The sequence below is a fragment of the Arthrobacter sp. RIT-PI-e genome, assembly GCF_001187915.1.
Lineage (GTDB): Bacteria > Actinomycetota > Actinomycetes > Actinomycetales > Micrococcaceae > Arthrobacter_D.
In genome coordinates this window covers 113,218-161,666 of record NZ_LGIU01000033.1, presented here as the reverse complement: position 1 = coordinate 161,666, position 48,449 = coordinate 113,218, and the positions used below count along the sequence as shown (strand labels likewise).

The following is a 48,449-nucleotide window of genomic DNA, read 5'->3' as shown; positions in this document are numbered from 1 at the left end:
ACCGCCGGCACCGCCCCGTCCAGCACGGACGCGACCCCCGCCGCGCCCCGGAGGCCGCGTGCAGCCCGCGGGATCCCGAAGTCGGACGCCGTCCTCGAGGCCGCGTCCGAGCGGGCCCGCCTCGGTGTGCTCGAGGTGGTGCCGGAGGCGCAGGTGGGACGCCACGTCTCCGCCGTCGTCGAGGGTGAACGCCTGGTCACCCACCGCTTCGAGGCGTTCGTCCCCGGGTACGGCGGGGGGCGGGGGGTCGCCACGGCGGCCCGGGGGGCGCGGGGCAAGGAGGTGACGGTGTGCGAGGTGGGCCTGCTGCCCTCCGCCACGTCGCTCATCGCACCCGAGTGGCTGCCGTGGTCCGAGCGCGTGCGGCCGGAGGACTCCCAGCCCGAGGAGCAGCCGGATGCCGGAGGCGTGGACGGCGCCCCGGTGGTGGGCGCGGACGAGCTCACACCCGAGGTGGGCGTGCCCGGTCCTGCGGCGGGCGGCCCCGGCGGCCCCGACGCCGCGTCCACGGGCGCGGGCGAGGTCCCGGACCGGTCCGACACCGCGTGACGGGTGCGCCGTGCGGGGCCGGGGGGGGCGCATGAGCACCTTCCGGTCCCTGGGCGTCCACAACTACCGTCTCTGGTTCGTCGGGGCGCTGATCTCCAACATCGGCACCTGGATGCAGCGCACCGCGCAGGACTGGCTGGTCTACGACATCCTCACCGAGCAGAACGCCTCGGCCCTGGGGATCGTGATGGCCCTGCAGCTCGGCCCGCAACTCGTGATCGCACCGTGGGCGGGCCTGGTGGCGGACTCCGTGGACCGGCGCCGGCTGCTGGCCGTCACGCAGGTGGCCATGGCCCTGCTGGGGATAGGCCTGGGACTGATGGTGCTCCTGGACGTCGCGGTGCTCTGGCACGTCTACGCCTTCGCCCTGGCCCTCGGGATCGTCTCCGCCTTCGATGCCCCGGCGCGGCAGGCATTCGTGTCCGAACTCGTGCGGGACGACTACCTGCCCAACGCCGTGGCGCTGAACAGCGCCTCCTTCAACGGTGCCCGCATGATCGGACCCGCCGTCGCCGGCCTCCTCACCGCCGGCGTCGGACCGGGCTGGGTGTTCCTCATCAACGCCCTGACCTTCGGGGCCATGGTCTACGTGCTGGTCGCGATGCGCAGCTCGGAGTTGAACGTGCAGCCACGCTCCCTCCCGGGCAAGGGCCGGATCCGGGAGGGTTTCCGCTACGTCCGGCAACGGCCGGACCTCATGGTGGTGATGCTCGCGATCTTCATCGTGGGGACCTTCGGCCTCAACTTCGCCGTCTACATCGCCGCGATGGCGCGCACGGAGTTCGGTCAGGACGCCGGGGTCTTCGGTGTGCTCTCCTCGGTCATGGCGGTGGGATCGGTGGCGGGGGCGCTCCTGTCCGCACGGCGTGACCGGCCCCGCCTGCGGTTCGTCTTCGGTGCCTCGGCGGCCTTCGGGGTCTCCTGCATCGCGGCCGCGCTGGCACCGAACCTCTGGCTCTTCGGCCTGAGCCTCGTGCCGGTGGGCCTGTTCGCGCTGACCCTCATGACCAGCGCCAACGCCTACGTGCAGACCACCACCACCCCCGTGATGCGCGGCCGCGTCATGGCCCTGTACTTCGCGATCTTCCTCGGCGGGACACCCCTGGGTGCCCCCGTGGTGGGGTGGGTCTCCGACATGTTCGGCCCCCGCTGGAGCCTCGGGGTGGCCGCCCTGGCAGGTCTGCTCGCGGCCGCCGTCGGGATCTTCTGGGCCTGGCGCTACCACGAGGTGCGGCTGCGCTACGACCGTGCCACCCCGCGTCGCCTGCGCCTCACCCACGAGGGCGACGACGACCGGGCACCCTAGAGCAGCGTGTCCACCACGTGGTCGATGCAGGCGATGAGGGCGGAGACGTCGTCGGGCTCGATGGCCACGAAGGTGGCGATCCGCAGCTGGTTGCGGCCCAGCTTGCGGTACGGCTCGACGTCCACGACGCCGTTGGCACGGAGGATCGCGGCGATGCGTGTGGCGTCGACACCGTCGGCGAAGTCGATGGTCACGATCACGTTGGAGCGGTCCTCGGTGCGGCTCACGTACGGGGCGGCCACGGGCGAGGCCTCGGCCCAGGCATAGAGCCGCCCGGCGGAATCGGCGGTACGCGCGGCGGCGAACGGGAGACCGCCCTCGGCGTTCAGCCACTGCACCTGCGCGTCGAGCGCGACCAGCGTGGAGAGCGACGGCGTGTTGTACGTCTGGTTCAGCCGCGAGTTGTCGATCGCGGTCTGCAGGTCTAGGAAGTCCGGGATCCACCGCCCGGACGCCCGGATCCGTGCGGCGCGCTCCAGTGCTGCGGGGGAGAAGAGGCCGAGCCACAGACCGCCGTCGGAGGCGAAGTTCTTCTGCGGCGCGAAGTAGTAGACGTCCGCCTGGGCCACGTCGACGTCTAGTCCGCCCGCCGCCGAGGTGGCGTCGACGAGCACCAGCGCGCCGTCGTCCGCGCCCTCGACCCTCCGTACCGGGGCGGCGACGCCGGTGGAGGTCTCGTTCTGCGGCCAGGCGTAGGTGTCCACGCCCGCCTCCGCCACCGGCTCCGGGCGGGTGCCGGGAGCGGAGGAGATGATGGTCGAGGCCTCGAGGAACGGGGCGTTGGTGGTCGCGGCGGCGAACTTGGACCCGAACTCGCCGAAGGAGAGGTGCTGCGCCCTGCGCTCCACGAGGCCGAAGCTCGCCACGTCCCAGAACGCCGTGGAACCGCCCACGCCGAGCACAACCTCGTAGCCGTCCGGGGCGCCGAAGAATGTGCTGAGGCCCCCGCGCACACTGCCCACGAGATCCCGCACGGGTCGCTGGCGGTGCGAGGTGCCCAGCAGGGAGCTGCCGGCCGCCACCAGGGCGTCGAGCTGAGCGCTCCTGACCTTGGAGGGCCCTGCCCCGAACCGGCCGTCCGCGGGCAGGAGGTGTGCGGGGATGCGGGGCAGATCGCTCATGGTGCTCCAGCGGCTGAAGGGGCGGGTGACGCCCCTCATTCTGCCCCAGCACCGCTCCCGCGCTCCATTTGTGAACGTGACCGCGACGGGCCCCCCACCCGCCCGGACGGGGCCGCCGGGGATTGCCGGGCGCAGAACGCCATACGTTACCTTGGGAGGCATGGGCCGCCGGCGAGGCCGGGCCCCGGAACCGGCGTGGAGCAGTCCGGCCCCGCATCCGCACCGCACCAAGGAGCTGAACCGCATGACGGACCTCATCGACACCACCGAGATGTACCTGCGGACCATCCTCGAGCTCGAGGAGGAGAACATCGTGGCCCTCCGGGCACGGATCGCCGAGCGGCTCCGCCATTCCGGGCCCACGGTCTCCCAGACGATCGGGCGAATGGAGCGCGACGGCCTCGTGGTCGTCTCGGGGGACCGCCACCTGGAACTGACGGGGCTCGGGCGGCGCCGTGCCACGGAGGTGATGCGCAAGCACCGGCTCGCCGAGCGACTGCTGAGCGACGTGATCGGCCTCGACTGGGCCTACGTCCACGAGGAGGCCTGCCGCTGGGAGCACGTGATGAGCGAACGCGTGGAACGGCGGCTCTACGAACTGCTCGGCAAGCCCTCCGAATCCCCCTACGGCAACCCGATCCCGGGGCTCGAGGGCATCGGGGGCGTGGAGTCGGAGAAGTTCACCGACGGCGTGGTCACCCTGCTCGCGGCGATGGAGGGGTACGTCCCGGGACAGCGCGTGACCCTGGTGCGCCTCGCCGAGCCGATCCAGGTGGACCCCGAGCTGCTCACCCAGCTCGACGAGGGGGGGCTGCGGCCGGGTGCGCAGCTGGGTCTCGAGTCGGTGGGTGGGTACGTCTCCGTGCGTGTGCCGCAGGTCGAGGGTGCGCTGGAACTCCCGCCGGAGGTCGCGGCGCACGTGTTCGTCTCGGTCGCGGAGTAGAGCGCCACCGCCGCACCCGAAGCGCAGGTTTCCCGCGGGTAGCTCAAGATCGTCACCCGTTCATCACCAGTTCGTGATCAGACCGTGACACACCCCGATTCCTGGGATAGCCTCCAATCATGCCGGGCCGATCGAGGTCCGGAACCTCGTGCAACTCGCCCAGCTCTGCCATTGACCGAGGTCCGTCCGCACCATCGCATGGCAGAGGCGGGGGAACCAAGTTCTCGGATCTCCGACCGGAGATCCTCGGGGTTAAGCCGCTGTGCGTGCAGCGGCCGGGTGACTCCCATCCGAACCCGACAGCTCACCTCGTAGGCGTTGGGAGAGGCAATCCAACGTGTCCAGAAGCTCTTCTCCGGGCCGTCGTGCGTCCGGGCCCTCCGGCATGCCGGCTGTCCCGTCCCCCCCGACGGCGCCGCCCCCCGGCCCGGCGACCCGCCGGCGAGCCGTCACCGCCGAGTGCGCGTTCCCGTCCTTCGCAGTGCCCGTCCTCGACGGCGTCCGCTCCATCCGCGTCCGCTGAACCAGCCCTCACCCCGGAGATTCCTCATGCCCGCAAGTGCAAGGACCGCCCGCCACCGCAACGCCCCCACGACCACCGCCGGCGGAATGGGCCGCAAGGCCGCCGTGTTCGCCGCGGCGTCCGGCCTCATCCTGTCCGGCGGCATCGCCGCCAATGCCGCCAACGCCGCGGAGATCGAACCGCAGCGTGAAGCGGTGGTCTCGAACACCGCGCTGGTCTCGGTCCGCGCCGCCGTCGTCGCCTCGACCCGGAGCTCGCCGGCCTTCAGCAGGACGCCGGTCAGGATCAAGGCCAGGCCCGTACGGAAGGCACCCGTGGTGGCACCGGTCGTCGTCACCCCCGTGGTCGAGGCCCCCATCGTCGAGGCGCCGGTCATCGAGGCCCCGATTGTGGAGGCGCCGGTCGTCGAGGCGCCCGTCGTCGAGGCCCCCGTGCCGGAGGTCGTCGCCGAGGTGCCCGTTGTCGTTGCCCCGGTCGAGGTGCCCGTCGCGGCCCCGGTGGTCGCGGCACCCGTCGTGGAGACTCCCGCGGTGGAGGTACCGGCAGCGGCGGCCGTCGCTCCGCCGGTCGTCGTCGCACCCGTGGAGCCGCCCGTCCAGGTGGTACCGGCCCCCGCCCCCGTGGTGCAGGGCGCATACATCGCGCCAGCACCGGCTCCTGCACCGGCTCCTGCACCGGCTCCTGCGCCAGCTCCTGCGCCAGCACCGGCTCCTGCGCCGGCACCCGCGCCCGCCGCACCCTCCGGCGTCGCCGCGACCATCGCCGCAGCCGCCAAGAACCAGGTGGGTGTGCAGCAGGACTGCACGCGACTGGTGAGCAACGCCCTGGCCGCGGCGGGCATCACCTTCCACGACTGGCCCGCCGGGTACCTCTCCCTCGGCCGCACCGTCAGCGCCCGTGTGGCCGTCCCGGGTGACCTCATCTACTACGCCGACGGCGGCATGGGCATGGCCCACATCGCGGTGTACATCGGCAACGGCCAGGCCGTCCACGGCGGGTTCAACGGCAACTCCACGGTGATCGCGCCGGCCGAGCTCGGCTCCGGCGGTGTCTACATCCGCGTCGGCGGCTGACCCGTCGGCAGACCCCGATGAAGGGACCGGCACCCGTCGGTGCCGGTCCCTCCGTCGGTGCCGGGAACGCGTGGATCGCGGCCGGAGGAGGTCCGATCGGCTGGGCGAATGCCCGCAGCGGTCGGCTCCCTTACCACCTGGTACCGGGTGGTACGCCGATTAGCGGCACGCCGGTGTCCGGCTTACCCTTGCAGTGTCAATCCGAAGCACTTCTCCCGAACACCGGGACGGCAACCGGCTGGTGGGGGACAGGTCAGCGATGAGGCTCACTTCATGCGCACTCTTGTTCTGAATGCAGGGTATGAACCACTGGCGGTGGTCACGTTCCGCCGGGCGCTGGTGCTCGTGCTCACGGGGAAGGCCAGCGTGGTGGCGGAGGACGACGATCCGGTGATCGGCCCCACCGACGTGCTCGGCAGACCCTCGGTGATCCTGCTCAACCGCTACGTGAAGATCCCGTACCGGCAGGACGTGGCAGCCACACGCCGGGGGGTGCTGCGCCGCGACAACCACCTGTGTGCCTACTGCGGCAAGGCGGCCTCCACCATCGACCACGTGATGCCGCGCTCGCGCGGCGGGGCGGACACCTGGGAGAACCTGGTGGCCTGCTGCCTGAGGTGCAACAACGCGAAGAGCGACAAGACCCTCGGCAGCCTGGGCTGGAAGCTGCGGATCGTGCCGCTGCCGCCGAGGGGGCCGCAGTGGCAGATCCGCGAGCTGGAGAGACCCGCACCGCAGTGGAGCGCCTTCCTCTCGGAGACCGCCGCATGAGCGGGCCCGCGCCGCAGTTCGACGCCGTCATCCTCGCCGGTGGCCGCTCCTCCCGGCTCGGCGGAGTGGCGGAGGCGGGTCCGGTCCCCGGGGGGAGGCCCCCGCTCGCGCGCCCCCGCGCCGCGCTGTCCGCCGCCCGGCCCCGGACGCTGGTGGGGCCCGCCCGGGGGGAGGGGGGCGGGGCGCGGGGGGGACGGCGGGGTCCCCCGGGGGGGAGGCCCCGCCGTTCACCGGTCCCGCTGCTGCCCTGGTGGCGGGGTTCCGCGCCCACCCAGGACCGGCCGGCGCCGACGGCGGGGCGGCCAGGGCTCCGTGGTGCGTGGTCGTCGCCTGCGACGTGCCGCGCGCGCCGAGCTCCTGACGATCCTGCTCGCCGAGGCCGCGCGCGAGGACGGGCGGCGTCGCTCGTCCCGGTGGACGGGGGCCGCGAGCAACCTCTCGCAGCGCTCTACCGCACCGACGATCTCCGGGACGCGATCGAGGCGGTCCTGGCCCGGGGGAGCGCCGACAATCTGTCGATACGCAGCCTCCTTGCTAGTGTGAGGACCAGACCGGTCCCGGTTCCGCCGGGCACCACCCGCGACGTCGACACCTGGGCTGATGCACGAGAGCTGGGCGTCGACGTCCCCTAGGAATGCCCGGGAGGGCCCCATGGACGATCGCCAGAAGCTGCTGCACGACTGGACCGAGAAGCTGCTCGTCTCCTTCGAGATCGACGGCACCGAGGTGGACATCGACGCGGTGCTGGACCTCGCGGCGAAGGCCGCCCACGGGGTCGTACGACCGGCAGCACCCCTGACCACCTTCGTGGTGGGCTATGCGGCTGGACTCGCGGTGGCCAGCGGACAGGCCGAGGAGCAGGTCGCGATGCGCTCCGCCATCGCGGTGGCCGAGGCCCTGTGTGCGGAGACGGCGGCGGAAGAAGGCTCCGAGTGAGCGGGAGCGGAGGGCACGACGTCGACTGGGGTACCGCGCGAGCCCTCGCCCACGACGCCGGGCACGCGCTGCCCTTCCAGACGGTCAACCTCGCGGACGCCCTGGGGCAGGTCCTGGCGGAGCCGATCCACACCCTGCAGGCCATGCCCCACTACGCCTCGTCCGCCATGGACGGCTGGGCGGTCAACGGGGAGCCACCCTGGAAGCTGGTCTCCGTGGAACCCGAGGAGGACCACCGCGGACGGCATGCACCGCATGCCGCCTCGGGGCAGGTGTCGCTCGAGCCCGGCGAGGCGACCTTCATCCTCACCGGCGGCGTGGTGCCCCAGAACACCGTGGGCATCCTGCGCACCGAACGCGGGTCCGTGCGGGGGGACGTGCTGGACCGCAACGCGACCGCCCGCCCCGACGAGCCCGCTCCCCAGGAGCACATCCGGCCGGCGGGGGAGGAGGCCGAGGTGGGGCTGGAGGCCATCCCCGCCGGGGTGGTGCTCAACCCCGCGCAGATCGCGCTCGCGGCCGTGTGCGGGCACGACACGCTCACGGTGCTCCGTGCACCGAGGGTCTCGCTGCTCATGACCGGGGACGAGGTGATCGAGCACGGTCTGCCGGGGCCGGGCCAGGTGCGCGACACCTTCGGACCCCAGCTGCCCGGCTTCGTGGCGATGCTCGGCGGCCACGTGGACGTGGCCGGCCGGGCGAAGGACGACCTCGACGACGTCGTCGCGGCCATCAGCGCCGAGGCCACCGACGAGTTCTCGCTCGCCCGGGCCTCCGGCGACGTGCTGATCACCACGGGAGGGACCGGCAGCTCCTCGGCCGACCACATCCGCAGGGCCCTGGAGGAACTCGGGGCGGAACTGATCATCGACGGCATCGCGATGCGTCCCGGCCACCCCACGCTGCTGGCACGTCTGCCCGACGGCCGGTTCCTGGTGGGACTGCCGGGGAACCCGCTCGCGGCCATGATGGCGATGCTCACGGTGACCGGGCCGCTGCTCGCAGGACTCCGCGGGGCGCCGCTCGAGCAGCCGTCCGAGGTGACCGTCGCCGAGGCCTTCGAACCGCTGCCGGGCCGGAGCCGCCTGGTGCCCTACCGGGTCGAGGAGGGCAGGGCGGTCCCGAGCAACCACCAGCGGTCCGGGATGCTGCGCGGGCTGGCCTCGGCCGACGGCGTCATGATCGTCCCCGGGGACGGGTGCGCGCTGGGCGACGTGATCCCCGCGCTGTCCCTGCCGTGGGGCGTGCGCTGACCCGAGGACCGATCGAGCAGCCTGCTCCGACCAGCCTGCTCCGACGAGGAAGCGCCGGTACCCGTCAGGGGTACCGGCGCTTCCTCGTCCCAGCGTGGCTGGATCAGGCGGCCTTCTCGAGCCGCACGATCACCGACTTCGAGGTGGGCGTCCCGCTGACGTCCGCCGTGGAATCCAGGGGTACCAGCACGTTGGTCTCCGGGTAGTACGCGGCGGCGCACCCCTTGGGGGTGGAGTACGCGATGACCCGGAAGTCCTCGGCACGGCGCTCCACGCCGTCCTTCCATTCCGAGACGAGGTGCACCATGTCGCCGTCGGCGAGGCCGGCCTCGGTGATGTCCTCGTGGTTCAGGAACACCACGCGGCGGCCGTGGTGGACACCGCGGTAGCGGTCGTCCTTGCCGTAGATCGTGGTGTTGTACTGGTCGTGCGAGCGCAGCGTCTGCAGGATCAACCGGCCCTCGGGCACCTTCGGGTACTCGAGGGTGTTGCCCGTGAAGTTCGCCTTCCCCGTGGCCGTGGTGAAGGTGCGGCTGTCACGCGGCCCGTTCGGGAGGACGAAGCCGCCGGGCTCGGTGATGCGGTTCTCGAAGTCCTTGAACCCGGGGACGACGGCGCTGATGTGTTCGCGGATCACGCTGTAGTCGGCCTGGGCAGCCACCCAGTCCAGCTGCGGCGCGTTGGTGCCGAAGGGGCTGTTCCTCCGGGCGAAGAGGCGATCCCCGAGCTGGCAGACGATCTCGATCTCCGAGCGCATCTCCGAGCTCGAGGGCTTCAGGCGCCCCCGCGAGGCGTGCACCGCGCTCATGGAGTCCTCCACCGTGACGCGCTGGTCGCCGCCGGCCTGGGTGTCGCGATCCGTCCGTCCGAGCGCCGGGAGGATCAGGGCGCGCCTGCCCGTGACCACGTGCGAGCGGTTCAGCTTCGTGGAGACCTGCACCGTCAGGCGGGTGTTCCGCAGCGCCTGCTCGGTGACGTTGGTGTCCGGGGTGGCGCGGACGAAGTTGCCACCCATCCCCATGAACACCCGGCCCTTGCCGTCCCGCATGGCGCGGATCGCGGCCACGGTGTCGAAGCCGTGCCTGCGCGGCGACTCGAAGCGGAAGCGCTCGTCCAGTGCGGTGTGGAACGCCTCGGGCATGCGCTCGAAGATCCCCATGGTGCGGTCGCCCTGCACGTTGGAGTGACCGCGGACCGGGCACACCCCGGCGCCCGGCTTGCCCACGTTGCCCTGGAGCAGCAGCACGTTGACGACGTCGCGCAGCGTGGCCACCGAGTGCTTGTGCTGCGTCAGTCCCATGGCCCAGCAGACGATCGTGCCGGGGGAGGCGATCATGCGGTCACCGAGCTTGGTGATCTCCGCCTTCGAGATGCCGCTCGCGAGCGTGATCTCCTCCCAGGAGGTCTCCCGCAGGCTGGCGAGGTACTCGTCGAGACCGAGCGTGTGCCGGGCGATGAACTCGTGGTCGAAGACCGTGCCGGTGGCTTCCTCGCGCTCCAGCAGGTGCTTGCCGAGACCACGGAACAGGGCCTGGTCCCCGCCGATGCGGATCTGCAGGAAGTCGTCCGCCAGGGCCGTGCCGCCGCCGAAACGGGTACCGAGCAGGCCCATGGGGTTCTGCGGGTTCTCGAAGCGCAGCAGACCGGCCTCGGGCAGCGGGTTGATTGCCACGATCGCCCCGCCGTTCTTCTTCGCCTTCTCGAGCGAGGTGAGCATGCGGGGGTGGTTGGTCCCGGGATTCTGGCCGGCCACGATGATCAGCGGCGCGGTGTCGATGTCCAGGAGGGAGACCGTGCCCTTCCCGACGCCGAGGGTCTCGTTCAGCGCGGAGCCGGAGGACTCGTGGCACATGTTGGAGCAGTCGGGCAGGTTGTTGGTGCCGAGCCCGCGCACCAGCAGCTGGTACATGAAGGCGGCCTCGTTGGAGGTGCGCCCCGAGGTGTAGAAGATGGCCTCGTCCGGGCTGTCCATCGCCGCGAGCTCCTCCACGATCACCTGGTAGGCCTCGTCCCAGCCGACCTCGCGGTAGTGCGTGCCGCCGTCGTCGAGCAGCATGGGGTGCGTGAGGCGGCCCTGCTGGCCCAACCAGAAGTCGTCGCGCGTCTCGAGGTCCTGCAGCGAGTGCTCGGCGAAGAACGTGGGGGGAACGGTACGCTTCGTGGCCTCCTCGGCGACCGCCTTCGCGCCGTTCTCGCAGAACTCCGCGGTGTGGCGCTTGTCGCCCTCGGGCCAGGCGCAGCCCATGCAGTCGAAGCCCTTCTTCTGGTTGACCGACAGCAGGGTCTGCGCGCTGCGTACCGCACCCATCTGGTCGTAGGAGATCTTCAGGGAGTTGATGACGGCGGGCAGGCCCACGGCCTTGGTCTTCGGTGCCCCCACTGTCAGCAGGGACTCGTCGATGTTGTCCCTCGGTGCCTCTTTTGCCACGCTCGTCACTTCCTCGTCTCGGCGTTGACCGTCCCGAAAGGTGTCTGGAGTCAACTAACCTCAATGATAGGGCCGAGGTAGGGAGTGTCGAATGAACCGGGTCACGCAGCGCCGCCGCATCACCAAGTTCCGCATCGGGGCACAGACCGGCCACCGCGAGGACGTCCTCGCCGGTGAGGAACCGTTGGAGATCCGTCTGGGGGGCAGTGCGTTCACCGTGACCATGCGCACCCCGGGCGACGATTTCGACCTGGTGGCGGGTTTCCTCGTCTCCGAGGGCGTGGTGTGGGAGCCGGGCCAGCTGCCGAGCCTGCGCTACTGCGCGGGCGTGGACGACGACGGACGGCAGACCTTCAACGTGGTGGAGGCACAGCTCCGCCCGGGGGTGGAGCTCCCCGACACCGCCATGGAGCGCCACGTGTACACCTCGAGCTCGTGCGGGATCTGCGGGACGGCGTCGATCGACGCGGTCCGCAAGTCCTCCCGGTTCGACCTCACCACCGACACGGGGTCGATCGACCTCGGCATCCTCGCCTCCCTGCCGGACCGGTTGCGCGAGAGCCAGAAGCTCTTCGACCGCACCGGTGGCGTGCACGCGGCCGGCCTGTTCACCGCGGACGGTGAGCTGCTGTGCCTCCGCGAGGACGTGGGCCGGCACAACGCCGTGGACAAGGTGGTGGGCTGGGCGCTCCGGGAGGGGATGCTCCCCCTGAAGGGCACCGTCCTGCAGGTCTCCGGCAGGGCGTCCTTCGAGCTGGTCCAGAAGGCGCAGCTCGCCGGGATCCCGGTCCTGGCCGCGGTCAGCGCGCCGTCGTCGCTCGCCGCCGACCTCGCGGACGACTCCGGGCTCACCCTGGTGGGCTTCAGCCGCGGCACCACCCTGAACTGCTACTCGCACCCGGAGCGCATCGCGGCCTGAGCGCCACCGCGTGCACAGCCGGGTGCGGCGTCGTGCACGCGTTCCGGTGGACAGGAGCGAGTCGCCGGGCGACACGCCGTGGATCGGGCGCACCTGACGCACGACCCGGACGCGACGCCGCGGCGGTCCCTCGGGCGCAACGCGCTCCTAGAACGGGTTGAGGAGCCGCTGCACGAAGCGGCGGGGGCGGGCCCCCCCCGGGGCGCGCAGCACCTGGTCCGGGTGCCCGTGCTCCACGACGACGCCACCGTCCATGAACACCACCTCGTCCGCCACCTCGCGCGCGAAGGCGAGTTCGTGGGTGACGATCACCATGGTCCACTTCTCCTCGGCGAGCTCCTTGATCACGGTGAGCACCTCGCCCACCAGCTCGGGGTCCAGGGCCGAGGTGGGCTCGTCGAAGAGCAGCAGGTCCGGCTGCAGCGCCAGCGCACGGACGATCCCCACGCGCTGCTGCTGACCGCCGGAGAGGTTGAAGGGGTGGTCGTGGCGTTTCGCGGCGAGACCCACGCGCTCCAGGAGCCGCTCGGCGTCGGCCACGGCCTCCTTGCGCGGCCGCTTCTGGACCTGCACCGGGCCCTCGATGATGTTCTCGAGCACCGTCATGTGCGGGAAGAGGTTGTAGTTCTGGAACACCATGGCGCTGCGGTCCCGGAGGGACAGCACCTGCTTCCTGGTCACCCTGCCCCCGAAGTCCACCGACGGACCGCCGGCGAAGGCGACGGTCCCGCCGTCGGGCGTCTCGAGGCCGTTCAGGCACCGCAGCACGGTGGTCTTCCCGGACCCCGACGGGCCGACGAGCGCCACCACCGTGCCGCTCTCCAGCTGCAGGTCGATGGACTTCAGGACCTGGGTGTCGCCGAAGGACTTCTGCAGTCCGGTGACGGTGAGCAGGGGATCAGCGGGCGACATAGCGGTCCAATCTCTTCTCGAGCGCGGACTGGCCGCTGGACAGGACGAGGCAGAACACCCAGTAGATGGCGGCCGCCTCCATGTAGATGAGCAGGAACTGCTGCGAGGAGGAGGCGATCTGCTGCGCCACGCGGAACAGCTCGGTCACGAGGACCACCGAGGCCAGGGACGTGTCCTTCACCAGGCTGATGAAGGTGTTGGACAGCGGAGGCACGGAGACCCGGGCTGCCTGCGGGAGGATGACCCGGCGCAGGGTGAGGGTGCGTGACATGCCGATGGTGTGCCCGGCCTCCCACTGCCCCTTGGGTACGGACAGGATCGCCGCGCGAACGACCTCGGCCGCGTACCCCCCGACGTTCAGCGAGAAGGCGATGATGGCGCTGGGCCACGGATCGATCGTCAGGCCGACGGACGGGAGCCCGTAGAAGATCACGAACAGCTGCACCAGCAGCGGGGTGCCGCGGATCACCGAGACGTAGAAGCGGGCGATCCCCGAGAGGATCGGCTGCCCGCTGATGCGCATCATCGCGAGGACCAGGGCCAGGGCGAGCCCGAACACGAAGGACGTGAGCGCCAGTGGGATGGTGGCCGTCAGCGTGCCCGAGAGCATGGGCCAGAAGGAGGTCCGTACAAGCTCCCAGTCCATCGGTCAGTCCCTCCCGCACGGGGCCTGCGGCCCGAGTGTGACGGCCCCGGGGTGCTGCGGGGTCACTGGCTGACGTCGGCGCCGAAGTACTTCTCGGAGAGCTCGGCGAGGGTGCCGTCCGCTCGGAGCTCGTCGAGAGCGGTGTCGATGGCGTCCACGAGGTCGTCGCTGCCCTTGCGCACGGCCACGGCGCTCTCGGAGTTCTCGTCGGTGGTCGCGGCGATCTTGATGCCCGGGTTGTCGTTGGTCTTCTGGTAGTCGAGGTAGGTCAGCTCGTCGTTGATGGTGGCATCCACGCGGCCCTGCTCCAGAAGGGTGATCGACTGCGCCCACCCCTCCACCGCCTCCACGTTCGCGCCGCTCTCCGTCGCGAGCTCGTTCCAGTTGCTCGTGAGGGACTGCGCCGTCGTCTTGCCGTCGAGGTCCGCGAAGGAGGAGATGTCGGTGTTGTCGGCCCTGGTCACGATCACGCCGGAGCTCACGGTGTACGGCTCTGAGAAGTCGTAGGCCTCACGACGCTCGTCCGTGATGGACACCTGGTTCGCGATGACGTCGAAGCGACCCGCCTCCAGACCGGCGAAGATCGCGTCCCACTGGGTCTCCTGGAACTCGGCCTCCACGCCCATCTTCTCGGCCACGGCGGTGATGACCTCGACGTCGTACCCGGTGAGCTCGCCGCTGCCGTCCTCGTGGAAGCTGAAGGGGCGGTAGGTACCCTCGGTGCCGACGGTCAGGACGCCGGAGTCCTGGACCTGCTGCAGCGCGGAGGCGTCGTCGGAGGAGCCGGACGAGCCGGAGGAGTCGGATCCGCAGGCGGAGAGGGCGAGGGTCAGGGCGGCAGCGGCACCGATGAGGGTCAGACGGCGGTTCATGGGCATTCCTTCGATCAGGGTTCCGGGAGGGCGGGGTCGAACACTACCGGCATCAACACCGGCGCACCCACTTATTGTTCCGAAGTGTTGCGCGCCCATCATCGACACTTTCCTCTTGTGAAAGTTCTCGGTCCGGTGCATGCTTTCCATTATGGAAAACATAGACGCCGTCCTACGCGCCGCAGACCGTGCAGCGGCAGCCCCGTACACCTACCGCTATGACACCCCCGCCTGGTACCCGTTCGCCATGGCCGCCTACTTCACCGCGATCGCCGGGACCTTCCCGCTGCTGATGACGGGCAGGCTGGTACTGGGGATGGGACTGCTCGTGCTCGCTGTCGGCGCCTTCCTGGCGCTCACCATGGTGCTCCGGCGGCGTTTCGGCACCTGGCCGTCGATGGACGGTGCCCCCGTGGAGATCAGGCGGGTCTTCGGTGTCCTGCTCCTCCTGGCGCTCGCCGTCGTGCTGGTCTCCACGATAGTGTGGCAGCTGACGGGGGCACCCGGCGGGCTGCTCGCGATCTTCCTCACCTCGCTCGCCGTGGTGTGGTCGTACGAGTTCCGGTTGTACCCGGCGGCTGCGGCGCGGCTCCGGCGGCGGCTGGCATGAGTTCACCGCTGGACGGGCTCGACCCCGTTCTCAACCCGCCCAAGCGGCTGGCCGCGATCGCCATGGTGGGCGCGAGCACCTCGTGCGACTTCACGTTCCTGCGGGACCACCTCGGGCTCGGCGACTCCGACCTCTCCAAGCACATGAGTGCCCTCGCCGACGCCGGGTACGTCGCCGTCCGCAAGAGCGGCCACGGCCGCGGCAGCTCCACCAGCTATGCCGTCACGGGCGCCGGACGCAAGGCCTATGCACGCCACCGCGAGGCGCTGACGGCGCTCCTCGCGGTGCACCTGCCGGAGGACGAGGGGCGCCGCACGCGCAGAACGGGGTAGCCGGATCCGACGACGTCGTCGATCGTCGTGCGTCGGTAACAGGGGGTGGCGCCGCCTAAGCTGGGAACGGCATCAACAGGAGGAGTCGCCATGAGCATGGAAGGCGCGGCCTGGAGCTCGCTGTACAAGATCTCGACCGCGAAGGACCGCAAGCAGGGGTTCTCGAGGGAGTCCGTACGCCGGATCCTCGCCTTCGCGGAGCCCTACAGGTCCAAGCTGATCCTCTTCATCCTGCTCTCCGTGGTCGGCGCCTTCCTGGCCGTGGCCACCCCCGTGCTCGCCGGCCGGGTGGTGAACGTGATCGTGGCGAACGGCGAGGTGCGCACCGTGGTGTGGCTCGCCGTCGTCATCGCCCTCGTGGCCGTCGCCGACGCCGCCGTGTCCCTCGTGACCCGCTGGTACTCCGCCCGCATCGGCGAGGGTGTGATCCTCGACCTCCGCACCGCCGTGTTCAACCACGTGCAGAAGATGCCCATCGCGTTCTTCACCCGCACCCGGACCGGCGCCCTGGTGAGCCGGCTGAACAACGACGTGATCGGCGCGCAGCAGGCCTTCAGTGGCACGCTCTCCGGGGTGGTCACCAACCTCGTGGCGCTGATCCTCACCCTCGCGGTCATGCTGAGCACGTCCTGGCTGGTCACCGTGCTCGCCGTGGTCATGCTGCCGATCTTCCTCGTCCCGGCCCGCCGCATGGGCACCCGCCTGGCCGCACTGCGCCGCGAGGCCGCGGACCACAACTCCGCCATGAGCACGCAGATGACCGAGCGTTTCTCGGCACCCGGTGCCACCCTCGTGAAGCTCTTCGGCCGCCCCGACGAGGAGGCCGAGGAGTTCCGGGTCCGCGCCGCCCGGGTCCGCGACATCGGGGTACGCACCGCGATGCTGCAGTTCGTCTTCTTCACGGCCCTGATGCTCGTCTCCGCCCTCGCGCTCGCGCTGGTGTACGGACTGGGCGGTTTCCTGGCGCTCCGCGGGCAGCTGGACACCGGCGACGTGGTCACGCTCGCCCTGCTGCTGACCCGCCTCTACGCCCCGCTGACCAGCCTCGCGAACGCACGCGTGGAGATCATGAGTGCCGTGGTCAGCTTCGAGCGCGTGTTCGAGGTGCTGGACCTCGAGCCCCTCATCCAGGAGAAGCCCGACGCCGGAACCGTGCCGCCGGGCCCGGTGTCCGTGGAGTTCGACGACGTCCGCTTCGGGTACCCGTCCGCTGACAAGGTCTCCCTCGCCTCGCTCGAGGAGGTGGCCACCCTCGACACCCGCGGTGGGGAGGAGGTGGTGCACGGGATGTCCTTCCGCATCGAACCGGGCCAGACCGTGGCACTGGTGGGATCCTCCGGCGCCGGCAAGTCCACCATCGCCCAGCTGCTCTCACGCCTGTACGACGTGGACTCCGGAGCCGTACGCCTCGCGGGGCGCGACGTCCGGGACCTGACCTTCGCGGGGATGCGGCAGACCCTCGGGATGGTGACGCAGGACGGCCACCTGTTCCACGAGACGATCCTCACCAATCTCCGGCTCGCGCGGCCGGATGCGACGGACGACGAGGTGTGGGACGCCGTCCGCCGCGCCCGGCTGGAGCCGCTCATCCGCTCGCTGCCGGATCAGCTGGACACCATGGTGGGGGAGCGCGGGTACCGCCTCTCCGGCGGGGAGCGCCAGCGCATGACCATCGCGCGTCTGCTCCTCGCCCAACCCCGCGTGGTGATCCTCGACGAGGCGACGGCGGCCCTGGACTCGACGTCGGAGGCCGCCGTGCAGGCGGCGTTGAGCGAGGCCCTCGAGGGACGCACGGCGATGGTGATCGCCCACCGGCTCTCCACCATCCGCAGTGCGGACCAGATCCTCGTGATCGAGGACGGCCGGATCGTGGAGCGTGGCACGCACGAGGAGCTGCTGGTGCTCGCCGGACGCTACGAGGAGCTGCACCGCACGCAGTTCGCGCCGCAGCAGTCCGGCGCGGTGGAGGCGCCCGAGGCCCTGCAGCGCGGCTAGGAGTCCCGGCAGGACGGGCCCGGGTCCCCGGACCGGACGCGTAGGAGGGGGACGACGAACTCGGTCAGCAGTGGCGCGAGGTCCTCCCGTCGCGACGTCCGATCGAGCTCCAGCCAGTCGATCTCCTCGATCTCGGCCCGTGGCTCGGGCGGAGCCGTGAGGGGGCACAGGAACACGGTTGCGTGCAATCGTGCATCCGCCTCGTTGGCTGCGCGGCCGGTCCAGGTGCCCAGCGGCACGAGGTCCTCCGGCGCCACCACGAGACCGAGTTCCTCGAAGAGCTCACGCACCCCGGTGGCGGCCGGAGACTCGCCCGGCTCTGGTTTCCCGCCGGGCTGCATGAAGACCGCCGTACCGCGCTTCCGGACCAGGAGGAGGCGATGAAGGGGATCGAGCAGGCACAGCGCCGTGACCGTGATGAGCTGTCGGTCAGGCATGGAGCCTTCTCTGCTCGGAGGTGGTCGGGACCGGCATGCCGTGTGCCGCGCGCATCGCTGCAGGACGCGATGGTGCCCCTGGCCGGAATCGAACCGACGACCTTCCCTTTAGGAGAGGGACGCTCTATCCTACTGAGCTACAGAGGCGTGGACCGGGCGGACCCGATCCAGCGATCCCAGCTTACCCGCTGACGGGGACCCTTCCGCATCCTCGGACGGCGAGACCCCGTTTCCAGCATGCGACATCTTGGCGTGCGGGCAGCCCGTGATTGCGCTCACAGCGGAAACAGGGTCTATTGGGGGGATGCATCTTCCCTCCGCAGTACCCATGGCAGCCATGAACGACGACGTCGGATGGCTGGCGACCATCGACGAGACGATCAACAATGCATTCGAGCGTCCCACGGAGATCTTCTCCGACATCGTCTTCTTCCCCATCACGATCGGGGACTTCGGTTTCCCGGCGGTGGTCGCCTGGCTCATCCTCGCGGGTCTGATCTTCACCGTCTACTTCGGGGTTCCCCAGCTCCGCGGTCTCAGGGTCGGGTACGAAGTGGTCCGCGGGCGGTACTCCTCCAAGGAGGATCCGGGTGAGGTGACGCATTTCCAGGCGCTTACCTCGGCGCTCTCCGGCACGGTGGGACTCGGCAACATCGCCGGTGTGGGCGCGGCGATGGCGCTCGGTGGTCCCGGAGCGACTTTCTGGATGATCTGCGCGGGTCTGATCGGGATGGCCACGAAGTTCGCCGAGTGCACGCTCGGGGTGAAGTACCGCGAGGTCCACGCCGACGGCTCGGTGAGCGGCGGACCCTTCAAGTACCTCCCGATCGCCTTCCGGAAGCTCGGCACAGTCCCGGGCAAGATCCTCACTGGGACCTTCGCCGTCGCGATCCTGATCTTCGGCGTGGCCGGCGGCAACATGTTCCAGGCCAACCAGACCTTCGCCCAGGTGCAGAACGTCACCGGTGGCGAGGAAGGTTTCCTCGGCAGTTCCGGGGCTGCTCTCGTCTTCGGCCTCGTCCTCGCGTTCTTCGTCGCCATCGTCATCCTCGGAGGCATCAAGTCCATCGGTGCCACCACCTCGCGGCTGGTGCCGGCCATGGGCGGCGTCTACGTCCTGGCCTGCCTGTCCGTCATCATCGCGAACCTCGAGCAGGTGCCCGGTGCGTTCGCGAGCATCATCGAGGGGGCCTTCAACCCGCAGGGCGTGGCGGGCGGGATCCTCGGCGTCATGATCGTCGGATTCCAGCGTGCGTCCTTCTCCAACGAGGCCGGCGTGGGGTCGGCGGCGATCGCCCACTCCGCGGTCAAGACCCGGCGCCCGGTCAGTGAGGGCTTCGTGGCCCTGTACGAGCCGCTCGTGGACACGGTGCTCATCTGCACCATGACGGCGCTCGCCATCGTCATCGCCGGGGCGCCCAGCCTCCAGGCGGGCATCGACCAGGTGCAGGCCGGTGGTGGCGCGCCGGACGGCGTGATCCTCACCTCCGACGCCTTCGCCACCGTGCTGCCGTGGTTCCCCATCGTGCTCGCGATCGCGGTGATCCTGTTCGCCTACTCCACCCTGATCACGTGGTCCTACTACGGGCTCAAGGCCTGGGAACACCTCTTCGGGCGCGGGAAGGTCTCCGAGGTCACCTACAAGATCGTGTTCCTGTTCTTCACGGTCGCCGGGTGCGTGCTGACCTTCAGCCAGGTCATCAGCTTCGCCGACGCCGCCCTGTTCGTCTGCGCCTTCATCAACCTGCTCGGCGTGTACTTCCTGCTCCCGGTCATCAAGAAGGAGATGCGCGAGTACCTCGCCGACCGCAGGAGCGGCAAGCTGCAGATCCTCGGCATCGACGAGGAGGAGATGCGGGCGGGGAAGTAGCCGCACCCCCCCTCCGCCCCCCCCGGTCGGACCCGTCGTCCGACGACCGCCCCTGCGGAATCATCCGCAGGGGCGGTCCTGTGTCCCGCGTGACCAACCCCGACTGTCCTGGCGACGGCCTAGACTTGACGCACCATGGACATGCTCTTCGACCCCTATGTCTCCCCGCCCACCGCAGCCGAGAAGAAACGTGCGCGCGAGGCGGCGACGGCGGCGGACACCGCCGCGCAGCAGGTCCCCACGCGGGCCGGCGTGGACGAGCACCGGGCACAGGAGCTGCTGGCAGGACTCAACCCGCAGCAGGAGGAGGCCGTCAAGCACGGTGGTTCGCCGCTGCTGATCGTCGCCGGTGCGGGGTCCGGCAAGACCCGCGTGCTCAGCCACCGGATCGCCCACCTGCTGGCCACCGGACGTTCGCACCCCGGGCAGATCCTGGCCATCACCTTCACCAACAAGGCCGCAGCCGAGATGCGCGAGCGCATCGAGGGCCTGATCGGGGAGGTGGCCAAGCGCATGTGGATCTCCACGTTCCACTCCTCCTGCGTGCGGATCCTGCGCAGGGAGGCCGCCTCCGTGGGCCTCAACTCGAACTTCTCGATCTACGACTCCGCGGACACCCTGCGCCTGATCACCCTGGTGGCCAAGGGCCTGGACCTCGATCCGAAGAAGTTCGCCCCGAAGGCCATCCAGCACAAGATCTCCGCACTGAAGAACGAGCTGATCGACGAGGAGTCCTTCGCCTCCACCGTGAACTCCACGGACCCCTTCGAGCAGGCCGTGGCCGAGGTGTACACCGGGTACGCGCAGCGGATGCGTCAGGCCAACGCCATGGACTTCGACGACCTGATCGCGCAGACGGTGTTCATGTTCCGGGCGTTCCCGGGTGTGGCCGACTACTACCGCAGGCGTTTCCGCCACGTCCTCGTGGACGAGTACCAGGACACCAACCACGCCCAGTACGCGCTGGTGCGGGAGATCGTCGGGGTACCGGGGGAGTCCACCGACGACCCCGCCGAACTGACGGTGGTGGGCGACTCGGACCAGTCCATCTACGCCTTCCGCGGTGCGGACGTCCGGAACATCGTGGAGTTCGAGAACGACTACCCGAGCGCACGCACCATCCTGCTGGAGCAGAACTACCGTTCCACCCAGAACATCCTCAGTGCGGCCAACGCCGTGATCTCCCGCAACCCCGACCGGCCGGAGAAACGTCTCTGGACGGCGGAGGGCAGCGGCGAGAAGATCATCGGGTACGTGGGGGAGAACGAGCACGAGGAGGCCCGCTTCATCTCGGAGGAGATCGACCGCCTCCAGGACGAGGACGGCATCCGACCCGGCGACGTCGCGATCTTCTACCGCACCAATGCGCAGTCACGCTCCATCGAGGAGATCCTGCTCCGGGTGGGCCTGCCCTACAAGGTGGTGGGCGGCACGAGGTTCTACGAGCGCAAGGAGATCAAGGACGCCCTGGCGTACCTGCGCGTCCTGGTCAACAAGGACGACGTCGTCAATCTCCGCCGGATCCTCAACGAACCTAAGCGCGGCATCGGCGACCGCGCCGAGTTCGCGGTGGCCGCCCTCGGCGAGCGCGAGCGGATCAGCTTCATGGAGGCGCTCCGCCGGGCCGACCACGCACCCGGGATGGCCACCCGGTCCGTCAAGGCGGTCACCGGGTTCGTGAAGCTCATCGACGACCTGTCCGAGGTGGCCGACGGCTCGGGTGCCTCGGCGGCCCTCGAGGCCGTGCTCGAGCAGACCGGGTACCTGGAGCAGCTGCGCACCAGCAGCGACCCCCAGGACGAGTCCCGGGTGGAGAACCTCGCCGAACTCGTGGCCGTGGTGCGCGAGTTCGAGCGGGACAACCCCGAGGGCACGCTCGGCGACTTCCTCGAGCAGGTGTCCCTGGTGGCGGACGCGGACCAGATCCCCGATGCGCCCGCGGGGTCCGCGGCGGAGGTGGAGCGTGCGGTGGAGGAAGCGCGCAAGCAGGGGGTGGTGACCCTCATGACCCTGCACACGGCGAAGGGCCTGGAGTTCCCGGTGGTCTTCCTCACCGGTATGGAGCAGGGCATCTTCCCGCATCAGCGCTCGGCCACCGATCCGAAGGAGCTCGCCGAGGAGCGCAGGCTCGCCTACGTGGGACTGACGCGGGCGCGACGTCGGCTCTACGTCACCCGCTCGGAGGTACGCAGCATGTGGGGCCAGAGCCAGTACAACCCGGCCAGCCAGTTCGTGGGGGAGATCCCCGAGGAGCTCATCCACTGGAAGCGGGAGGGGGCGGCGAAGCCGGCCTGGACCTCGACGGGCAGTATCGGCGGTCCCAAGTTCAGCGGTTCCTACTGGGGGGCCGGCGGTGGCGGGTTCTCCGGGGGATCCGCAGGTGGTGCGGCGTCCAGGAGCGTGGGCCGGGTGCAGCCCCAGAAGGAGGTGGTCTCGGTCTCCGCGGGTGACCGCGTCAACCACACGAGCTTCGGGAACGGCACGGTGCTGTCCGTGGAGGGTGCGGGGGACAAGACCGTGGCCAAGGTGCGGTTCGACATCGGCGAGAAGCGCCTGCTGCTCCGGTACGCGCCGCTGACCAAGGTGGCCTGAACGGCCCCGGCACGCGGACGGTCACGGGCCGAAACCACTCAACGAACGGGTGTCGTCTTCTACGTCCGATAGAACTGTGGGCTTACTCACTAAAGCGTTACTCTGGGCAGGGCCTGTGGGCCGAGGGGCTAAAGTTCCCTCTTGTAAACCGACTTCGACGCAGAAGGACTCTAGCCCGTGGACCTGTTCGAATATCAGGCGCGCGATCTCTTTGAGGCACACGGCGTTCCCGTGCTCGCCGGCATCGTGGCGCACACCCCAGAAGAAGCCAAGGCAGCAGCCGAGAAGATCGGCGGCGTCGTGGTCGTCAAGGCCCAGGTCAAGGTCGGCGGTCGCGGCAAGGCCGGTGGCGTCAAGGTCGCCAAGACCCCGGACGAGGCCTTCTCCTACGCCTCGGACATCCTCGGCATGGACATCAAGGGGCACACGGTGCACCGCGTGATGATCGCCCAGGGTGCGGACATCGCCGAAGAGTTCTACTTCTCTGTGCTGCTGGACCGGTCCAACCGCAACTATCTGGCCATGTGCTCGGTGGAGGGCGGCATGGAGATCGAGCAGCTCGCCGTCGAACGCCCCGACGCCCTGGCCCGCGTGTCCGTCGACGCCCTCGCCGGAATCGACCAGGCCAAGGCCGAGGAGATCGTGGACACCGCCGGGTTCGCCCCCGAGCTGCGCGAGGGCGTGGTCAACGCGATCCTCAAGCTGTGGGACGTCTTCGTGAAGGAGGACGCCACGCTCGTGGAGGTCAACCCGCTCGTGCGCAGCGGCAGCGGTGAGATCCTCGCCCTCGACGGCAAGGTCAGCATCGACGAGAACGCCGGGTTCCGCCAGCAGGGCCATGCCGCCCTCGAGGACAAGGATGCCGCCGATCCGCTCGAGGCCAAGGCCAAGGAGAACGACCTCAACTACGTCAAGCTCGACGGCGAAGTGGGCATCATCGGCAACGGTGCAGGGCTGGTCATGTCCACCCTCGACGTCGTCGCCTACGCCGGGGAGGCGCACGGGAACGTGCTGCCCGCCAACTTCCTGGACATCGGGGGTGGAGCGTCCGCCGAGGTCATGGCCGCCGGCCTCGACGTGATCCTCGGCGACAGCCAGGTCAAGAGCGTGTTCGTCAACGTCTTCGGTGGCATCACCGCGTGCGACGCCGTGGCCAACGGCATCGTCAAGGCCCTGGAGATCCTCGGCGACGAGGCCAACAAGCCGCTCGTGGTCCGCCTGGACGGCAACAACGTCGACGAGGGTCGCCGGATCCTCGCCGAGGCGAACCACCCGCTGGTCACCCTCGCCGACACCATGGACGAAGGCGCCGACAAGGCCGCCGCGCTGGCCTACGGAAAGTAAGGGAACACCCGTGTCTATCTACCTCAACAAGGACTCCAAGGTCATCGTGCAGGGCATCACCGGCGGTGAGGGCACCAAGCACACGGCCCTCATGCTGAAGGCCGGCACCCAGGTGGTCGGAGGTGTGAACGCCCGCAAGGCCGGCACCACCGTCACGCACGACGATGTCACGCTCCCCGTCTACGGTGCGGTCGCCGAGGCCATGCAGGAGACCGGCGCCGACGTCTCCATCGTCTTCGTCCCCCCGGCCTTCACGAAGGACGCCGTCGTGGAGGCCATCGAGGCCGGGATCGGCCTCGTCGTCGTCATCACCGAGGGCGTCCCCGTGCAGGACTCCGCCGAGTTCTGGGCTCTCGCGCAGTCCAGGGTGGACGCCGACGGCAAGCAGGTCACCCGGATCATCGGGCCGAACTGCCCCGGCATCATCACGCCCGGTGAGGCCCTTGTGGGCATCACGCCGGCGAACATCACCGGCAAGGGCGGGGTGGGCCTCGTCTCGAAGTCCGGCACCCTGACCTACCAGATGATGTACGAGCTGCGGGACCTCGGCTTCTCCACCGCGATCGGCATCGGCGGCGACCCGATCATCGGCACCACGCACATCGACGCCCTCGCGGCGTTCGAGGCGGACCCGGAGACCAAGGCGATCGTCATGATCGGTGAGATCGGCGGGGACGCCGAGGAGCGTGCCGCCGAGTTCATCAAGGCGAACGTGACCAAGCCCGTGGTCGGCTACGTGGCGGGCTTCACCGCCCCCGAGGGCAAGACCATGGGCCACGCCGGCGCCATCGTCTCGGGCTCGGCGGGTACCGCGCAGGCCAAGAAGGAGGCCCTCGAGGCCGCCGGCGTGAAGGTGGGCAAGACGCCGTCCGAGACCGCGACCCTCCTGCGCGAGGTCTACGCCGGCCTCTGATCCAGGGTTCCACCGGCACGGCCTCCCTCCGCACCCGCGGGGGGAGGCCGTCCTGCTGTCCGGGCCCCGACCTCCCGCCGGTGGTGCGGCCACCGGGGAGGGACACCGACCGGGCGCGGCGGCTGCCCCCGGTGGCGTACGGGCTGCGGGCCCGGCACGGGTGCCCGCGTCCCGCTTGTACAGTGGCGGGCGGGGGACCCATCGATTCTGCAGGCAAGTCTGAGGAGAGAACATGCGCGCCACCATCATCCACGGACCCGGGGACATCCGGATCGAGGAGCGGGAGTACCCCGCCATCCTGCGGCCGACCGACGCCGTCGTCCGCGTGAGTGCCTCCTGCGTCTGCGGGTCGGATCTCTGGCCCTACCGCGGGGTCCGGCCCACGAAGAAGCCGAAGGCCATCGGTCACGAGTTCGTGGGCGTGGTGGAGTCCGTGGGCGGTGACGTGGAGGACCTCGCCGTCGGGGACTTCGTGATCGCCCCGTTCGTGGTCAGCTGCGGCACCTGCCCGCAGTGCAGGAACGGGGTGACCGTGGCCTGCGACCACCTCGCGGGATGGGGCAGCACGGACGAGCACGGTGATGTCGTGCAGGGGGCGCAGGGCGAGGCCGTGCGCGTGCCGTACGCGGACGGGACGCTGCGCAAGGTGGAGGGCGTCTCGGACCCCGACGCCGCCCTGACGGCCAGTCTGCTGACCCTCTCCGACGTGATGTCCACGGGCCACCATGCCGCCGTGTCGGCGAACGTGGGTCCCGGGAGCACCGTGGTGGTGGTGGGCGACGGCGCCGTGGGCCTGTGCGGGGTGCTGGCGGCCAAGCGGCTCGGCGCCGAGCGCATCATCGCGATGTCCCGTCACGAGGACCGCCAGGCGCTGGCCCGCGAGTTCGGCGCCACGGACATCGTGGCGGAGCGCGGTGACGAGGGCGTGGAGAAGGTGCGCGAGCTGCTCGGCGGGGTGCTCGCCGACTCCGTCCTCGAGTGCGTGGGGACCAAGGAATCCATGGACCAGGCGCTGCGCAGCACCCGCCCGGGCGGCAACCTCGGGTTCGTCGGTGTGCCGGCGGGCGGGCCGGAACTACCCGTCGGTGTCCTGTTCGCCAAGAACATCACCGTGGGCGGCGGCATGGCCCCGGCCCACACCTACATCCCGGAACTGCTGAAGGACGTCCTCGACGGCACCATCGACCCCGGGAAGGTGTTCGACGTGACGATGCCCCTCGACGGCGTCGCCGATGCGTACCGGGCCATGGACGAGCGCCGCGCCATCAAGGTGCTGCTCAAGCCCTGACGCGCGACACCACCGACGACGGCGGGCACCTCCTCCGGGGGTACCCGCCGTCGTCCGCGGGGCCGGGAACCCGGGCGGCGGGCCGGGGCAACGGGCACAATGGGGCATGACACCTTCCGGATCGGCTTCCCCCTACCTCATCTCCCGGGAGCGGCTCATCGCAGCACCGCCCGAGCGGATCTTCGAGGTCCTCGCGCGGCCGGCCCTGCACAGCGTGATCGACGGTTCGGGGACGGTCAGGGGCGAGCAGCCGAATGGGCCGGAGCGGTTGTCCCTCGGTGCGAAGTTCGGCATGGAGATGACCATGGGTGCGCGCTACAAGATCCTCAACCGGGTGATCGAGTTCGAGGAGGGGCGCCGCATCGCCTGGCGCCACTTCTCCGCCCACGTCTGGCGCTACACACTGGAGCCGCAGGACGGCGGGACCCTGGTGCGGGAGGAGTGGGACGGGCGCGCCGTGCCGTGGCGGCTCGGCTTCCGGCTCGCCGGTTTCACCCGGCGGCACCCGGAGAGCATCGAGTCGACCCTCCGGCTGCTTGAGCAGCACGTCCTCGAGCAGTCCGACGGCGGTGGACCGGGCTCCGACCGACCAGGTACCTGACCAGCTGATCCGGCTGATCACCGGTCCGGCTCGGCAGCACCCGGCACCCCGGTGCCGAGCCCGCCACCGGGGGAGGAGGTCAGCCGACCGACACCCCGAACAGCAGTCCCAGCAGGTAGGTGATGCCGGCTGCGCCGAGCCCGATGGCCAGCTGACGCAGGGCCAGGCGCAGGGGCGAGGCCCCGGAGAGCAGGCCCACCACCGCACCCGTGGCCAGGAGGGCCAGGCCCACCAGCACACAGGAGACGACGACGGCGAGGGTACCCTCGAGGCCCAGCAGGTAGGGCAGCACCGGGATGACTGCCCCGGAGGAGAAGAAGCAGAAGCTGGACCACGCGGCTCCGAGGCCGGTGCCCACCGCCTCGTGCTCGTCGACCATCTCCGCCTCGTCCTCGGGCTGGAGAGAGAAGCTGGGGTCGCAGTTGCAGTCGAGCAGACCGAGCCGCTCGGCGGCGCGATGCTCGGCCGCCTCGGGGGTCATGCCCCTCGCCCGGTAGACGAGGACCAGCTCGTTCGCGTCGATGTCCAGTTCCTTGGCCGCCGTGAGGGTGATCTGCGTGGGCCGGGTGGCGGAGAGGAGCTCCCGCTGCGAGCGCACGGACACGTACTCGCCGGCGCCCATGGACAATGCCCCCGCCAGCAGGCCGGCGAGCCCGCTGACGAGGATGAACGAGGTGGAGACACCGGTGGCGCCGATACCCATGATCAGGGCCAGGTTGCTGACCAGGCCGTCGTTGGCGCCGAACACCGCGGCCCGGAAGTTGCCGGACAACCGGTTGCGCCCGCGGGTGGCGAGGCCACGCACCACTTCCTCGTGGATCTGCTCGTCGGCGACCATGGCCGCGGTGGCGGACGGATCCTTCGAGTACGGTGACCGGCTCTCCGCCCGCTGCGCGAGCGCCAGGATGAACACCGAGCCGAACCGGCGTGCCAGCAGCCCCAGGAGCCTGTTGCGGAACGAGGGTTGTACGGGACGTCCGACGTCCTCGCCCAGGAGCGCGAGCCAGTGCGCCTCGTGCCGGCCCTCCGCGTCGGCGAGGCCGAGGAGGATCTCGCGCTCCTCGCCGGTGCGGCGGCGGGCGAGGTAGCGGTACGTCGCGGCTTCCGAGCGCTCGTCGGCCAGGTACTGGCGCCAGCGTCTGATGTCGCCGGGGGAAGGTGGCGATGAGGGGGTGTGCATGGAATGCTCCGGTGGATCGGGTGCGCGCCCGCGATCGAGTCCGAAGCAGGAGCTTCGGCCGGATGCGGTGACGCAGGGTCGGCCGAAGGTCTCGCTCGCCGGTGGTACCGGTGGACTGCCGGGCATCGATGACGCCAGTATGTCGACAGGCCGCACGCCCGTGCAGGACGCGGAGCTACTCCCCTTCAGCGGACCAGTGTACCGGAGGGAGTTCCAGGCCATCGAATCCTCCCGGGCCGATCAGCGGATGCCGAGTACCGCGACCCCGCGGTGAGCGATACAGTTCTACCGGACAACAGGAAGCAGGCTGATGGATTTCTCGGACCGACCGTGGGTGAGCAGTTATGCACCCGACGTCCCCCGGGCCTTCGAGGTGCCCGCCGGTTCCCTGCCGGACCTCCTCGAGGACTCGGTGCGGACGTACCGACGGATGGTGGCCCTGGAGTTCTTCGGCGCGTCCACCACCTACGGTGATCTGGGGAGGGCGGTGGCGCAGTCCGCCGAAGGGCTGCGCTCGCTCGGCGTCACGGCCGGCGACCGCGTGGCGCTCGTGCTCCCGAACTGCCCGCAGCACGTGATCGCGTTCTATGCCGTCCTCCGGCTCGGGGCTGTGGTGGTGGAGCACAACCCGCTCTACACCGATCGCGAGCTCCGTCATCAGTTCGAGGACCACGGGGCCGAGGTGGCGATCGTGTGGGACAAGGTGGCGCCCCGGATCCAGCGCCTGCCCGAGGACATCCCGGTCACGTCGATCGTCGCCGTTGACCTCATCGGCGCCATGCCCCTCGGGCGGCGGATCGCCCGCCGGCTCCCGGTCCCGCGTGCCCGTGCCGCACGGAGGGCGCTGACCCCGGGGGGGCGGTCGACGGGGAGCCGGCGGACCCTGTCGTGGCGTGAGCTGCTGCGTCCCCGTCCCCTGTCACCCCGCCACGGGCGCCCCGCGCCCCCGGGCACGGCGGTGCCGCAGTACACCAGTGGGACCACCGGCGTGCCTCAGGGCGCCGTCCCCACGCACCGGAACCTGCTCGCCAACGCGGCGCAGGGCCGTGCCTGGGTGCCCGGCCTGGAGGCGGGACGCGAGACCGTCTACGCGGTGCTGCCCATGTTCCACGCCTACGGACTCACCCTGTGCCTCTCCTTCGCCATGAGCATCGGTGCCAAGCTCGTGCTCTTCCCCCGGTTCGACGTCGACCTGGTGCTGGACGCCATGCGGAAGAGCCCACCCACGTTCCTCCCGGCCGTGCCGCCCATCTACGAACGGCTCGCCGCAGGAGCGGCGAAGCGCGGGGTGGGGCTGCGGAGCATCCGGTTCGCGATCTCGGGAGCCATGAACCTCCCGCACTCCACCGTGGAGACGTGGGAGGCCGCCACGGGCGGCTACCTGATCGAGGGGTACGGGTTGACGGAGACCTCCCCCGTGGCGGCCGGCAATCCCATCGGGTCGACGCGCCGCCCCGGGACGGTGGGCGTGCCCTTCCCGGGCACCGACATCCGGATCGTGGACCCGGAGGACCCCACCACGGACCGCGGCCGGGGCGAGGCGGGGGAGCTGCTCATCCGCGGACCCCAGGTCTTCCAGGGCTACTGGCGGAAGCCGGACGAGACACGGGCGGCCCTGCTCGACGGCGGGTGGTTCCGCACGGGGGACATCGTGACCGCGGACGCGGAGTGCTTCCTCACCATCGTGGACCGTATCAAGGAGCTCATCATCACGGGTGGCTTCAATGTGGCACCCACCGAGGTGGAGGACGCCCTGCGGGCTCATCCCGACGTGGCGGATGCCGCCGTCGTCGGCCTCCCGGGAGCCGGGGGCGGCGAGGAGGTGACGGCCGTGGTGGTCCTCGCCGGGGGAGCGGTCCTGGACGCCGACGCGCTCCGCCTCCACTGCCGCGCGCGACTCGCCGCCTACAAGGTACCCCGCGCCATCACGCAGATCGACGAGCTCCCCCGGTCCCAGCTCGGCAAGGTCCTCCGCCGCGAGGTCAGGGAGCAGCTGCTCCTCGCGGGCGGGGACCGTTCCTCCCTGCCCGGGTCAGGGCAGAAGGCGGGTCGGGGGGATCCGCGACCGGTATGAGGTTCTCCGAAGGAGTCGTAGGACACGGTGTGCACCACCCGTAGCGGTGGGATAGGAACAGATCAGGCAGCGGGCATTCGGCCCCTGGACGAAAGAGGGCAGTATGACCGACCGGGGTACATCTCAGGAACAAGGACGCACCGCGGAGGCGGAGGGCCACCGGGGCGAGGGGCGACGTCGGCGAGCAGTGACAAACGCTGCACCCGGCAGCGAGGATGCAGGGGCGATGCCGGTGCACTCAGGTGGTGCGCCGGCACCGACGACGGACGCGGGGGCGCCGGATGGAACGCGGCGGCGCCGCTCGGTGTGGCAGGACAGCCTGGGCGCGGCGAGCATCCGTGCCGCACAGGTCCTGCTGCTCCTGGTCCTGGTGGTCATCGCCGCTTACGCGCTGACCCGGGTGACCCTGGTGGTCATCCCCCTTCTGCTGGCCCTCATCCTGGCCGCAGCGATCAGTCCCCTGGTGAACTGGCTGCGGAGGAAGGGGTGGCCCAGCGCGGGTGCCACGGCAGCGGCGTTCGTGCTCCTCCTGGTGGTCATCGGCGGAATCCTCACCGGGATCGTGTTCGCCATCATCGGGCAGGCTGGGGAGCTGGTGGACCAGGCGGAGCAGGGCTTCACCCAGGTCCAGGACTTCGTCCAGACCGGGCCCTTCCCCATCGACAACGAGCAGATCGACTCTGCCCGGGAGTCGTTGGTGCAGTTCGCCACGAGCAGCTCCGTGGGTGCGGGTGCGGTCTCCGGCCTCACCGCGGCCGGCAACTTCTTCGCCGGGGCGGCGCTCCTGGTGGTCATCCTGTTCTTCTTCCTCAAGGACGGCGACCGGATCTGGGCCTTCGTGCTGCGTGCCTTCCGGGGCAAGCGACTCGTGAAGGCGCGCCAGGTCGGCGAGAAGGGCCTCGCGGTGCTCGGCGGGTACGTGCGGGGGACGGCGATCATCGCCTTCGTCGACGCGTTCTTCATCGGACTGGCCCTGGTGATCCTGGGCATCCCGCTGGCCGTCCCGCTGGCCGCACTGATCTTCGTCGGCGCGTTCATCCCGATCGTGGGTGCCTCGCTCACCGCCATCCTGGCGGCACTGGTGGCGCTGGTGTCCAACGGCCTGACGGCGGCCCTGATCGTGGTCGCGGTGATCATCGTGGTCAACCAGCTCGAAGGCAACTTCCTGCAGCCGGTGGTCATGGGCCGTACGCTCCAGGTCCACGCGCTCGTGGTGCTACTCGCCCTGACCGCCGGGACCGTCCTGGCCGGGATCATCGGGGCCATCCTGTCCGTGCCCATCGCGGCGGTGACCTGGGCCGCCATCAAGGCCTGGAACCAGAAGGACGACGCCGACATCACCGAGGCGGACATCGACCTCGCCGAGCGGGAGACGGCGTTGGACGAGCAGGGGCACGGTGTGCACTCCCTGCCGCCCGCGGAGGCGGAGCGCCTGCTGTCCCTCGCCTCCGGCACCTCGGAGCGGGAGCGCCCGATGACGGCGTCCCGTGCCATCGAGACGGTGGGTCGCGGGCGCAACCGCCGCCGCAAGGACGGCGGTGCCTCGGCGACGGTGAAGTCCGAGGAGCAGGACTAGTTCGCACCGCCCGGGTGCGTCCTCCCCGAACGGGGGAGGACGCACCTGGGCGGACGGTCGGGACCTGCGGCTCAGTGTCCCGCGGTGCCGTGCTCGTCCCCGGGCACCTCTCCGGCCACGCGCCGGTCCCAGGCCGCCATCACCCGGGGGTCCGTCGGCCGGGTCGCGAGGGACACCGCGACGTACACGAGTGCCGACACCGCGAGGCCGTAGTAGATCGGGTCGTTGGCGTAGATGCCGTCATAGCGGACCTCCGCCGTGATCTCCAGATAGGTCATGACCCCGAGGGTCACGAGGGTACCCGCAGCCATCGAGGCTCCCGCGCCGACGCCGTTGCCGCGGCGCCAGGCGAGTCCGCCGAGGATCGCGACGAGCAGCCCGCCCACGAGGATGTCGTACGCGATGGTCAGCGCAGCGACCACGTCCTGCACCACCACGGCGAGGGCGATCGTGACGATCCCGAGGCCGAGGACCCACCAGCGGCTCGAGGCGACGTCGTGCTCCGCCGTCGCGTCCTCCCCGGTGGCGCCGCCGTCCGTCGCACCCCTGCCGGACCACCCGGCCACGAACGGCACGACGTCGGTCCGGGCCACCGTGGCGGCGGCGATCAGGGCGCCCGACGCCGTGGACATCATGGCCGCGACGGCCGCCGCGAGGACGAGCCCCCCGATGCCGATCGGCAGGACGTTCAGGGCCACGTCCGCGTAGACGTCGTCCCTGGACTCGATGGCGGGAAGGATCACGCTGGCGCTCATGCCGATGACGGCGCCGGCGATGCCGTAGAGGATGCAGTAGACACCCGCGGCCGAGCCGCCCCAGCGGGCCACCACCGGTGTCCTCGACGTGAACACGCGCTGCCAGATGTCCTGGCCGATCAGCAGCCCGAGCGTGTAGACCACGAAGTAGGTGATGATGCTCTGGGCGCCGATCCCGGTGATGCTGAAGAACTCGTCCCCCGCGCGGTCGGCGATGCCGGCGAACCCGCCCGCGGCCGCGAGCGAGAAGGGCAGCATGAGGGCGAAGACACCGATGGTCTTGATGACGAACTGCGCCATGTCCGCCAGCGTGATGGACCACACCCCGCCGATGGTCGAGTAGATCAGGACGATCACCCCGCCGACGGCGATGGACAGCGCACGGTCCCAGCCGAAGAGGACCACGAAGATCGTGGCGTAGGCGCCCGTCGACGTGGCGCAGAGCATGAGGGTGTACGCGAGCATCACGATGCCCGAGACGCGTGTGGCGCGGTGGCCGTAGCGCAGGGTGAGCATCTGCGAGACGGTGTAGATCTTCAGCCTCTGGATGGTGGGGGCGAAGAGCAGGCTCAGCAGCAGGACGCCCGTCCCGATGGCCACCACCAGCCACATGCCGGAGATGCCGTACTGGTAGCCGAGACCCACCCCGCCGACCGTGGAGGCCCCGCCGAGGACGACGGCGGCCATGGTGCCGGTGTAGAGGAACGGTCCGAGGCGCCGACCCGCCACGAGGTAGTCGCTGGCGTTGCGGGTGCGGGACTTGCCCCACCAGCCGAAGCCCAGCATGGCGACGAGGTAGATCGCGACGATGGCGATGTTGAGTGCTTGCACGGGAGTCCTTCGACGATCGACCGATTCGGATGCCTGCTGGGCAACCGTTGATGCCCAGTAAGCTACTGGTGACGCGAGTCACGCGTCAATCGTCGCAGGGTCGTGTGACACCACGATGAGCGCTGTATGACGGTTATGCTTCCTTGATCGCCCCGAGGAGAGGACCCGCATGAAGGCGCTGCCCGTCGAGCCCACCAATGCTCCCGTCGCCATCGGATCGCGTCTCCGGGCCGCGCGGCAGGGGCAGCGGATGACCATCGAGCAGGTCGCGGACGCCACCGGCCTCACCAAGGGCTTCCTCAGCCGCGTGGAGCGGGATCTGACCTCACCGTCGGTCGCCTCCCTCGTGACCCTCTGCCAGGTGCTGTCCATCTCGGTCGGTGACCTGTTCCTGGTGCCGGAGACCCACCTGACCAGGCTCGACGACGCCCCGCGCATCAGTCTCGGCGGCCAGGGCATCAACGAGCGCCTCATGACCGCGCGGTCCGAACGGCGGCTCCAGATGATCCGTGCCGTCGTCGAACCCCACGGCCGGGGTGAGGACGAGCTCTACTCGGTGGATTGCGAGGTGGAGACCCTGCACGTGGTCTCGGGGAGGTTCGTGCTCATCTTCCCCCATGACCGGTACGAGCTCGAGGCGGGCGACACCGTGACGTTCCCCGGCCGCGAACCCCACTCCTGGCTCAATCCGGGCGACGCCGAGGCCGTGGTTCTCTGGACCCTGGTGCCGGCGGCGTCCGGGAGGTAGCGGTTCTCAGCCGACATGCACCCAGGGCCGCCTGGTCACGTCCGCCTCGGCGCCGCGCAGCACCTCCCGGGTCACCGGGGCGATCTCGCCCTCGCCCGTGAAGAGGAACTTGAAGAGGTTCGCGACGGGATCGCCCTCCGTCCAGCGGAAGTAGACGTGCGGCATGAGGCCGGTGACGTCGCGGATGTGCAGCATGACCGCCGCGATCGTGTTCGGCACGTTCGAGCTGTGCACCTCGAGGATGCGGTACCCGTGGCGGACGACGCCGCGCACCCGTAGCTCCGTCTCGAAATCGGAGGAGTCGTCGACGGTCACCTCGATGAACAGGGGTCTGGACGCCACCGGGAAGTGCGAGACCGCGCAGGCGTGCTGGAGCTTGTGCCGGTAGGCCGCGCTGCTCAACCGCTTCGGCTCGTGCGCGATCAGGAGGATGTCGCCGTCGTCCTGCGCACTCACGAACGAGAGCGCCGCCTCGTCCATCCGGATGCTCGTGGCCCGCAGCTCGAAGGCACGGCGTGAGCGGGACACGAACGAGATCACGATGATCCCGAGGATGAAGAACAGGGCGATCTTCAGGCCGTCGGGCCGTTCGATCATGTTCACCGCCGTCGTCAGCACGAAGACCACCGTGGCGATGCCGAACCCCACGGTCAGTCCCCGCTGGTGCTTGCGGTGGGCGGACAGGGTCACGGCCACGGAGGCCGAGGTGATGAGGGCCAGGACGCCTGTGGCGTACGCGCCGCCCTGCGCTTCGACGTCGGCCCTGAAGAAGAACGTGACGACGATCGCGATGAGCGTGATCACCAGGACGAGGGGGCGGACGGCCTTGGCCCAGGCCGGCGCCATCCCGTAGCGCGGCAGGTAGCGCGGCACGAGGTTCAGCAGGCCGGTCATGGCGGACGCGCCCGCGAACCAGAGGATGCTGATCGTCGAGATGTCGTAGACGGTGCCGAAGCCGTCCCCGAGGTACAGGTGGGCGAGGTAGGCCAGGGCCCTGCCGTTCGCCGGACCGCCCTCCTCGAACGCCGCGGCCGGGATCAGCAGGGTCGTGACGAAGCTCGAGGCGATGAGGAAGCCGCTCATGACGAGCGCCGCGGACGTGAGGAGCTTGTGCGCGCCGGCGATCCGGCCGGCCGGGTTCTCCTCGGTGTCGCCGGGCCTGCCGTCGATCTGGGGCATCACCACCACCCCGGTCTCGAAGCCCGAGAGGCCGAGGGCCAGCCGCGGGAAGATGAGGACGGCCAGGCCGAGCATGACCAGCGGGTTGCCGTGCTGTGTGGTGAGGGCCGTCCACCAGTCGGTCACGACGCCGTCCAGCGCCATGATCCGGCCGACGGCGACGACCACGACCACCAGGTTGAGGACGAGGAACACCGCCACGATCGTGACGGCGATGCCGATGGCCTCGCGGAAGCCGCGGAGGAAGACGGCCGAGAGCAGCACGAGGAAGACCACGGTGATGAGGATCTCCTGCCCCTGCAGCCACGACGGCGCGAAGGGGTTCTCGACCAGGTGTGCGCTGGCGTCCGCCGCCGAGAGCGTCATGGTGATGAGGAAGCTGGTGGCGGCGAAACCGAGCAGGACGAGCACGAAGACCTTGCCGCGCCACTTCGGCAGCAGCTTCTCGAGCATCGCGATCGAGCCCTCCCCGCGGGGACTCTCCGATGCCACCCGCTTGTACACGGGCAGGGCGCCGAACAGGGTCACGGCCACGAGGACGAGGGTGGCCAGGGGTGACAGGACGCCCGCCGCAGCCGCCGCGATGGCCGGCTGGTACCCGAGGGTCGAGAAGTAGTCGACGCCGGTCAGGCACATCACCCTCCACCAGGGCTGCGTGCGCTCCGTCTCGGGCTGGTGCGCCGTGGGCTGGCTCGATTCGTTGAGGAGCCAGCGCCCGAGGCGCTTCCGGCCCTGATCGCGGGTCCGGGCAGGAGTCTGGAGGCGTACGAATGAACTCACCGCATCACGGTAGGCCCGCGGATGCGCTCCTCGGGGCGTCTTGATGGATCCTTAACGGGCCGGTCCAGGGGTGGAGCCGAGGGCGTACAGGTGCGGTCGACGCTGCGGATGATCACGGCTGCTCCTGATGGTTGACCGCCGGCGTACCCGGTAATAGCCTTTTGCAAAACCTTTGATGCATATCGGGCAACTCCGCACGGAGGTAGGCCCAGGACGGACGGACGCCATGGAAGAACTGCGCATCACCGGAGGCGGGCACCTCGGGCCGATCGACTCCTCCCGCATCCCCCGGTACGCGGGTGCGGCCACCTTCGCGCGGCTGCCCCGCCTGGACCAGGTGGACCGCGCGGACATCGCCGTCGTGGGTGTCCCCTTCGACTCGGGGGTGTCCTACCGCCCCGGAGCGCGCTTCGGCGGCAACCACATCCGCGAGGCGTCCCGCCTGCTCCGGCCCTACAACCCGGCACTGGAGGTCTCGCCGTTCGAGAGCGTCCAGGTGGCCGACGCCGGTGACATGGCCGTGAACCCGTTCGACATCGGTGAGGCCATCGCGACCGTGGAGCAGAACGCCCTGGAGCTCACCGCGGACGGTACCCGGCTGGTCACCCTCGGCGGCGACCACACGATCGCCCTGCCGCTCCTGCGGGCCGCCGCCGCCCGCGCGGGCTCCCCGCTCGCCCTGCTGCACTTCGACGCCCACCTGGACACCTGGGACACCTACTTCGGCGCCGAGTACACGCACGGCACCCCGTTCCGCCGGGCCGTGGAGGAGGGCATCCTCGACACCGAGGCCATCTCCCACGTGGGCACGCGGGGCCCGCTGTACGGGGTGCGGGACCTGGAGGACGACCGCCGCTTCGGGTTCGGGATCGTCACCTCCGCCGACGTCTACCGCCAGGGGGTCACCGAGGTGGTGGACCGCCTGCGGGCCAGGATCGGCGACCGCCCCCTCTACGTGTCGGTGGACATCGACGTGCTGGATCCCGCACACGCCCCGGGGACGGGCACCCCGGAGGCCGGGGGCATCACCAGCAGGGAACTGCTCGAGCTCCTGCGCGGCCTGCGCGGGCTGAATCTCGTGGGGGCCGACGTCGTAGAGGTGGCACCCGCCTACGACCACGCCGAGATCACCGGCGTCGCGGCCTCACACGTGGCCTACGACCTCGTCACGCTGCTCGCGGACACGATGACCGCCACCCCGGCCGGGACGGCCTAGATGGAGAGCATCGACGGCGCCGCCTCGGTACCCCCGGCGCCCGTCACCGGGGCCCGGAACGGCGGCGACCTGGTGGTCGAGACCCTGACGGCGCTTGGGGCCAGCACGGTGTTCGGCATTCCCGGTCAGCACGCACTCGGTCTGTTCGACGCCCTGTCGCGGTCCAGGCTCCGCTTCGTGTCCTCGCGCGTGGAGAACAACGCCGCGTTCGCCGCGGATGGCTTCTCGCGCGCCACCGGTGACGTCGGCGTCCTGTTCCTCTCCACCGGGCCGGGCGCGCTGACCGCGCTCGCCGGTCTGCAGGAGGCGTACGCCACCGGTGTGCCCATGGTCGTGGTCGCCAGCCAGATCCCGCTCGAGGGACTCGGTGCCCGGCGCAAGGGGATGCTGCACCAGCTCGACGACCAGAAGGCGTCCGCGGCGAACGTCACCAAGAGCCAGCGCCTCATCCAGCACGCCTCCGGCATCCCCTCCGCCATCCAGGACGCCTGGACGGAGGCGGTCTCCTCGCCCCAGGGGCCCGTGTGGGTCGAGGTCCCGCAGAACGTGCTCCTGGACCCGGTCCTGGTACCGCGGGTGGAGGACGCGCTCGCGGAACCGTTCGACAACCCGCCGCGGGTCGAACTGGTCCGGGAGGCCGTGGCCTGGCTCGAGGGCTCGAGGCGCCCTGCGATCGTGGCCGGCGGGGGGACCCGGCGGGGCGGTGCCGAGGCGGAGCTGCTCTCGATCGCCGAGAAACTGGGAGCACCCGTGGTGTGCTCGCCCGGCGGCAACGGTGCCTTCCCCTGGACCCACGAGCTCTCGCTGCAGTCCTGGGTGGAGGACCGCCACGTGAGCGAGGTGCTCGAGGACGCCGACGTGCTGCTGGTGGTGGGCTCCTCCCTCGGCGAGGTCACCTCCAACTACTTCACCCTGGAACCACGGGGCCGCATCATCCAGATCGACGCCGAACCCCGCGTGCTCGAGTCGAACCGCCCGGCACTCGGGATCCGGGCCGACGCCGGTCAGGCGCTGGCCGCCCTCGACGCCGCGCTGGCACCGCTCGCACGGGATCGCGAGGACGGCTACGACGCGGTGGCACTCGTGGCCGCGACGCTCGCGAGGGTCGGGGCGCGGCGCGATGCACAGGACCTCGGCCCGGAGCGCGCCCTCCTGGAGGCGATCCGTGACGCCGTACCGGATGACCTGCAGACCTTCTGGGACATGACGATCGCCGCCTACTGGGCCTGGAGCTGCTGGGACGCGCGCGAGGGCCGGTTCCACTCCGCCCAGGGTGCAGGCGGTCTGGGATTCGGGTTCCCGGGTGCCCTCGGGGGAGCCGTGGGCCTCGCCTCCCACGGTGCGCCCGCACGGGTGCTGGCCGTCTCGGGTGACGGATCGGCGATGTACTCGATCGCCGAGCTGGCCACGGCCCGGCAGCACGACGTCCCGGTGACCTGGCTGATCGTCGACGACGGCGGGTACGGGATCCTCCGCGAGTACATGGTGGGGGCGTTCGGGAAGGCGACGGCGACCGAGCTGGCCCGCCCGGACTTCGTGGCCCTCGCGGAATCGTTCGGCGTGCCGGCCCGTCGTGCGTCACCCGCCGACCTCGGCGAGGCCCTGGCCGAGAGCCTCGCGATGGAGGGTCCCAACGTGGTGGTGGTCCAGATGCTGGTCCGCCTGTTCGCCCCGACCCACCTCGATCGGTAGGCTTCCCTTTCCCCATGGCATCTGGGAGCCTCGGAGGAACCACCCCGTACGGAAGGAAGAGGATGTCGTTCAGCAAGGGAGACAAGGTCACCTGGAACACGCCGCAGGGCGAGACCGAGGGCAAGGTCGTGGAGAAGCACCAGAAGGAGTTCACCTTCGACGACCAGAAGTTCAACGCCTCGAAGGACGAGCCCTATTACACCGTGGAGAGCGCGAAGTCCGGCAAGCAGGCGGCCCACAAGGAGAGTGCGCTCTCCAAGAAGTAGCCGACCACACGACGGGGAGGGGATGCCTGCGGGCACCCTCCCCCGTCGAGGGTCCTACTTCAGCGGATCGTGCCCCCAGTTCATGAGCGAGTAGCGCCACTTCGAGGTCTCGACGTCCTCCTTGGGAGGTCCCTGGGCACTGTGCCGGTGCACGTACCCCACCACCTTGGTCATGTGCTGGACGTCGTCGTCCCCGAGGTCCCCCTTCCTGGACCGGAGGATCTTCACGATGTGCCTGCCCGAGGCGTGGCCCACGGATTCGCCGGAGCCGCCCTCCTTCTGGCCCACCGCCTTCGACTCGTCCGTCCCCAACCATGTCTCGAGCTCCGAGGCCGTCATGTTCACGGCCTCCTTCCACTCGGACCAGACGTCGTCGAGTGCGCTTGCGGTGTCGGCCACGGGGGCTCCTCTTCTAGCAGTTCTGTACGAATAATCACACCCGGAAGTATTTTTCGGGGTTGCAATAGCTTAATCCTAAGCAGGCTGATAGATGTAGAGGGTAGGCAGGACCAACGTTTAAGGAGTTCTACATCATGGCAGGAAACCTTTTGGCACGATCGGCCCACGACCTCGGCGCAGCAGCCTGGTTCGGAGGCACCTTGATGGGCGCTGTCGGTCTGAACGGCGCAACCGGCCAGGCCAAGGACCCCAAGGAGCGCACACGCCTCTCCGCCCTCGGCTGGGCCAAGTGGACCCCCGTGCAGATCGGCGCCTTCGCCGTCCACGGTCTCGGCGGCCTCGCCCTGATCGGTGCGAACAAGGGCCGCGTCGCGGCGCAGGACGGTGTCGGTTCCAACACCGTCTCGAAGACCGTCGTCACCGTCCTCGGCATGGCGCTCTCGCTGTACTCGGGGATCCTCGGTAAGAAGGTCGGCGAACTGGCCCACGAGGGCGGCGCAGGTGCAACCGAGCCCCGTCCCGGAGCCAGTGACGAACTGGCCAAGGCACAGCAGCAGCTCAAGATCACCCAGTGGCTCCTGCCCGTGGTCAGCGGCACCGTGATCGTCATGGGCGCGAAGCAGGGCGAGATGCAGCGCCCCAGCAACGTCAAGAAGGGCCTGCTCAAGTAGCGAGCAACCCCTCGGCCAGCCCCCGCAGCATCCGGTACGCCCGTTCCCACTCCGGTGGGACACGGGGGACGGGCTGCGGGGGTTTCGTCGTCCTCCCGGGCGTCCGCGCCGGAGTGGTCACTGCATGGTGAAAGCGCGAGCGACGCCCCGGTGGACGGTCCGGTTCCTGATCAGAGTTCCCAGCAGCCTGTTCCTCGGTCGCAGCAGGTACGCCGGCAGCGGGCGCCCGAGGACCATGTTGATCTCGGCCTTCGCCCGCGCGGCCCTCGCCCGTGTGCGGCGCTCCCTCTCGTACCGGCGCAGACCTCCACCCACCTCCCGACCGTCGCGCAGGGAGGCGGTGATGATAGGGGCAAGATCCACCGCGTCCAGCCACCCGAGGTTCATCCCCTGCCCGCCGATGGGGCTGATCTCGTGCGCGGCATCACCGATCAGGACGGTGCGTCCGGAGACCACCCGATCGGCGAGCCGGGCCTGTACCCCGACCGCCCACAGCATCGAGTTCGGGGCGGGGCCCCCCCCCCCCCCCGTCCGCTGCCCCACCAGGTCCGCCAGCCGCCCCGCCGTGGGGTCCGCCAGCGGTGCGCCGAGTCTGACCACCCACCTCCGGATGTGCCCGGGGAGCGGGAAGGACTCCACGATGCCGCCGGCCTCGAGGTACAGCACGGCGTCGTCGCCGTCGTCCGTGCTGTCGTGGAAGTCACCCATCACGTAGCAGTCCGGATAGCGGCGCGCCGGCGCGCCGATGGCGAGATTCTCCCGTACGGAGCTCCGCGCGCCGTCGGCGGCCACCAGCAGGCGTGCCTCGACCACGGTGTCCGTACCCTCGGAGGAGATCGCGACGCGCACGTGCCCGGCGCGCTCCTCGACGCCCGTCACCTCCACGCCGCGCACCAGGCAGCCCGGGTGGTCCTCCTCGAGCCGGCGTTCCAGGATCTCCTCGGTGACGGCCTGCGGGACGGCCAGCACGTACTTCTCGTCGCCGGGCAGGGTGGAGAAGGAGACCGTCCCCACGTGCCGGCCCGCGCTGCGCGCCACGCCGTCCCGGATCCGGATGCCGCGTGCGCGGAGCTCGTCCGCGACCCCGTCGAGCCCGAGTGCCCGCAGCGCCGGGGGGTGGATCCCGATCGCGCGTGAGTGCCTGCTCCGCTCGGTGCGGCGCTCCAGGACGACGGCGTCCACCCCGGCCCTGCGCAGGAGCAGCGCGGTGTAGAGGCCCACGGGCCCACCACCCACCACGATCACGTCATGCACGGCCCGCCCCCGGCACGTACGGTCCACCGGTGCCACGCTCCAGCACCAGCAGGTTGATGAACGGGGCCATGGTGCGCACCCGCCACCCCTCCCGGCCGGCGACGACGTGCTGCAACTCGGGGGGTGTGTAGCTCCGGCGGATCGAGGTCAGGCCGTCCTCGCGGATGAACGAACCGGGAAGCGGCAGGGTGGCCACGGAGAACAGCGCATAGGCCAGCGGGTGACGGTGGATGTCGCTGTGCACGGCCACCCGCGTGGTCAGGGCCTCCGAGTCGTCGAGGAGGGCCTCGCGTTCCTGCTCCGTCAGATGGTGGAGGACGTGGTTGGAGAGCACGACGTCGAACACCGCGCCTTCGGCGACCAGTTCCGAGCTGAGTGCCCGACGGAAGGACAGGCCGGGCAGCGGGCGCCGCTGCATGGCGTGGGCGTGCGCCCGGGCGTCGGGGTCGATGGCGGTGAGCTCCAGGCGGAAGCCGTCAGCGCGTGCCCAGCGGGCGAGTACGCGCGGTACGTCGCCGCCTCCCGAACCGATGTCCAGCAGGGTGTTCGTGCGCTCCGTCGAGAACGCGGGCCGTAGCAGGGTGGTGTACGTGCGGCGCCAGCCGGACACCACGGAGTTGACCAGCCCGAACTGGGCGTACGTGCGGTCGAGCTTCACCGGGTCGCAGTCCGGGCGGTCCATCTGCTCGACGGCCTCCGTGTCCCGCCGTGCCAGGAACCCCGTGCGGCTCACGCCCCGGCTTCGCTGAGGAGGGGGGTGAGATCGTCGGGCACCGCGGCCGCGGCACCCGCGCTGTCGGCGTCGGACACCTCCACGGTGTCCGACGCCGCCGCCTGGGCCGTACCGGCGTCGGACGGTCCTGCACCGATCTTCGTGAGGAGTGCGGTCTCCACGGTCAGGCCCGGACCGAAGGCCATGGAGCAGATGCGGCCGTCGCCCGAGGACGCAGGCTGGTCCAGGATGTGCTTGAGCACGAACATCACCGTCGCGCTGCTCATGTTGCCGTAGTCGCGCAGCGTCTGCCGTGCGGGGACCAGCTGCTCCTCGGACAGGGCGAGCTTCGCCTCCACCTTGTCGAGGATGCTCCGGCCTCCCGGGTGGATGGCCCAGTGCTCGATCCCGGAGTAGGGGAGACCGGCCAGGGAGGCGTCCCGGGCGAGCAATGGTTCGAGCGCTCCCACGATGTGCTCGTCGATGATGTGCGGCACGTACGTCCCGAGGACCATCTCGAAGCCCTCGTCGCCGATGTTCCAGGCCATGGACTCCTCGCCCACCGGGGTGAGGACCGTCTCGAAGTGGTCCAGGCTCAGCGCGGGCCGGTCCAGCGGGAGATCTCGGGCGGACACGAGAGCAGCGGCGGCGCCGTCGGCGAAGAGGGACGAACCCACGATGGTGTCGGGGTTGTTCGAGGAACGTACGTGCAGCGAGCACAGCTCGGCGGCGATCACCAGGACCACGGCGTCCGGGTCCGCCTCGCAGAAGGCCTTCGCGGACCTCAGGGCGGGGAAGGCCGCGTAGCAGCCCATGAAACCGAGGTGGTAGCGCTGTACCGAGGGATCGAGCCCCAGGGCCCGCACCACCTTGTAGTCCGGTCCGGGGGCGAAGAACCCGGTGCAGGAGGCGGTGATCACGTGCGTGACGTCCGAGGCCTGCAGCTCCGGGGCGGCCTCGAGGGCCTTCCGCGCCGCCTCCACGAAGAGCTTGGTCCCCTCCTCGGCGTACACCTGGTTGCGGGTCTTGGTGCTCGGGGTGAGGATCCGCACGTTCTCCCGGTCGAAGAACACCGGGGCCTCCGAGGCCGTCTCCATGGTCAGCTCCTCGACCACCGTGTACCTGGTCTCGATCCCCGAGGAGTCGAACGCCGCGCCGACCAACCGCTTGCCGAGCCGCGTCAGGTCCGGCTGGGCCGCGAAGACGTCGCGAACCTCCGACTGCACCATCACCGTGGCAGGTACAGCGGTTTCAAGGGACCTCAATATCACTGTCATACCTCCATTACTAGAGGACTCACGCGACAAACACAATGACAGTAGGCTTAGTGTCCCGCCCGCCAACGATCGTCAGGAGCACCATGGAGAACGACCCGTCAGGCACCCTGGACCAGGAGGACCCGCGCGGCCCCGCCGTCGACGCCTCGACCGAGCTGCAGGAGTTCCCCGGGTACACCGAGCGGATGGACCCGCGACCCGATCACGGGGAGGACAGCTACACCGGGCACGGCAGACTCGCCGGCAGGCGGGCCTTCATCACCGGTGGGGACTCCGGGATCGGGAGGGCCGTGGCGCTCGCCTTCGCCCGCGAGGGCGCCGACGTGGCCATCGGGTACCTCCCCGCGGAGGAGGAGGACGGCGCGAGCTGCCTCGAACTGATCAGGGCGGAGGGGCGCACCGCACTGGCGGTTCCCGGTGACCTCCGCGACGAGGCGTACTCGCCGTCGGCCGTCCGGCAGGTGGTCGACGGGCTGGGTGGACTGGACATCCTGGTGAACAACGCGGGCTTCCACATCGCCCAGCCGGACGGACTGCCGGCGATCGACGCCGATCAGCTGCGCCGCACCTTCGAGACCAACGTGTACGGGACGATCTGGCTGACCCAGGCAGCTCTCCCGCACCTCGGCGAGGGTGCATCCATCATCAACACCACGTCCATCCAGGGGTACCATCCCTCCACCGGTCTCATGGACTACGCGGCCACCAAGGCCGCCCTGAACAACCGGACGGTCAGCCTGGCCGAACTACTGGGCGAGCGCGGGATCCGCGTCAACGCCGTGGCTCCGGGACCCATCTGGACGCCGCTGCAACCGGCCACCACCACCAGCAAGAAGCTGGAGACGTTCGGCGAGGACACCCCGCTGGGCAGGATGGGTCAGCCCGCCGAGGTGGCGGGTGCCTTCGTGTATCTCGCGTCCAACGATGCCCGCTACGTGTCCGGCGAGATCCTCGGCGTGACCGGGGGCAAGCCACTCGCCTGAGGGCGGTGCTCGGAGGCGCTCGATTCCCGCGCGCCCCACGGGACCGATGCCGGCCGGACCAAACCGCGGCATGCTCCGCGCCGAATCCCTGCCGGCGGTGTCGCGGGCCGATCCCACGGCCCCCCACCAGCGTCGAGGGGCCGCCCCGCGACGATCGGCTCCAACGGATCGGATCCTCGTGAAACTTCTGACGGGACTGGCGCACCGCCGCCGGGGTGCCCTGCTGGCCGCAGCACTCGCCGTACCGCTGGTCGTCGGGGGGTGCGGTGCAGTGGAGGAGAATCCGCTCGGGGTCAACGGCGTCGACGGCGTCGACGGCGCCGGGGTGGTGGAGCAGGTGCCGGCCACCGGTGCTCCGGTGGAGGCGCAGCAGACAGATCCCGTGGGTGCGAATCTCGGGGATGATCCCCTCAATGTGGGGATCGACGGCGCGGAGCTGTGCGGGGTCCAGCCCCGGGACAGCCGTCTGCGGTACACGGTGATGCTCCACAACCCCACTCTGGAGACCTTCACCTTCGGTGAGATGGCGCTGGGTGACCCGCAGGGCCTGGACATCGTGTCCTCCATGGTGCAGACGGCGAACCGCGAGGGGCACCACCACGGAGGTGCCGACGTCGACGCCCACGGAGGGCATTCCCCCACCCCGACCCCCACGGCCACGCAGGAGCCGATCGGACCCCCCGTGCCCGCCGACGGCTACCGGTTCGAACCCGATGCCCACGTCAACATCATCGTCACCGTGGAGCTCGCGGACGGTGTCACGAACGGCACCGCGGAGAACATCCTCGTGAACTTCTCGTCCTCCGAGCGGGAGTATTCCGTGGCGCACGATCTCAAGATCGAGGTGGATGCCACCTCCTGCGGCTGACCACCCGCCGACGTACTGAACGGCAGTGCCTCACCGGACGGTGATACTGCCCGAATGGTGATACTGCCAGAGCAGTGACGACAGCAGCGCCCGTCTCCTACGGAGACGGGCGCTGCTGTCGTCACTGCTCTGGTTCCCGGGATCAGGTGCGCCGCGAACGGCGGTGCACCTGATTCCCGGGTGTCAGGCCTGGTTCAGGCCGAGGGTTCCTGCTCAGGCAGGGAGCTGCAGGACGTGACCCACGTAGATCAGGTCGGCGTTGCTCACGGTGTCGGTGTTGGCGGCGAACAGTGCCTGCCATCCGCCGACGACGCCGAGCTTGTCGGCGATGCCGCTGAGGGTGTCACCGGCCTGGATGGTGTAGGTCTGGCCGCTCAGTGCCACGGGGGCGGGTGCGTAGTACACGGGCTCCGCGGCGACGGGAGCCGGTGCCACGTACTCGGCCTGCACGGGGGCGGGAGCCACGTACTCGAGCTGGACGGTGGGCGCCACGGCCTGCACGGGGGCGGGAGCCGTGTACTGGACCGGGGCAGGTGCCACGTACTGGACCGGCGCCGGTGCGGGCGCGGGTGCTTGGACGGGGACCTGGCCGGGGTTGGCGGCGCTGTTCAGGCCGAGCTGCGCGGAGCAGGAGGGCCATGCGCCCCAGCCCTGACCTGCGAGGACGTTCTCCGCGACCGCGATCTGCTGCTCACGCGTGGCGTCCTGGGGGTTGCCCTGGCCGCCGAAACCGGCCCAGGTGGAGGGGGTGAACTGGAGTCCGCCGGAGAAACCGTTGCCGGTGTTGATGCCCCAGTTGCCGCCGCTCTCGCACTGCGCGAGGGCGTCCCAGTCGCTGGCGGGGGCCGCGTTGGCCGCCCCTGCAGCGGCGCCGAGGCCGAGTCCGGTGATGGCTACTGCTGCGAGTCCGCGACGGGCGGTGGTGCTGATCTTCGATGTGTTCATGGGGGTTACGATGCTCCGAAAGGCCACCCGCACTAGGCCCGTCCCCGGACTTCTTCGCGCCGTTGCTCACCTTGACGATGTGGAGGTCATGGTTCGGCATCCGCCTGAGGAGCAACGAGCGGTGAAGGCGGCGCCGGGCATAGTCACTGCTCGAGAAGTCGGCAGCTTGTTGGTCTCCCCGGGACGGGGAACTGCCTCCACAGTAGGGCATTTCGGAGTCGTTGCCAAACCGGTACTGTCCGGTGCTTGACTTCAGCGAGAAAGGGGGGGGAACTACTCTGGCGTCAGTCCGTACACTGTGCCACACTGCCCTCCGCCCGGTGCATCGGGGGCCGAGAAGCCTCCGGCGGACCCGGTTCCCGAGGGAGGAGGGTCCGCCGGAAGCTCTCATGGCGCGATGCGTCCTGTGATCAGGCCGACACGTAGCCGTGCGGGTCGAGCACGTACTTGGTGGCCGCACCGGCGTCGAACTCCTCGTAACCACGTGGTGCGTCCTCGAGGGAGATCGGCTTGGCGTTGACGGCCTTCGCGATCTGCACGCGATCGTGCAGGATCGCCATCATCAGGCCCCGGTTGTACTTCATGACGGGGCACTGGCCGGTGGTGAAGGAGAGGGACTTGGCCCACCCGGTACCGAGGCTCAGCGACAGAGAGCCCGCCTTCGCGGCGTCGTCCACGGCTCCCGGATCCCCCGTCACGTACAGTCCCGGGATACCGAGTGCACCGCCGGCGGCCGTGATGTCCATGAGGGAGTTCAGCACGGTGGCGGGAGCCTCCGTCGCAGATCCCGCGCCGTGGCCACGCGCCTCGAAGCCCACCGCATCCACACCGCAGTCCACCTCGGGCACGCCGAGCAGCTGCTCGATCTGGTCACGGGGGTGGCCCTTGGAGACGTCGACGGTCTCGCAGCCGAAGCTGCGCGCCCGTGCAAGGCGGTCCTCGTTGAGATCCCCGACGATCACCACGGCGGCACCCAGCAGCTGTGCCGAGACGGCCGCGGCGAGGCCCACCGGGCCGGCTCCCGCGACGTACACGGTGGAACCGACGCCCACACCCGCGGTGACCGCCCCGTGGAACCCGGTGGGGAAGATGTCGGAGAGCATGGTCAGGTCCAGGATTTTCTCCAGGGCCTGGTCGCGGTCGGGGAACTTCAGCAGGTTCCAGTCCGCGTAGGGTACCAGGACGTACTCGGCCTGGCCGCCCACCCAGCCGCCCATATCCACGTAGCCGTAGGCGCTGCCCGGGCGGTCGGGGTTGACGTTGAGGCAGATGCCGGTCTTGCGCTCCTTGCAGTTGCGGCACCTGCCGCATGCGATGTTGAAGGGGACCGAGCAGATGTCACCCACCTTGATGAACTCGACGTCGCGGCCCACCTCCACCACCTCGCCGGTGATCTCGTGCCCGAGCACCAGGTCGGCCGGAGCCGTGGTGCGGCCGCGGACCATGTGTTGGTCCGAGCCGCAGATGTTCGTGGTGACGGTCTTCAGGATCACCCCGTGGTGCACCGAGCGGCCCACGTTGGCGGGATTCACCCCCGGTCCGTCCTTCAGTTCGAAGGTGGGGTAGTCGATGTCGATGACCTCGACCTTCCCCGGTCCCTTGTACGCAACAGCTCTGTTCTCGCTCATGGAACGTCCTCTCTCGCCCTGCTCGGAGCGCGTCCGTGTGGCGGACGCGCCGTTGACGGAAGGGGGCGCGCGGTTCCCCGCGATCCGCCCCCCTCCGTTACCGCGAACCTACCCCGTCCGAGGTCGCGGCGACGTTGCACGGTCCGGGCTTGCGCGCGGTCCTCCCGCGGGTAAGGGTGGGGGGCATGACGACCACCGTGCTCATCACCGGCGCCACCTCGGGGATCGGGGCGGAGTTCGCCCGGCAGTTCGCTGCACGCGGGTGCGATCTGGTGCTCGTGGCGCGCTCGGAGGAGTCCCTCGGGCGCACCGCCGCGGACCTCCGGCGGACTGCAGGGGTGGAGGTGGAGGTCCTCACCGCGGACCTGCTCGACGACGCCGCACGGAACCGCGTGCTGGAGCGGATCCGGGCGGGCGGGGACGGTTCGGGTGTGCCGGCCGTGGACGTCCTGGTGAACAACGCCGGGTACGGGCTCCCCACCTCGTTCGCGGACACGTCGCTCGAGGACGAGATCGACCACCTGCGCATCCACGTGGAGGTGCCCCTGGCCCTCGCGCACGGCGCACTCCAGGTCATGCGGCGGAACGGGGAGGGGACCGTCATCAACGTGGCCAGCGTGGCGGGCTTCGTGCCGCGGGGCTCGTACGGTGCGGCCAAGGCGGCGATGATCAGCTTCAGCCGCTGGGCCAACGTGGCCTACGGGCGCGACGGCGTGCGGGTCACCGCGCTGTGCCCCGGGTTCGTCCACACCGACTTCCACCAGCGCATGGGGGTGGACAAGGGCGGGATCCCACGCCTGCTCTGGCTCGATGCCGGGTTCGTGGTGCGCGAGGCGCTGCGGGACACCGCGGCGGGCAGGGCCGTCTCGGTCCCGGGGCTGCGCTACCGTGCGCTCGTGGCCGCCGCCCGCGTGCTGCCGCCCTCCCTCGTGACCCGCGCGGCGAGCCTGGGGCGTTGAGCGGCGCTGAACCGCGCTGACCAGCGCCGACCAGGGCTGTAAGTGCGTCGCTGTCAGTGCGTCGCGCCGCCGCTGTCCCAGCTGTCGGGCTCGGCTGCGGCGTCCTCGGGTCTGCGGTTCCGCTCCGGGTCCTCCGGGGTGCTCGTGCCGTTGAACGCCGCCGGTACCGTACCGGCGTCGTGCGTGTGCTGTTCGTCCCGGATGGTGGCGGCGCGGTGCCCC

Annotated in this window: 43 protein-coding genes, 1 tRNA gene and 1 riboswitch (1 of these 45 running past the window's edge); of the genes, 27 read left to right on the top strand and 17 right to left on the bottom strand. The window is 70.2% G+C overall.

From position 1 onward, the window contains the following. Both AC792_RS02150 and AC792_RS02145 read left to right on the top strand, forming a co-directional pair. Window positions 1-549, top strand: a 549-nt coding sequence (locus AC792_RS02150; RefSeq protein ID WP_049828930.1) for a DUF3027 domain-containing protein, incomplete at its 5' end; no start/stop codon positions are given. A 31-nt stretch (window positions 550-580) separates the two neighbouring features. After that, window positions 581-1,855, top strand: a complete 1,275-nt coding sequence (locus AC792_RS02145; RefSeq protein ID WP_049828929.1) for an MFS transporter — start codon at window positions 581-583, stop codon at window positions 1,853-1,855. On the opposite strand, the gene serC is transcribed toward AC792_RS02145, so the two are convergent. Continuing rightward, window positions 1,852-2,976, bottom strand: a complete 1,125-nt coding sequence (serC, locus tag AC792_RS02140; RefSeq protein ID WP_049828945.1) for a phosphoserine transaminase — start codon at window positions 2,974-2,976, stop codon at window positions 1,852-1,854. The genes AC792_RS02145 and serC overlap by 4 nt on opposite strands. 244 nt (window positions 2,977-3,220) lie before the next feature. On the opposite strand from serC, the gene AC792_RS02135 reads away from it, so the two are divergent. The 5 genes from AC792_RS02135 (at window position 3,221) to AC792_RS02110 (ending at window position 8,475) form a co-directional block, all read left to right on the top strand. Beyond that, complete coding sequence (locus AC792_RS02135; protein WP_049828928.1) at window positions 3,221-3,919, top strand: metal-dependent transcriptional regulator; 699 nt, start codon at window positions 3,221-3,223, stop codon at window positions 3,917-3,919. 163 nt (window positions 3,920-4,082) lie between these two features. Next, window positions 4,083-4,251: riboswitch (cyclic di-AMP (ydaO/yuaA leader) on the top strand. Window positions 4,252-4,468: 217 nt separating this feature from the next. Further along, a complete protein-coding gene (locus tag AC792_RS02130) occupies window positions 4,469-5,515 on the top strand; it encodes an NlpC/P60 family protein (RefSeq protein WP_442853590.1) in 1,047 nt (348 codons plus the stop codon). 273 nt (window positions 5,516-5,788) lie between these two features. Further along, window positions 5,789-6,286 (top strand): HNH endonuclease, encoded by a 498-nt coding sequence (locus AC792_RS02125; protein WP_049828926.1) that lies wholly within the window; start codon window positions 5,789-5,791, stop codon window positions 6,284-6,286. Window positions 6,287-6,937: 651 nt separating this feature from the next. Beyond that, window positions 6,938-7,222, top strand: a complete 285-nt coding sequence (locus tag AC792_RS02115; protein ID WP_049828924.1) for a DUF6457 domain-containing protein — start codon at window positions 6,938-6,940, stop codon at window positions 7,220-7,222. Beyond that, entirely contained in the window at window positions 7,219-8,475 is a 1,257-nt protein-coding gene (locus AC792_RS02110) for a molybdopterin molybdotransferase MoeA (protein WP_049828923.1), read from the top strand. The genes AC792_RS02115 and AC792_RS02110 overlap by 4 nt, the downstream gene beginning before the upstream one ends. Window positions 8,476-8,578: 103 nt before the next feature. On the opposite strand, the gene AC792_RS02105 is transcribed toward AC792_RS02110, so the two are convergent. Then, window positions 8,579-10,903 (bottom strand): FdhF/YdeP family oxidoreductase, encoded by a 2,325-nt coding sequence (locus AC792_RS02105; RefSeq protein ID WP_049828944.1) that lies wholly within the window; start codon window positions 10,901-10,903, stop codon window positions 8,579-8,581. A gap of 91 nt (window positions 10,904-10,994) precedes the next feature. Between AC792_RS02105 and fdhD the strand changes: the two genes are divergently transcribed. Further along, the gene (gene fdhD / locus AC792_RS02100; protein ID WP_049828922.1) at window positions 10,995-11,822 is read left to right on the top strand and encodes a formate dehydrogenase accessory sulfurtransferase FdhD; all 828 of its coding nucleotides are present in this window, start codon (window positions 10,995-10,997) and stop codon (window positions 11,820-11,822) included. A 147-nt stretch (window positions 11,823-11,969) separates the two neighbouring features. Here fdhD and AC792_RS02095 read toward each other — a convergent pair whose 3' ends face one another. The 3 genes from AC792_RS02095 to AC792_RS02085 all read right to left on the bottom strand — a co-directional run bounded on the left by AC792_RS02095 (window position 11,970) and on the right by AC792_RS02085 (window position 14,252). Next, a complete protein-coding gene (locus AC792_RS02095) occupies window positions 11,970-12,734 on the bottom strand; it encodes an amino acid ABC transporter ATP-binding protein (RefSeq protein WP_049828921.1) in 765 nt (254 codons plus the stop codon). Beyond that, the gene (locus AC792_RS02090; protein ID WP_049828920.1) at window positions 12,721-13,380 is read right to left on the bottom strand and encodes an amino acid ABC transporter permease; all 660 of its coding nucleotides are present in this window, start codon (window positions 13,378-13,380) and stop codon (window positions 12,721-12,723) included. The genes AC792_RS02095 and AC792_RS02090 overlap by 14 nt, the downstream gene beginning before the upstream one ends. A gap of 62 nt (window positions 13,381-13,442) precedes the next feature. Beyond that, complete coding sequence (locus AC792_RS02085; protein WP_049828919.1) at window positions 13,443-14,252, bottom strand: amino acid ABC transporter substrate-binding protein; 810 nt, start codon at window positions 14,250-14,252, stop codon at window positions 13,443-13,445. A gap of 151 nt (window positions 14,253-14,403) precedes the next feature. Here AC792_RS02085 and AC792_RS02080 point away from each other — a divergent pair, with 151 nt between their 5' ends. The 3 genes from AC792_RS02080 to AC792_RS02070 all read left to right on the top strand — a co-directional run bounded on the left by AC792_RS02080 (window position 14,404) and on the right by AC792_RS02070 (window position 17,189). Continuing rightward, a complete protein-coding gene (locus AC792_RS02080) occupies window positions 14,404-14,862 on the top strand; it encodes a hypothetical protein (RefSeq protein WP_152915975.1) in 459 nt (152 codons plus the stop codon). Next, window positions 14,859-15,194, top strand: coding sequence for a transcriptional regulator (locus AC792_RS02075; RefSeq protein WP_049828917.1), 336 nt, complete (start codon window positions 14,859-14,861; stop codon window positions 15,192-15,194). Before AC792_RS02080 ends, AC792_RS02075 begins: the two co-directional genes overlap by 4 nt. A 90-nt stretch (window positions 15,195-15,284) precedes the next feature. After that, on the top strand, window positions 15,285-17,189 hold the full coding sequence (locus AC792_RS02070; RefSeq protein WP_049828916.1) for an ABC transporter ATP-binding protein: 1,905 nt from the start codon (window positions 15,285-15,287) through the stop codon (window positions 17,187-17,189). Here AC792_RS02070 and AC792_RS02065 read toward each other — a convergent pair. Both AC792_RS02065 and AC792_RS02060 read right to left on the bottom strand, forming a co-directional pair. Beyond that, a complete protein-coding gene (locus AC792_RS02065; RefSeq protein WP_049828915.1) occupies window positions 17,186-17,626 on the bottom strand; it encodes an NUDIX hydrolase in 441 nt (146 codons plus the stop codon). The two genes, AC792_RS02070 and AC792_RS02065, sit on opposite strands and share 4 nt — an antisense overlap. 70 nt (window positions 17,627-17,696) lie before the next feature. Continuing rightward, a tRNA-Arg gene (locus tag AC792_RS02060) sits at window positions 17,697-17,773 on the bottom strand. Window positions 17,774-17,954: 181 nt separating this feature from the next. On the opposite strand from AC792_RS02060, the gene AC792_RS02055 reads away from it, so the two are divergent. The 6 genes from AC792_RS02055 (at window position 17,955) to AC792_RS02030 (ending at window position 26,234) form a co-directional block, all read left to right on the top strand. After that, entirely contained in the window at window positions 17,955-19,496 is a 1,542-nt protein-coding gene (locus AC792_RS02055) for an alanine/glycine:cation symporter family protein (RefSeq protein WP_235436304.1), read from the top strand. Window positions 19,497-19,631: 135 nt separating this feature from the next. Then, window positions 19,632-22,088 (top strand): DNA helicase PcrA, encoded by a 2,457-nt coding sequence (gene pcrA / locus AC792_RS02050; RefSeq protein ID WP_049828913.1) that lies wholly within the window; start codon window positions 19,632-19,634, stop codon window positions 22,086-22,088. A 177-nt stretch (window positions 22,089-22,265) separates the two neighbouring features. Continuing rightward, window positions 22,266-23,432, top strand: a complete 1,167-nt coding sequence (gene sucC / locus AC792_RS02045; RefSeq protein WP_049828912.1) for an ADP-forming succinate--CoA ligase subunit beta — start codon at window positions 22,266-22,268, stop codon at window positions 23,430-23,432. A gap of 10 nt (window positions 23,433-23,442) precedes the next feature. After that, window positions 23,443-24,345 carry a succinate--CoA ligase subunit alpha gene (gene sucD / locus AC792_RS02040; protein WP_049828911.1) on the top strand — a complete coding sequence of 301 codons (903 nt, stop codon included), beginning with the start codon at window positions 23,443-23,445 and terminating at the stop codon, window positions 24,343-24,345. A gap of 232 nt (window positions 24,346-24,577) precedes the next feature. Then, a complete protein-coding gene (locus AC792_RS02035; protein WP_049828910.1) occupies window positions 24,578-25,633 on the top strand; it encodes a zinc-dependent alcohol dehydrogenase family protein in 1,056 nt (351 codons plus the stop codon). Between the two features lie 106 nt (window positions 25,634-25,739). Continuing rightward, window positions 25,740-26,234, top strand: a complete 495-nt coding sequence (locus tag AC792_RS02030) for an SRPBCC family protein (RefSeq protein ID WP_049828909.1) — start codon at window positions 25,740-25,742, stop codon at window positions 26,232-26,234. A 79-nt stretch (window positions 26,235-26,313) separates the two neighbouring features. On the opposite strand, the gene AC792_RS02025 is transcribed toward AC792_RS02030, so the two are convergent. After that, on the bottom strand, window positions 26,314-27,414 hold the full coding sequence (locus tag AC792_RS02025) for a VIT1/CCC1 transporter family protein (RefSeq protein ID WP_049828908.1): 1,101 nt from the start codon (window positions 27,412-27,414) through the stop codon (window positions 26,314-26,316). A gap of 310 nt (window positions 27,415-27,724) precedes the next feature. Between AC792_RS02025 and AC792_RS02015 the strand changes: the two genes are divergently transcribed. Together AC792_RS02015 and AC792_RS02010 are read left to right on the top strand one after the other, a co-directional pair. After that, window positions 27,725-29,488, top strand: coding sequence for a long-chain-fatty-acid--CoA ligase (locus AC792_RS02015; RefSeq protein ID WP_049828906.1), 1,764 nt, complete (start codon window positions 27,725-27,727; stop codon window positions 29,486-29,488). 226 nt (window positions 29,489-29,714) lie between these two features. Then, window positions 29,715-31,064: an AI-2E family transporter gene (locus tag AC792_RS02010; RefSeq protein WP_082177276.1), complete on the top strand. Its 1,350-nt coding sequence runs from the start codon at window positions 29,715-29,717 to the stop codon at window positions 31,062-31,064. A 71-nt stretch (window positions 31,065-31,135) separates the two neighbouring features. On the opposite strand, the gene AC792_RS02005 is transcribed toward AC792_RS02010, so the two are convergent. Next, the gene (locus AC792_RS02005; RefSeq protein WP_082177287.1) at window positions 31,136-32,605 is read right to left on the bottom strand and encodes a sodium:solute symporter; all 1,470 of its coding nucleotides are present in this window, start codon (window positions 32,603-32,605) and stop codon (window positions 31,136-31,138) included. Window positions 32,606-32,819: 214 nt separating this feature from the next. Between AC792_RS02005 and AC792_RS02000 the strand changes: the two genes are divergently transcribed. Beyond that, a complete protein-coding gene (locus tag AC792_RS02000) occupies window positions 32,820-33,398 on the top strand; it encodes a cupin domain-containing protein (RefSeq protein WP_049828904.1) in 579 nt (192 codons plus the stop codon). Window positions 33,399-33,404: 6 nt separating this feature from the next. On the opposite strand, the gene AC792_RS01995 is transcribed toward AC792_RS02000, so the two are convergent. Continuing rightward, window positions 33,405-35,213, bottom strand: a complete 1,809-nt coding sequence (locus AC792_RS01995) for an APC family permease (protein ID WP_049828943.1) — start codon at window positions 35,211-35,213, stop codon at window positions 33,405-33,407. Window positions 35,214-35,583: 370 nt separating this feature from the next. Between AC792_RS01995 and speB the strand changes: the two genes are divergently transcribed. From speB to AC792_RS01980, 3 genes are all read left to right on the top strand, one after another. After that, window positions 35,584-36,573: an agmatinase gene (gene speB, locus AC792_RS01990; protein ID WP_082177275.1), complete on the top strand. Its 990-nt coding sequence runs from the start codon at window positions 35,584-35,586 to the stop codon at window positions 36,571-36,573. Further along, entirely contained in the window at window positions 36,574-38,265 is a 1,692-nt protein-coding gene (locus AC792_RS01985) for a thiamine pyrophosphate-binding protein (protein ID WP_049828903.1), read from the top strand. 62 nt (window positions 38,266-38,327) lie between these two features. Next, window positions 38,328-38,531 carry a DUF2945 domain-containing protein gene (locus tag AC792_RS01980; RefSeq protein ID WP_049828902.1) on the top strand — a complete coding sequence of 68 codons (204 nt, stop codon included), beginning with the start codon at window positions 38,328-38,330 and terminating at the stop codon, window positions 38,529-38,531. A gap of 54 nt (window positions 38,532-38,585) precedes the next feature. Here AC792_RS01980 and AC792_RS01975 read toward each other — a convergent pair whose 3' ends face one another. After that, window positions 38,586-38,930: a DUF3140 domain-containing protein gene (locus AC792_RS01975; protein WP_082177274.1), complete on the bottom strand. Its 345-nt coding sequence runs from the start codon at window positions 38,928-38,930 to the stop codon at window positions 38,586-38,588. Between the two features lie 134 nt (window positions 38,931-39,064). On the opposite strand from AC792_RS01975, the gene AC792_RS01970 reads away from it, so the two are divergent. Continuing rightward, the gene (locus AC792_RS01970; protein ID WP_049828901.1) at window positions 39,065-39,601 is read left to right on the top strand and encodes a hypothetical protein; all 537 of its coding nucleotides are present in this window, start codon (window positions 39,065-39,067) and stop codon (window positions 39,599-39,601) included. A 117-nt stretch (window positions 39,602-39,718) separates the two neighbouring features. On the opposite strand, the gene AC792_RS01965 is transcribed toward AC792_RS01970, so the two are convergent. Genes AC792_RS01965 through AC792_RS01955 form a run of 3 tightly spaced genes read right to left on the bottom strand, consistent with a single transcriptional unit; the run spans window position 39,719 to window position 42,844 of the window. Then, complete coding sequence (locus AC792_RS01965; protein ID WP_049828941.1) at window positions 39,719-40,855, bottom strand: FAD-dependent oxidoreductase; 1,137 nt, start codon at window positions 40,853-40,855, stop codon at window positions 39,719-39,721. Then, window positions 40,848-41,588: a class I SAM-dependent methyltransferase gene (locus AC792_RS01960; protein WP_049828900.1), complete on the bottom strand. Its 741-nt coding sequence runs from the start codon at window positions 41,586-41,588 to the stop codon at window positions 40,848-40,850. The genes AC792_RS01965 and AC792_RS01960 overlap by 8 nt, the downstream gene beginning before the upstream one ends. Beyond that, window positions 41,585-42,844, bottom strand: coding sequence for a type III polyketide synthase (locus tag AC792_RS01955; protein ID WP_049828899.1), 1,260 nt, complete (start codon window positions 42,842-42,844; stop codon window positions 41,585-41,587). The genes AC792_RS01960 and AC792_RS01955 overlap by 4 nt, the downstream gene beginning before the upstream one ends. Window positions 42,845-42,927: 83 nt before the next feature. On the opposite strand from AC792_RS01955, the gene AC792_RS01950 reads away from it, so the two are divergent. After that, complete coding sequence (locus tag AC792_RS01950) at window positions 42,928-43,827, top strand: SDR family oxidoreductase (protein ID WP_049828898.1); 900 nt, start codon at window positions 42,928-42,930, stop codon at window positions 43,825-43,827. A 178-nt stretch (window positions 43,828-44,005) separates the two neighbouring features. Next, window positions 44,006-44,695, top strand: coding sequence for a hypothetical protein (locus AC792_RS01945; RefSeq protein ID WP_049828897.1), 690 nt, complete (start codon window positions 44,006-44,008; stop codon window positions 44,693-44,695). Window positions 44,696-44,908: 213 nt separating this feature from the next. Here the strand turns inward: AC792_RS01945 and AC792_RS01940 are convergent, their stop codons facing one another. Both AC792_RS01940 and fdhA read right to left on the bottom strand, forming a co-directional pair. Continuing rightward, entirely contained in the window at window positions 44,909-45,640 is a 732-nt protein-coding gene (locus AC792_RS01940) for a transglycosylase family protein (protein ID WP_049828896.1), read from the bottom strand. 410 nt (window positions 45,641-46,050) lie between these two features. Continuing rightward, the gene (fdhA, locus tag AC792_RS01935; protein WP_049828895.1) at window positions 46,051-47,268 is read right to left on the bottom strand and encodes a formaldehyde dehydrogenase, glutathione-independent; all 1,218 of its coding nucleotides are present in this window, start codon (window positions 47,266-47,268) and stop codon (window positions 46,051-46,053) included. A gap of 185 nt (window positions 47,269-47,453) precedes the next feature. On the opposite strand from fdhA, the gene AC792_RS01930 reads away from it, so the two are divergent. Further along, window positions 47,454-48,227: an SDR family NAD(P)-dependent oxidoreductase gene (locus AC792_RS01930; protein WP_049828894.1), complete on the top strand. Its 774-nt coding sequence runs from the start codon at window positions 47,454-47,456 to the stop codon at window positions 48,225-48,227. Window positions 48,228-48,280: 53 nt separating this feature from the next. Here AC792_RS01930 and AC792_RS01925 read toward each other — a convergent pair whose 3' ends face one another. Then, a protein-coding gene (locus AC792_RS01925; RefSeq protein ID WP_049828893.1) for a hypothetical protein crosses the window boundary here: on the bottom strand, window positions 48,281-48,449 show its final stretch. The gene runs 275 nt beyond the window's last position; only the last 169 of its 444 coding nucleotides appear in the window; its start codon lies beyond the right edge, outside the window; the stop codon is at window positions 48,281-48,283.

What these genes read in the sequence shown, in the direction of transcription:
- AC792_RS02145 (WP_049828929.1), top strand. Translation starts at nt 581, where the DNA reads ATGAGCACCTTCCGGTCCCTGGGCGTCCACAACTACCGTCTCTGGTTC.
- serC (WP_049828945.1), bottom strand. Translation starts at nt 2,976, where the DNA reads ATGAGCGATCTGCCCCGCATCCCCGCACACCTCCTGCCCGCGGACGGC.
- AC792_RS02135 (WP_049828928.1), top strand. Translation starts at nt 3,221, where the DNA reads ATGACGGACCTCATCGACACCACCGAGATGTACCTGCGGACCATCCTC.
- AC792_RS02130 (WP_442853590.1), top strand. Translation starts at nt 4,469, where the DNA reads ATGCCCGCAAGTGCAAGGACCGCCCGCCACCGCAACGCCCCCACGACC.
- AC792_RS02125 (WP_049828926.1), top strand. Translation starts at nt 5,789, where the DNA reads ATGCGCACTCTTGTTCTGAATGCAGGGTATGAACCACTGGCGGTGGTC.
- AC792_RS02115 (WP_049828924.1), top strand. Translation starts at nt 6,938, where the DNA reads ATGGACGATCGCCAGAAGCTGCTGCACGACTGGACCGAGAAGCTGCTC.
- fdhD (WP_049828922.1), top strand. Translation starts at nt 10,995, where the DNA reads ATGAACCGGGTCACGCAGCGCCGCCGCATCACCAAGTTCCGCATCGGG.
- AC792_RS02095 (WP_049828921.1), bottom strand. Translation starts at nt 12,734, where the DNA reads ATGTCGCCCGCTGATCCCCTGCTCACCGTCACCGGACTGCAGAAGTCC.
- AC792_RS02090 (WP_049828920.1), bottom strand. Translation starts at nt 13,380, where the DNA reads ATGGACTGGGAGCTTGTACGGACCTCCTTCTGGCCCATGCTCTCGGGC.
- AC792_RS02085 (WP_049828919.1), bottom strand. Translation starts at nt 14,252, where the DNA reads ATGAACCGCCGTCTGACCCTCATCGGTGCCGCTGCCGCCCTGACCCTC.
- AC792_RS02080 (WP_152915975.1), top strand. Translation starts at nt 14,404, where the DNA reads ATGGAAAACATAGACGCCGTCCTACGCGCCGCAGACCGTGCAGCGGCA.
- AC792_RS02075 (WP_049828917.1), top strand. Translation starts at nt 14,859, where the DNA reads ATGAGTTCACCGCTGGACGGGCTCGACCCCGTTCTCAACCCGCCCAAG.
- AC792_RS02070 (WP_049828916.1), top strand. Translation starts at nt 15,285, where the DNA reads ATGAGCATGGAAGGCGCGGCCTGGAGCTCGCTGTACAAGATCTCGACC.
- AC792_RS02065 (WP_049828915.1), bottom strand. Translation starts at nt 17,626, where the DNA reads ATGCCTGACCGACAGCTCATCACGGTCACGGCGCTGTGCCTGCTCGAT.
- AC792_RS02055 (WP_235436304.1), top strand. Translation starts at nt 17,955, where the DNA reads ATGGCAGCCATGAACGACGACGTCGGATGGCTGGCGACCATCGACGAG.
- pcrA (WP_049828913.1), top strand. Translation starts at nt 19,632, where the DNA reads ATGGACATGCTCTTCGACCCCTATGTCTCCCCGCCCACCGCAGCCGAG.
- AC792_RS02035 (WP_049828910.1), top strand. Translation starts at nt 24,578, where the DNA reads ATGCGCGCCACCATCATCCACGGACCCGGGGACATCCGGATCGAGGAG.
- AC792_RS02030 (WP_049828909.1), top strand. Translation starts at nt 25,740, where the DNA reads ATGACACCTTCCGGATCGGCTTCCCCCTACCTCATCTCCCGGGAGCGG.
- AC792_RS02025 (WP_049828908.1), bottom strand. Translation starts at nt 27,414, where the DNA reads ATGCACACCCCCTCATCGCCACCTTCCCCCGGCGACATCAGACGCTGG.
- AC792_RS02015 (WP_049828906.1), top strand. Translation starts at nt 27,725, where the DNA reads ATGGATTTCTCGGACCGACCGTGGGTGAGCAGTTATGCACCCGACGTC.
- AC792_RS02010 (WP_082177276.1), top strand. Translation starts at nt 29,715, where the DNA reads ATGCCGGTGCACTCAGGTGGTGCGCCGGCACCGACGACGGACGCGGGG.
- AC792_RS02005 (WP_082177287.1), bottom strand. Translation starts at nt 32,605, where the DNA reads ATGCTGGGCTTCGGCTGGTGGGGCAAGTCCCGCACCCGCAACGCCAGC.
- AC792_RS02000 (WP_049828904.1), top strand. Translation starts at nt 32,820, where the DNA reads ATGAAGGCGCTGCCCGTCGAGCCCACCAATGCTCCCGTCGCCATCGGA.
- AC792_RS01995 (WP_049828943.1), bottom strand. Translation starts at nt 35,213, where the DNA reads ATGTGCCTGACCGGCGTCGACTACTTCTCGACCCTCGGGTACCAGCCG.
- speB (WP_082177275.1), top strand. Translation starts at nt 35,584, where the DNA reads ATGGAAGAACTGCGCATCACCGGAGGCGGGCACCTCGGGCCGATCGAC.
- AC792_RS01985 (WP_049828903.1), top strand. Translation starts at nt 36,574, where the DNA reads ATGGAGAGCATCGACGGCGCCGCCTCGGTACCCCCGGCGCCCGTCACC.
- AC792_RS01980 (WP_049828902.1), top strand. Translation starts at nt 38,328, where the DNA reads ATGTCGTTCAGCAAGGGAGACAAGGTCACCTGGAACACGCCGCAGGGC.
- AC792_RS01970 (WP_049828901.1), top strand. Translation starts at nt 39,065, where the DNA reads ATGGCAGGAAACCTTTTGGCACGATCGGCCCACGACCTCGGCGCAGCA.
- AC792_RS01955 (WP_049828899.1), bottom strand. Translation starts at nt 42,844, where the DNA reads ATGACAGTGATATTGAGGTCCCTTGAAACCGCTGTACCTGCCACGGTG.
- AC792_RS01950 (WP_049828898.1), top strand. Translation starts at nt 42,928, where the DNA reads ATGGAGAACGACCCGTCAGGCACCCTGGACCAGGAGGACCCGCGCGGC.
- AC792_RS01940 (WP_049828896.1), bottom strand. Translation starts at nt 45,640, where the DNA reads ATGAACACATCGAAGATCAGCACCACCGCCCGTCGCGGACTCGCAGCA.
- fdhA (WP_049828895.1), bottom strand. Translation starts at nt 47,268, where the DNA reads ATGAGCGAGAACAGAGCTGTTGCGTACAAGGGACCGGGGAAGGTCGAG.
- AC792_RS01930 (WP_049828894.1), top strand. Translation starts at nt 47,454, where the DNA reads ATGACGACCACCGTGCTCATCACCGGCGCCACCTCGGGGATCGGGGCG.